The following is a 57671-nucleotide window of genomic DNA, read 5'->3' as shown; positions in this document are numbered from 1 at the left end:
AGGATGGACAAATTGAGGCCATGAAGGAAGTGGCACCCAAACAACTGTCCGAATATGAGATGGGTCTTTTGAAAAGGTTAAGGGTCTGGATCTATGAGAAACGAAGAAAGGCCTTAAAGGATAGTATGAAAACTTCAATTTCAAAGGACATCAAGCCTTCTCAAGACCATCAAGGGGAACTGTTCCAGAAAGATTAAAAGGAAACCAAGTTCCAAGATATCACATGTACTTTTCACCCAATACCATCGAATGGTCGATGTATTGTCTTTTGGCCAAAACGGAAGTCGTCCAAACGGATTTTTGGTACGCCCTTCCTTTGCAAACCCTTCTTGGGGCTTTGCCGGGAAAGGCCGCAAATCCGTCCGTCCGCCCAACAAATTTTAAGGGGTCCTTAATAAAAGAAGCCCTTGTTGTTTTTCGGGACATCGAAAAACAGGGCAGTGCCCAAGGACTTCCAATCAGGACACCACTGCCTTCGGTCGTTTAACTTCCCGTACACTCCCTTGCCAATGGGTCGGATGGAATTCCTAGGGCCCTCATTGAACCTGTCAAGGCCAAGACAGGTTTTGCCCACAAATAGGGTTTCCACTTCCTTGAAAACCTTGCCCGCCCAGGCAAGGCAATAGGTTTTGCTACGTCGCGGAGCCTCCCGATTTCCGTCCAAAAGCCTTGACAGAACCCCCTTCTTTTATTGTGCTACGCACGTAAGAAGCAAACAAACGCCCCTTAAAATTTGGGAAACAAATACCAAAAAAATAGAGGGGAAATTTTTAACCCAGTTTGCTGATTTATCCATAAATGGAAGACCGCAGGCCTTTAAAACTTTTTATCATGAGTACATTGAGAAACAAAGTGCAACTTATCGGAAATGTGGGGCAAGACCCCGTGATCACAGACCTTGACAAAGGGAAACGTGTGGCACGCCTGACCATGGCCACTAATGAACATTACAAGAACGCCCAAGGGGAACGGGTGACCAATACCGAATGGCACACCGTGATCGGATGGGGCAAACTTGCCGACATCATCGAAGGTTTCGTTACCAAAGGAAAGGAAATCGGTGTCGAGGGAAAATTGACCTCCCGCTCCTACGAGGATAAAGAGGGCAACACACGTTACGTCACCGAAGTGGTGGCCAGTGAGATCTTGTTGTTGGGCGGTGGTGAAAACAATACCACCGAGTAAAGTGGATAAGGGTGTTCCACAATATGTGGGGCGCCCTTTTCTTATCCATATTAAAATAGATGACATGGAATACAGCGTCAACGAAATACAGATCAGTTACAGGGAAAAACTGAGCACCCTGCAATCGCTCTCCATTACCAATTCCAATGATGTGGCACAATTGCTCTTCAAAAGCTGGGATTCCGATACGATCGGTCTGAGCGAATGCTTCAAGATCCTTTTGCTCAATCAATCCAATAAGGTCAAGGGTATTTACCCATTATCCCATGGGGGCATCACGGGAACCTTGGTGGATATGCGCATCCTTTTTGCCATTGTCCTAAAGACCCTTTCCGTTGGCATCATCCTTGCCCATAACCATCCCTCTGGACAGCTCAAGGCAAGTCAACAGGACAGACAATTGACCCAAAAGATCAAAGAGGCTGCCAAGCTTTTTGATGTCAAGGTCTTGGATCATATCATTCTGGCACCCGATGGAAGGTATTATAGTTTTGCCGATAATGGAATTTTATAGGGATGAAGCTATGGAAGCAGATACGGAAATGAGCGAAATTGAAATAGGGACGGAACAGCAATATCACCCCGGGGATTACCCCGATGGTTTTGACCCTAGCCTTTATGATTTGTGAACAATGAATTTCTTAAGCATTGAATTATGGTTTATTTGAATTTTATCAACCTTGATAGCGAAACCCAGGAACGTTTGCTTTCCGTATCAAAAGAGGATGTGGAAAGCCGTTTTGGGGAACAATTGCGCCAATATGCCCAAACCCATGACTCCGACTATGATGGGTTGTTGGAAGATGAAGCCATGCGAAATCTATACAATTATGATTTTGTATTCAATATGTGAACCCTAAAACACACCATCGGAGCCCATCCAATATGATGGGCTTTTTTTATGCTCTGAACATTGGTTTTTATATCTTTAAAGGGTTGGTTTTCAACAGCATTTTAAGTGCGGAACTATTTTGATCTATTTTGGTAGATCGGTTTGACTTTCCTAAAGTCCGTACTCCGTTCGATTTGACTTTTACTTAAGAATGCAACTGGTTTTTAAACCGTGTTGTGCGATAATTTTTGTGCGTCCGCACAAAAAGGAAGAGCAAGAGGATAGCGTGCTGGCGCAGCGCTACCGATTATAGTTGCTCCGCAAGGCCCTGTTTATGGGGGCTAAGATGGATGCAGGAAAAATGGGCAAAGGTGGTTTTCACGGAAAACGGCCTTGAGCCCAATAAAATCAAGGGATTTTTCACGGAATTATGGAAAATGAAAGCAAAAATGAACGGTTCAAGAGCTTGAGTATCAAGGAACCTGTATTGTTGAAATTTAGACGTTTTTCCAAGCTATTTGGAAAATCCCAATCACTGACCCTATTGGCCATGATTGACTTTTTTGAACGACATGGAATCTCCCCGGACCAACACCTAGGGGAGACCATGGCAAGTATGAAGCACTACATAAGGCGGCGCTTCAATGCCATGGTGGCCATCATGCGAAGCATCGAGAAAGAACAGACCCTTCCCACGGTCAGCATGATGCAGGCCCTCTTTCAGCAGGAACTGGATCCTGAAGAGGATGATGAGTGGGAAGGTGACTTTGAATTTTTTGAAAAGCAATTGACCGAGATAAATGCCTCCAGTAACCCTGGACTCTTGGATAAGGAGACCACTGTGCCCAAAATAGTGCATGAACGTTTGAAGGAACAATTGGAGGATCTTAAAACTGATTTTGGCCATGTGCTGGACCATGTATCGGTGGCCAAGAACCGCTTCGGGAAGGACCACCTCAAATTGGACCTCAAACCCGGGGCCATTGAACAGTACCGAACAAAACTCAAAAATATATAAGCATGTACATTGTCATCACAAGACAACATTTAGGAGATAACTATAATGGTAGTGCCAGTGATTTTGTCAATTATCTGGAAAAGGAGAACGAAGGGAAGGCCCCGGAAGATCAAGAATTTTTCTTTAACCAGACCGAAAATGACATTGATGCCCAGCGGGTCATTGCCGAGATCGATGCCAATACCTCCAAACTCAGCAAGAAAGACCCCAAATTCTATTCCATCATGGTCAGTCCCTCCCAAGCCGAGCTCAAACATATCGGGAATGAGCCCGAAAGGTTGAAACAGTATACCCGGGAACTGATGAAGGCCTATGCCGGTTCCTTTTACAGGGACCAGGAAGTTTCAGTGAAGGATGTGTTGTATTTCGCAAAACTGGAGCGGGAACGGACCTATTCCGAAAAAGACAAGGCAGTCAAGGAAAACCAAGCCATTGCCAGTAAGATCCTGGAATTGCAACACCAGATCCGCGGCATCAAGGAGGGTAGGGAGCAAGGGGATCTATCAAAGTTGCATGAAAGAATAAATGCCCTGGAAACAGAGGCACCCCATAAACAAAATGGCAAGCGCATCGTTCCCGGAATGGCCAAGGAAGGCCACCAAAGCCATATCCATATCATTGTCAGCCGAAAGGATGTGACCAACGCCCATAGTCTCTCCCCAGGGTCCAAATTCAGGACTTCTGAGACCACTCTTAATGGGGAGAAGGTCAAACAGGGCTTTGACCGTGATAAGTTCTATCGGGCATCAGAAAAGACCTTTGACAAGCAGTTCGGGTACCGCAGGAACTTTGTGGAGACCTACTATGCCCGAAACCTTCTCGACAAGGACCCCAAACAATTCTTTGCAACCCTTTTAGGGCTTCCTTCCAACGAGAAACAGGCCGCCAAACAATTGTTGTTCAAGGCAGGGGTCAAGGTGCCAAGCATCCCCACGAACCAAGCTCAGTTAGCGTATAAGACCCTAATGCAACTCAAAAAAGGTATCGGAAAAGCCCTGGAGTCGGGATCGATTGGAATATAAATAATATAGATATGGAAAGTTTAGGATGGATCGGAATAGTATCTGGTATGGTGATCGGTGGAGGAATCTCTGTTGTGGTAAATCGATTTCTCAAATATGGGTTCGTGATTTGGGTTTTGGGAATAGTACTTTTGGCCATGGCCAATGGTTTAGTAGGAGGATGGGATGATTTTATAAAGGGATCATTGACCCTTTGGTTGCCACTGGTGTTTGTCCATGTCGTGATCTATGGTCTGGTGGATTATCATAAAGTCGATAAGAAACCCTCAAAGGTTTTTGAGGTGAAAATGAAGGTAAGGGGGAGGCCGTTGGTGTTGGGTAACATTCGGCGCGGAGTGTCGGTGATAGCCTCTGCAGGGAGCGGAAAGACGGAGAGCGTCATCTACAATTTCTTAAAGCATTTTGAAAAGGAGCATTTCTCCGGGGTCATCCATGATTATAAGGATTTTGAGATTACCGAAATGGCCTATCCTTTGTGGAATGGGGAGCAGATTCCCTTTAAGATTGTTTCCTTCGGGCCCATTTATAATCGGGTCAATCCAATAGCCCCCCGATACCTTATCGATGAGGAAAGTGTGCACGAGGTGTCCCGGGTGCTCTTGGAGAATTTGATGGAACATCGGGATTCTGATGAAAACAGCACGTCCCGGTTCTTTAAGGATGCGGCCGAGGGCTTGATCAGTGGATTGATATGGCGATTAAAGACGGATTATCCGCATTATTGTACTTTGCCCCATCTCATGGCCGTTTTTCAGCAATTGGGCACCAAGAGCCTGATCAAGTTTCTTAGAGGTAACATTACGTCCCGTGCCATGGCCGATGCCTTTATAAGTGGCATTGGGTCGGAACGCCAGACGGCAGGGGTGCTCAGCACCTTGGCCAATGGGTTTAAAAAGATCAGTACACAAAAGATCTTTATGGTGCTTTCCAAGGATGAGATTTCCTTGGATATCAATAATGGAGACCACCCATCCGTCATTGCCTTGGTGAACAACCCCCAAAAGGATGCCTCCCTTTCCCCGGTGATCGCCACGATCATCCATACGATTTCCAAGCAGATGAGCCAACGCAACCGGAAACCCTCCTTTATGTTGTTAGAAGAGGCCTCAACACTGCGGTTGTTGAATATGCACCGAATACCGGCTACTCTCAGGAGCTATGACATTGTAAGTGTGTACGTGCTACAGGACAAAATCCAGAACGATATGATGTACGGGGAAAAGGCCAGTAAAGCGATTCTTTCCAATTTGTCGTACCAGTTCTTTGGAAAGGTCAATGACCCGGACACCGCGAGATATTATGAGCGGTTCTTTGAATTGGTCAAGATACCGACTAGGAGCGTGAGCAAGAGTTCGGGGTTGAACCTGGAACGACGGATAACGGAAGGAGAGAAGGAGGTGTCCAAGCGAAGGGCAGAGGTTTTCTTTCGGTTGAAACAGGGGGAGTTTGTGGTGTTTGCGGATGGGAAGGATCGGAAGGTACAGTTTCCTAGGCCTGAGATTACAAAGGGATTGCCGGAGCCCTTGGGAATTTCAGAAAAGGAGTTGGAGCAGCATTATCTGAAGGTGCACCATGATATAGGGACTATTTTTAAATGAAATGGATAGGTTTTAGCTTAAAACAAGCTAGAAAACTTTTGGATGATTTCGATGCTATTAGGGTTTCTTTTGTATGACCGATTCAAATAACCAGGGTGATAAAAGCAATTTTCCTCGAAACTGGAATGGTAAATAGGCGTGTTTCGAATGTCGTAAGATTTGAAGATATTAAGGGGAATATCCTTTATTTTTCCATATTTGCCAGTGTTTCCCCAGCCAAAATAAACAGGCTTTTCTCCAAAAAGTTGCCCTTCACTAAAAGTGAAATCCATTCCGCTTTTGAAACTAAGAAGTGCTTTGTCCAAATCCTGCTCCTTCAAATAGAAACAATTGAAAAGTTGTAAGACACCGTTTAGCGATTTAGGCTTGCCGGCATACCATCCATTGAAAAGTTTGGTAAGTTGTGCCATAGTGGGGTCCGGATTGAATTTTTTCCAAATGGAGGAATAATCTATTTCCATATTATGGTTTTTGCTGTAAAAGGCTTGAATTAAATCATGGTCGGCATTTCCGATGGGTTCGGCGCTACCGGGATTAATCAATACCGCGCTGCCAATTAAATCTATGCTTTCACCAAACTGTAAAAGGGTTTTTCTGCGATAAGCATTGCAATCTGCTATGGTAAAATATTCTGCATAGACCTTCATGTATCAGGTTTTATGTTTTATAAGTGTAAAAAACAGGTATTTAATTTTATTTTCTAAGGTTAACCGTCATAAATATCAAAAAGCAAATCTTCCTTTTGGTTTGCTTATAAATATCCCTATTTTAACAGTTAATTTCCGTTGTATCCCCCTACAAATTCCGGAATACAAACAACTGACTAATAAACAGAGATATACATATGTCCGAAAACGACAAATTAGACCTTGCTTCCCCCGATTTAGTAAATGAGAATTTTGAGAAACTGTCGGAACTATTCCCAAATTGTGTTACTGAAAGCGCGGAGGGCAAGGCAATAGACTTTGATTTACTAAAGCAGGAACTAAGCCATGCGGTGGTCGAAGGGAATAAGGAACGTTATCGTTTGGAATGGCCTGGCAAAAAAGAAGCTATTGTCACAGCTAACTTACCTACCACTAAAACTTTAAGACCTGTAAGAGAAGATTCTGTTGATTTTGACAATACAGAGAACCTTTATATTGAGGGAGATAATTTGGAAGTCCTCAAGCTTTTACAAGAAAGCTATTTGGGAAAAATCAAAATGATTTATATCGACCCACCCTACAACACGGGGAAAGACTTTGTCTATAAAGACAATTTCAGTAGGGATAGCCAAGAAGAACTTTTAGAAAGTGGTCAAAAGAACGAATACAATCAAAGATTAGTTGCTAATCCCGAGACTTCGGGGCGGTATCATTCCGATTGGTTGAGTATGATGTATCCCAGATTAAGGTTGGCTAGAAACCTATTATCGGATGACGGAGTGGTTTTTATTTCAATAAATAATATTGAAATTCATAATGCTAGAAAGATATGTGATGAAATTTTTAGTGAGAACAATTTTTTTGAATGTATTACTTGGAACAAAAGAGTTCCTAAGAATGATAAGGGTATAGGTAACATTCATGAATTTGTTTTGATATATGTAAAAAATTCTGAGCTTGAACATTCTTTCATAATGCCAAAGGATGGCTTAGAAGAAATATTCGACATGGCTAAAAAGTTTAAATCAAAGGGTATTGATATAACAGAAGCCGAGTTGGAATTGAAGAAATTTTATAAGAAAAGAGGGTTTGACAGAGGGATAACGCTTTATAATTCCATAGATCATAATTATAAAATTTGGGGAAAGATAAATATGAGTTGGCCAAATGCAAACACATTTGGTCCTAGATATGATGTTCTACATCCAAAAACTAAAAAACCTGTAAAAGTTCCAGATAGGGGATGGAGATGGAAGGAAAGCACCTTCAATGAAGCATTAGATTATGAAAATGTAGTTGAGCTACCCGATGGAAGTTTTAGATGTGGCACTATTTGGTTCGCAAAAGACGAGAACACACAGCCAAGTTCTATTAAATATCTTGAAGATGTAAGTGACATGCTTTTACGTTCCATAGTAAGCCTTAAAAGTGATGGAGGTATTGAAACGGAAAAGCTATTCGCAAATAAAAGTATTTTTTCGTACCCAAAACCAACATCCTTGCTTCGCAGATTAGTTGAATCAATAAAAATGGAAAACGGTATTGTTCTTGACTTCTTTTCTGGCTCTGCCAGTACTGCTGATGCGTTACTTCAATATAACTCTGAATCTCTAAAAAGGAATAAATATATAATGGTCCAGCTCCCTGAGGATTTGGACGAAAACCTTAAGGATGCGGATAATAATACAAAACAAACAATTCAAAACTCAATTGATTTTTTGGATTCTCTAGGCAAACCTCATTTAATTACTGAATTAGGCAAAGAACGTATCCGCCGAGCTGCTAAAAAAATCAAAGAAGAAACAGGTGCAGATATTGATTATGGATTCAGGGTTTATCGCTTGGATGAGAGCAATATGGAAGATGTTTACTACATGCCTCAGGAATACACACAGGACAAACTTGATTTATTTGCGGACAATGTAAAATCAGGTCGAACATCGGATGATCTTCTTGCACAAGTGATGTTGGATTGGGGTTTGCCACTTTCACTCAAAATTGAACAAGTCAACATTAATGGTAAAAAGTTGTTCAAGGTTGCAGAGAATTCTCTTTATGCTTGTTTTGATGATGATATAGATGAAGCTTTTGCAAAGGCTATTGCAGAAGAACAGCCTCTCCGTATTGTCTTTAAGGATAGTGGCTTTAAAGATGATACCGCCAAAACCAATGTAAAACAGCTGTTGAAGCAATTGAGTCCTGAGACTGAAATGAAAGTTATTTAAGTATGAAATTACAGTTCAAAGAACAGGATTTTCAGTTAAATGCGGTCAAGGCGGTAGTGGACTGTTTTGAAGGTCAACCTTTAAAAACAAACCGATTTACTTTGGAGCGTAGCAAAGAAATTATGCGCAAGGCTAAAATGGCCGCTACAGGAGCTTCCACGTTTGATTTCAGTATCGAAGAGGAAATTGGTTATAGAAATAGCAGTATTCAAATTCTAGAAGGTCAGGTGTTGAAAAACATTCAAGAGGTTCAAAAGGAAAATGACGTTCATCAAAGCCAACAAGTAGAACGTCCAAAAGGTGTTAAGCTCGGATATAACCTTACGATTGAAATGGAAACAGGCACAGGTAAAACCTACACCTATATCCGAACGATGTATGAACTTTTTGAGAAATATGGTTGGAGCAAGTTCATTGTAATCGTTCCAAGCATTGCCATTCGAGAAGGGGTTTATAAATCATTCCAAGTTACACAAGAGCATTTTCAGGAAAAGTACGGTCACAAGATTAATCCATTTATATACAACTCTGGTCGTCCACAGGATATTGAGAATTTTGCTTCTGATAGTCGTATCAGTGTAATGATTATCAACACACAAGCTTTTAATGCTCGTGGTAAGGATGCTAGACGGATTTATCAAGAGTTGGATCAATTTGGTACAAGAAAACCAATTGAAATTATTTCACAAACCAACCCAATTCTAATAATTGATGAACCACAATCGGTAGACGGCAAAAAGACCTTAGAGAGTATGCAGGATTTCAATCCGCTCTTCACGTTACGTTATTCAGCAACCCACAAAGTAGAATACAATAAAGTTTATCGCTTGGATGCATTGGACGCCTATAACAAAAGGCTGGTCAAAAAAATCCAAGTTAAAGGTATTAACCTAAAAGGCTCAACTGGTACAACTGGATATTTGTATTTAGAGCATATCAGTTTGAGCACCACAAAACCTCCTTTTGCAGTAATGGAATTTGAACAACGTTCGGGTTCAGGGGTTAAGCGTGTTCGTAAAAAACTGGGAGAAGGCGACAATTTATATGAACTGTCAGGGAATATGCCTGCTTATAAGAACCAAACGATAACTGATATTAATGGTTATTTGAACAAAGTTGTTGTGGGTGGTGAAGAAATATATCCGGGTGATATTGTCAATGACATGGACGAGTTGGCCTTTAGGCGTATTCAAATCCGCGAATGTATTTTGTCTCATCTTCAAAAAGAGAAACAACTATTTGAGAAGGGAATTAAGGTTCTCTCTCTTTTCTTCATTGATAGTGTTGATAAGTATAGGGTCTATGGTGATGATGGGGATGCTCTTTTGGGAGAGTATGCTCAAATTTTTGAAGAAGAGTACAAAAATGCGGTCAACGACTTTTTAGACTTATTTCATCAAGATTATAATGATTACCTCAAGGATAACGACCCGAGTGATGTTCACAAGGGCTACATGCCCTTAAACTACAAGGAATATTTGAAAAGGGATGAAGCCAATAAAGTCCACAATGGCTATTTCTCAATAGACAAAAAAGGATTGAGCGTTGATCCGTCGGTAAAGCGTGGAAGTGAAGAGTCAGATGACATATCTGCATATGACTTGATAATGAAGGATAAGGAACGGTTGTTGAGTTTTGAAGAGCCTACCAGATTTATCTTTTCACATTCGGCTTTGAAAGAAGGTTGGGACAACCCCAATGTTTTCCAAATATGCGCATTGAAAAATCCCGAGAGTGGCAGTGAAACCAGAAGAAGGCAAGAGGTTGGTCGTGGGATGCGTTTATGTGTCAATAAAAATGGTAACAGATTGGATTTTGAAGCTGTTGGCGAACAAGTCCATGAAATCAACAAATTGACGGTTATTGCTTCTGAAAGTTATGAAGCCTTCGCAAAAGGATTGCAAAAAGAGATAGCGGCTACCCTTAAAGATAGACCACAAAAAGCAGAGGTTGAATATTTTGTTGGCAAGTTAGTGACTGACGAAAAAGGTGAAGAACATCGTATCACCGAGGAAGAAGCCAAAAAAATCCAGTTCAAGTTAATTATAGGTCAGGTCATTGATGAAAATTATAAAATCACATCGGATGGTAAGGAGTTGATCGAGCAGGATAAAATGCCATTACCTGAACAACTGGAACCCTATAGAGCTTCAATTGGAAAATTATTACAAGCCATTTATACAGGAGAAGAGTTTAAGCCTGAAAATGAGCGTGAAACAGTTGTTTTAAGAACCAACACCAACTTTAAGAAAAAGGAATTTCAAGCACTTTGGGATAAGATCAACTTAAAGACGATTTATGAAGTTAAGTTCGATACGGAAAAGCTTGTTGAAGACAGTAAGATTAAGATCAATGCCCAATTACATATTGGGGATAGGGTTTACGAAGTTAAAACGGGTGAGCTTCATGACGGCACAAAGGATCAGATGAAGGACGGTTCTCTGATTAGGGAATCCAAAAGAGAACAACAACGTTTGTCCAATGATTTATTTGCTGATGCCGTCTATGATGTCGTAGGTGAAATTGAAGAGCAGACCAACTTGACCAGACGCACCATAGTTGCCATTTTAAAATCAATTAGTGAAAAGAAATTCTTGCTAATCAGAAAGAACCCAGAAGAGTTTATTGCTAAGACAAGTAAGTTGATCAATGAGGTCAAGGCAAGTTTGATTATCAATAACATTGTTTATCATAAAACCGAAGAAAGGCATGATGCTAAAACGGTTTTCACCAATGACAAATTTGCGCTTCGAAAATCAGATTTGCTTAAAAAGCACATCTATGATTTTCTAACTTCTGACTCTGGCATAGAATCTAAATTTGCCGAAGCATTGGAAAATAGTGTTGAGGTTTTTGTTTACGCAAAATTGCCTAAAAGCTTCTATGTTTCAACCCCTGTTGCAAATTATAGTCCCGATTGGGCGATTGTTTTTGATAAGGACAAAGTGAGACAAATATACTTTGTGGCCGAGACTAAAGGTTCAGACTCCGATTTGGATTTAAGAGAAATAGAAAAGCTGAAAATACATTGTGCTGACGAACATTTTAAAGAAATCAGCGGTAATGAAGTCCGATTTGAAAAGGTCAGTAGCTATGAGAAACTAATGGAAATAGTTCAAACCCAATGAATAGTGTAGAAAAAATTATCAGAATTCCCATTAGAGAAGCTTTCCCTTATGAAGCTAGAAGTCTAACGCCTTGGCTTTGCGAGAATATCGATGTACTTGGGGATGCAATAGGACTTGAGTTGATAAATCCTGAAAGAGAGCAAAGCACAGGAAGTTTCAATGTTGATATTAAAGCAGAAAATGACAATGGAGATATTGTTGTCATTGAAAATCAATATGGACCAAGTGATCATGATCATCTTGGGAAATTGATTACATACTTAACATCGTTTGAAGCTAAGGTCGCTATTTGGATTGTTGAAACTCCAAAACAGGAACACATCAATGCTATTTCATGGTTGAATGAAGCTGATAATGGCTGTGATTTCTACTTCTTGAAGATTGAAGCCATAAAGATTGGAGAAAGTAACCCAGCACCATTGCTATCAAAAATTGTTGGGCCTAGTGAGGAATCCAAACAAATTGGCAAGATTAAAAAAGAGGATTCATTAAGGCATAAACAAAGAAGAGCCTTTTGGACAAAGCTATTGGCTGTGACTAATACTAAAAATGTAACAACCTTTTCGGCTATTTCCCCATCAGGTGATGCATGGATAGGTGCTTCATCAGGTGTCCGTGGCTTATCATATGTATTCTGGGTCAATCAACACAGCGTTAGGATCGAACTTCGAATTGACCGTGGCAAGGGCTTGGGAGATGAAAATTTGACTATCCTAAGAACCTTGGAACAATCCAAGTTTGAAATTGAAAACAGTTTTGGCGATAGTTTGAATTGGGATGAACTTGAAGGGTATAGAGTTTGTAGTATAAGAAAAGAATACAATTTGGGTGGATATAGGGATGAAGAAGAAAAATGGGATGTAATAATTGACCGTGCTGTGGAAGCCATGGACTCCCTTATCAATGCCACAAGAAAATATATTAAGGCTTTGCGACTGTAACTATGAAGTTAATTGACAACGTAAATAACCGCCTTGGCGATGACTTGAAAGAGAGCATTGAAAGAGGTTCAAAGCTTAGTATAGCGGCGGCCTCTTTTTCTATTTATGCATTTGAAGCCTTGAAAAAGGAACTAGGCAAGATTGAAGAGTTGAGATTCATCTTTTCCTCACCAACTTTTATTGAGGAAAAATTCCAAAAGTTGGACAGGAAGTTTTACATACCCCATATTTACAGGGAATCAGAACTATGTGGAGGTGAATTTGAGCTCCGGTTAATGAATCAATTGAACCAACGCGCTATTGCAAAGGAATGTGCGAAATGGGTTAAAAGCAAGGTTACATTTAAATCTAACAAGCAAAGTAATCTACCTTTGAATGGAATGATTCATATCTCAAATACTAATGAGAATGAATTCGCCTATACGAATGTCAGCAGTTTTACTTCGTCAGATTTAGGAGTTACCCATAAAAAAGGATTTCCAACTTTAATTCAAAAGACTGAGTTTCCCGATAGTAAACACTATCTAGACTGGTTTAATCAGGTTTGGGAAAACGATGAATATTTACAGGATGTAACGGAGCGTGTTCAAAGCTACTTTGAAAGTGCTTATAAGGAGAACAGCCCTGAGTTTATCTATTTCATTACCCTTTATAATATTTTCAACGATTTTCTAGATGATCTTTCAATCGACAACCTCCCAAATGACCAGATAGGCTTTAAAGAGTCTGTTGTTTGGCAAAGGCTATACAATTTCCAGCAGGATGCAGTTATTGGAGCAATCAACAAGTTGGAAAAATACAAAGGCTGTATTTTGGCAGATAGTGTTGGTTTGGGTAAAACCTTTTCTGCTCTCGGCATTATTAAGTATTACGAGATGCGTAATAAGGATGTCTTGGTATTATGCCCAAAGAAGCTTGAAGCTAACTGGAATACATATCGCCATAATGACAAGAATAACATTTTGGCAAAAGACCGATTTCGTTATGATGTGCTCTTTCATACGGACTTATCGAGGGACAGAGGTATAAGCAATGGGCGTAATTTGGAATCCGTCAATTGGGGGAATTATGGCTTAATTGTAATTGATGAATCGCATAATTTCAGAAATAACAATACTGTTGTCGGTAAAGAAAATCGCTATCAAAGACTTCTGAGAAAAGTAATTCAGGAGGGGATTGAAACAAAAGTCCTCATGCTATCGGCAACACCTGTGAACAATCGTTTTAATGATTTGAAAAATCAATTGGCTTTGGCTTATGAAGGTGAGGCGGTAAATATTGATTACAAATTAGAAACTGATCGAGGTATCGACCAAGTTTTCAAAAGAGCGCAGACCGCATTCAACATTTGGAGCAAATATGATGCTTCGGAGCGAACAACGGACAGATTGCTAGATATGTTGGATTTTGACTTTTTCGAGATTTTGGACTCATTGACCATTGCCAGGTCCAGAAAGCACATAACCACCTATTACGATACGACTGCTATTGGCAAGTTCCCAGAAAGAAACAAGCCAGTTTCCATACAAGCACCATTGACGGAAGAAATGGATGTTACCTATGTTGATATAGCAGAAAAGCTAACCTTGCTTAATCTATCCATTTATACACCGCTTAATTATATCCTTCCTAGTAAGATGCAACTCTATGCAGATTTGTATGATAAGACTGTAAAGTCGGGAAGGCTTAGTCAGATTGACCGTGAAAATAGTTTAAGAATATTAATGAGGATTAACCTTCTTAAGCGATTGGAGAGTTCTGTTGATTCATTTAGGATTACACTGGAAGGCATTATATCTCAAATTGAGGATGCTATTAAAATCATTGATAATGGTGACTCTTCGGATTATGAAGGCCTTCAAGCAAAATTGGATGACGAGAACTTTGATTGGGAAGCTGATTGGGGTGATGAAGAAAACGTAATCGGCAAGAAGATCAAGGTTCATATTAATGACATGGATGCAACCAAATGGCGTGAAGACCTAAATGAAGATTTAGAGGTTCTACATGGACTTTGGAATAGCGTGGTTGACATCACAGGTGAAAAAGATGCCAAACTTCAAAGATTGATTTCAATTTTAGATGAAAAGATAAATAAGCCAATTAACCACGGAAACAAGAAAGCTATCATCTTTACGGCATTTGCCGATACTGCAAATTATCTTAATGAGCATCTAAGTAAACACTTAAAGGATAGACATAGTTTAAACACCGCCTTAGTGACTGGAACTAAGAAGTCTTCAAATGCAAAGAAAATCCCACCAGATTTAAATGCAATCCTTTCCTGTTTTTCCCCAATTTCAAAAGATAAAGCCCAACTATATCCCAAGATTATTGAATCAATTGATTTATTGATTGCAACGGACTGTATTTCGGAAGGTCAGAACCTTCAAGACTGTGATTATCTTATCAATTATGACATTCATTGGAACCCAGTTCGAATTATTCAAAGATTTGGTAGGATTGATAGAATTGGATCAAAAAATGAATCGATTACCATGGTCAATTTCTGGCCAGATATTACTCTCGATAATTATATAAATCTAAAGCAACGTGTTGAGAGCAAAATGCTTATCAGCAATATGGCCAGTACGGGGGATGACAATATTCTCAACACAGATGAGAAGGATTTGGATTACAGGAAAATCCAACTTCAAAAGTTACAGGAAGAAGTCATTGATTTAGAGGATTTGCGTGAAGGTGTCAGTATCACGGATTTAGGATTAAATGATTTTCGTGTTGATTTGACTAGCTACATAAAGTCGTATGGTGAATCAAAGGATATTCCTGAGGGGTTACATGCCGTGGTAGGTTCAACGCCCATATTGGAGCCGGGGGTAATTTTCATTCTGAAGAATGTCAATTCAGGTGTGAATATCAATAAGTTGAATAGATTGCATCCATATTATATGGTTTACATCAATAATTCTGGCGAATTGTTATTGAGCCATGTTGATTCAAAGAAAATTTTGGATGCGGTGCGGATGTTGTGCAAGGGCAGATCGGAACCAATCGTGGAGCTTTGTCAGTCTGTTGCAAAAGAAACTGATGATTATCATGACATGCATGGGTATTCGGAATTATTGAAGAAAAGTATAGGTAGCATTCTTCAAGTTGAAGAAGAAAAGGAAATTCTTAGTCTTTTCAAATCGGGTGGCACAACCGCTTTGCAAGATAAGATTAAGGGTATGGAAGATTTCAAGCTCATTTCATTTTTAATTGTGCGATGATGGAATATTTTAACCTTCCAGATGCGACAAGAGTTAATAGAGTTGTTCCTAAAAACGCTTTTGATAAGTACACCAATTCAAAACAAAAGAAGCGTTTTACGGATGTAATACAACGTATTTCTTGGACAAACAAATTGTCGAAGGATACAATAAATCTGAAAAAGGGCGGTGTTGAGGAAATCCAATTATTCAAAATAGAATTGAAGGTCAAAGACAATATTCAAGACCTATTGGATATAATAGACAAATCGATTCCTTATCCGATTGTATTTTTTGTGCAGTACCAAAAAGAAGTTCTTATTTCATGTGCAAAGAAACATGCTCATCCAATTAATGAAGATTATTCTGTTGTGGATTGGGTTTTTCGGTCTAAATGGCATCCAAGTTCTGATTTAAAATATGTCTTAAATCTAAAAAAGGATTTAGGCTTTGTAATCCATGATTTGTGCCTTCAATTATCTGACAAAAAGGATTCTAACGTTTCTTTTGATAACTTAATTGAGTTTCAGCAGAAGAAGCATTCCTTGGAGATTGAAATTTCAAGGCTTGAAAATTCAATTGTTAAAGCAAGGCAGTTTAATAAAAAGGTGGATTTGAATACTCAATTAATTGAGAAGAAAAAAGAACTTGAAAAATTAACGGTTATTTGAAGATGCAACTAACCAAGACAGATTATATACAATACTTAAATTGTCCAGAATCGCTCTGGTTGCTTAAAAATAAGCCTGATCAATATCCCAGTGGTGAGTTTTCTCTTTTCCTACAAAAACTCATCCATGAAGGATATGAGGTCGAAGAGTTTGCACAAAAACTATTCCCTGATGGAATAAAACTACCTGAATTTGGCATCCCTGAGGATAGTGAGGATGCTTTGGAAAAAAAAGGTGTATGCTTTTTTCAAGCCGCATTTAAAACTTATAGTGGGGTTTTTGCACGTATTGATGTATTGGAGCATCTTCATGATAACTCATGGCATATATATGAGGTTAAATCTTCAACGAGTGTAAAGACCGATAAAAAGCACAATCATTTAAAAGACGCCTGTTTTCAGAAATATGTTTTGGAACAAAATGGGTTTAAGGTCTCGAAGGTTTCAATTATTCACTTGAACAAAGATTACATCCGAAACGGGACAATTGATCCAGATCAATTATTGACCGTGGAGGATGTTACGGATCGTATAAAGGAAGTTTATTACGAAGTGGCTTCGGAAGTTGAGAAAGCTGTAAAATTTATTAATCAAGCCACTATTGATGAGACAAAGTGTTCTTGTAGATTGAATACCAGAGCAAATCACTGTGATAGTTTCGGTTATTTCAATAGCGATATTCCTGAGTTTAGCATTTATGAAATAGGAAATATTCGTGCCAATAAGATTGAGGAGCTTTATCATGTTGGTATTATTGAAATAAAGGATATACCCAACAATTTCAGTTTAAATGCCAAACAGGCATTACAACTACAATCGGCACGTAAAGACAGTCCCATAATTGCAAGTGCCAAGATTAACAAAGTCCTATCCTCTTTAGAGTTTCCATTACATTTCATTGACTACGAAACATATGCCAGTGCTGTTCCCAGAATTGATGGGGTAAAACCGCATCAACATATTCCGTTTCAGGTTTCGATTCATACGATGCAAAATGATGGCTCTATAGAGCATTTCGAATTTCTTGCAGAAAAGCTTGTATGGCCCGACCAGATGGTAAAGTCAATGTTGGAATATACAGGAAAGGAAGGAACTTTTATTTCGTGGCACAAAAGCTTTGAAATGGGCAGAAATAGTGACATGATTGAATGGTTTACTCATCATACTGAGTATTTGGAGTATATGAATTCTAATATGTTTGATTTGGAGGATATATTCAAAACAGAATATGTTGATTATCGTTTCCATGGATCAACATCTATTAAAAAGGTTTTGCCTGTTCTTCTACCCAAATTAGGCTATGATGATTTGGAAGTTCAAAACGGAACAATGGCTCTAGACCTATGGGGTAGAATGGTTCTGGATCATGACTTTGATGAGGATATTAACGAAGTGCGTCAAAAACTTCTAGAATATTGTAAGTTAGATACTTGGGCTATGGTTGAGATTTTTCGAGTAATTAGTCAAAAGAGCCTAACCAGTTAAATTTATTGTGTACATTCTCCTGTTTTTAAAGGAAAATTCTCTATGTTAAAGGGAAATTTAATACTAAGGAAAGAAGCGGTTATATTGAAAAATGCAAAATAGAGAGGCCACTGATCTTATCGAAGCAATTAGGTTGCAAAAACTAAGAGCTGCCGAAATCATTCTCGATTATATGGACCGTCATAAGGATGGGCAGATTGCTGTGGCCTTAGAGATTTTTGAGGATGTTTATGCAAAAAATGCTAACCAAGAGCTATTTGAGCAAAACAAAAATTATGATCCAGAATCTACATTTTCTTTAAATAGTGAAGAAATATTAAAGTCAATTTGTAGTTTTTTCGACATCTGGTGCTATCATGAATTAAACCCAAATATTTTATTTTGCTTTTTAAGTACAAACAAGATAGCCAAAGAAAGAAAAAGTACTAGATCTGAAAAATTAAATCTGAATTTTCCATCAAAACCAATACTTGAATTGCTTTCAAATAGAGGAACCTCATTATCAGAAGAAGTTTCTGAGCTAGTGAAAAGAATGGTATTAAGTTTCTATACTGATAGTTACGGAGAAAAAAATCGAAAGAATATTGAAATTCTCGACCAACTAAGTGAAAAAGTTTGGTTGAGTTTCCTAAGTCAGATAAACTGGGTTTTTGGGCACCCTGAAGTAAAGGAATTGGAAAGTAGGGTGATAACTAAAATAAAAGGTTACGAGTTGTTTAGTGCATATGAAAACCAAGGCCAAGAAGAGGTTATTAAATCAAGCTTACTTGATTTAGTTGAAAAGAAATCCACTAATCCTGATAGGTTATTTCGGTTAGTTTTTGAATCCGATGTTAGAAACGTATTTCTTGAGTTATCCAATAGTCAAAAAAAAATATTAGAAGTTGATGAAGTTCATAAACTATGGGAGACAATTGAAAAGCCTACAGATACAAGAAATTTATCCGAAAAAATTCTAAATGTTTGTCCAAATTTTAATCCTGAGAGAATAAAACGATATGAAAGAAAAGCTTCAATAGCAAAAGCAGAAGAGAAAAAGTTAAAAAACTCCCCCAAGTATTTAGCTTTAAAATATCGTGTTTTTGAATACTGCGATGGCAAATTGTTTGATGAGATAAGTCAGTTAGAATCTGGTGAACTAAGTGAGGATAAATTAATTTTTCTGATAGACACAATTCGTAAAGGTTGTGTGAAGGAGTTTAATCAATTAAAAGAGGATTACGATTATGGATTTAATAGAGAAAGTATTATAATGGAGCTTTTTTTAGAATTTGTGGATAGTTGTTATTTATCTTTTGAAAAAAATGAGTAAGGACTTAGGCGTAAAAAAAAGAATGATGTTTATAATGGGCGAAGATTATAATTTTCTTGCCTATAATATTTTCATTATTCTGAATGGCCTTGGCTGTATTTCTGGGAGGTCTTTTCTAAAAGATCACCGCAAACTTTCATTTCTTATTGATTTTGTTTCTGATTCGAAGTTATTGGATGTATTGGAGAAGCAAATTAGGAATTATAATGCCTCTTTAAATGAATATGATAAAGATGTATTAAACCAGTCATTTACAAATTCAGTATTAAGGATGAAAACAATTAACCAATTGATCTATACTTTGAATAATGAAGAGTTGATACAAGTTGAAGAAAAAAAACTAGAAGTTTTAAATGTCACCTTAGTTAAACAGGCTGTAGATAGCGGTTTTTTCAGAGGTGGCACATTTAAAATAGAAAGAGACAACCTAAAAAGGTTAAAATCATTGGTGCCAAGGATTTCAATACTGGATATTTCTAATCTTCTTTCTCAACTATATTATAAACATGGTGTCATAGATGAGCAGATTATTAATTAAACAAGTTAAATATTATGGCTCAAATTATATCTATGAGTCTCCCGAATTAACTTCAGGTTTAAATATTCTTGAAGGAGAGAACGGTTCAGGCAAAACAACATTCTCAAGTTTAATTTACTATTGTTTGGGAGGCAATGTAAATTTTTTCAGAAAAGGTAGTGAGCGTGAACATAGGCAAATAATTGATGACAAGTCCAATTATGCAGAATTATCAGTTGAAATAAATGGAGAAGCGTTTGTTATAACAAGGTATTTTTACCAGTTTGATGTGTTGATTGTTGGAGAGAATGAAGTGCTTACTCTGCCAATTAATAGAAGTGAAAATAAAAAATTTACATTTTCCGATTGGGTATTAGGTAAGCTTGGAATTAGGGTAGTAGATATTTATCAAGGTTCAGAATATTATAAGCTCAATCTATATGACCTTATGCGGTTATTCTATTACGACCAGAATACCGCGACTGATAAAATTTATAAAAGGCCGGATAGCGAAAACTTTATTACAGATTCACTTATAATTAGAAAAGCAATCTTTGAAATTCTTACTGGTAATGCTTTTACGGATTATTACCAGGCAATTGCTGATTATAGAATGGCACAAAATGATGCTTTTACAATCAAAGCATTAGTTGAAAATTTCGAAAGTTTGAATGTAAATGATGCATTCAAGTTTGAAGGTAAAAACTCATATAATCTTGCCCAAGAAGTTGAGGAGTTATCCTTACAATTGGAGAAGCTTCAGATATACAGAAATAGTATTAAGGGAAATGTAGGTGTTTTAAAATCTAAAACCGATACTATTTCCGAGAAAAGAAACCGGTTTTCAGAAATAGAGGAATATGTACTATCATTAAAAACCAAAAAAAGAAATTTGGTTTACGATTTAAATAGAGTCAAAAATGTTCATGAGAACTTGATCTTAGAGGTAACTCAGCTAAAAAAAATAATTTCTACTAATGAAAAATTAAATTTATTCTCGCCAGATACTTGTCCTTATTGTTTAAGTAAGGTGGATAAGCAGAAAAATAAGTGCATATGCGGCAATGAAATCACGGATGAGCAATTTCAAAAGTTTTTCTACACGAAAGAAGAGTATATAAAGATATTAGGGTCTAGGCAGAAGAACATAGAAACTGTCAAAAACGCAATTGATTCATATTATACTGAATTGAATGAGTTGAACGATAGAATAGGAATAAATGTTAATCAGCTTGAAAAGTTAAAATCCCAAATAAATGACTTAGTAAAAGGTAGAAGGTTTGAAAAAAGTCAAGAAATGCAAGATGTCAATGATAAGATTTTTGATGTCGAAAGGAAAATTAATTCACTAAACCAGCAGATTAGAACTGAAAAAAAACGAGAGGAACTCGAGCAAAAAAAGAGTAAAGCGATGGCCTTTCTGGATGAAAAGAAAAGGGATATGAAACTTAAGGAATTAGAAGCTAGTTCAAGCATGGATGAGATTATTAGGCAATTTAATATTAAGTATTTTGACCTAATGAAGATTGCATTAGACGATTGCAAATCAGCAAGGATTTCTTTGGATAACTATCTTCCAATTCTTAATTCGGGTTCATATACAGAAGCGAGTTCAGAAGTTCCTAAAAGAATGATGTACTTTTTTACACTTCTTCACTTATCACTTACAAATGATATTAAATATCCCAGATTCCTATTAATGGATACCCCCGAAAATATCGGTATTGATGATGATAAGTTAATTAAAGCACTGGAGCTTATTACCGAGCTAGGAGGAGAAGACAATACCATGGATGATTTTCAAATTATTTTGACTACAGGTCTAAAAAAATATCCCGATAGTTTCTCCCAGTATGTGTTTCAATCAATTTCAAAGAAGAATAGATTGCTTGAAGGACGAACTATAAATATTGATGCTTGATTTAATCTTTATTCTGGCTGAAGCTAAAAAATCCAATCTAAATCTCCAACCTCTCTTGATATTCATCCATCACATTTGTTGGTAGGCCTTTAATGTAAATTTCAGTTGTTGAGAGTTTAGAGTGACTAAGCATTTTACTCAAGGCATTGATAGGCACATCATTTAAGATAAGATTGGGTGCCATGGATTAATTAGAATTTTAACAGAAAATAACACCTTACAATAGGCGGTGACAGATATTCTTTAGAGTATAGGTTATTTAAAGATTCTTTTTCTTAATTTGGAATCGATTAAATGTGGCTTTTTTAATATATGCCAGCGATTAATTTCATCTTGGTTAAGCGGCTCTGTAGATATTAGCTTAAATCTTTCTGGGACTTCCCCGTTATCATTCACGATTTGTTTTCTTGTGTTGATTTTTAAGAGCTCCAGCTTTATAATTACTATATCGTTCTTTAATACTTGTTTAGGAAATAAGTCTTGATATGTTTTCAAATTTAAAGCATGGGCAATACGGGAAATCATTCTAGTATTGGGCTTGGCTCGATTTTTAAGATTTTCAATATTTCCAATATAGCCTTCCGACACCCCTAATCGATGCGATAACTGAACTTGATCCATATTTGATTTGATTCTGGCAATTCGGATATTCTCCTTTATCCAAAAGTCAAATTCAGGTATAATCAGCTCTAATTGCATACTTGCGAGTTAACCACTAAGGAATGAATAGCATTAATTATTATCACATACTTTGGAGTGAGTGATAATTTTTATATATTGGCATTAGAATATTTATTTTTGCGATTCTTCTGAATTAGAATATTAGAAGCAATTGCTTAGAGTCTCGCTCTTGAAAACTGGTAATTTTTGCTACGAGATGATAAGTAAGTTTGCTCACGACCCGGGCGTGGGCTCTCTTATCGTAGCAAGGTATACCAGTACCCCAAGAGCGGTAAGTTGAGTTCCACGCCCAACTTTTTCTTAGCGTTTGGTTTTCTTATTTCTTTTTCGATGCGTCGTCTGACTATTAGTTATGGGAAACACTTGGCAATTTTATTCTTTAGGGTTCACACCGTGTGCTTGTCCTGTTTTTGGGACATCACATTCGGTGTTCGATATCCTATTTAAGAAAAAGCCCAAGAATCCTATTTAATTGACTTTTGATTGTAGTTATGGGATACACGCTGCATTTTTACCGGTCTGTTCCATCCTTTTGTCCCATAACCGACGCATACACTTTTTGGGTATCCGGCCCTAACACAGATTCATATTTAAAATGAATTGGGAATCCCGATTCCGAGCACTCTCGCTGCTTGGATAGGATGGCCTATGTCCGAACCTAGATGCCCTTAGGGAAGTTACGATTTTATTGTGATTTCTTAAGTGGTGTGCATAAAAAACCTGGGCAGGAGCATGTGTTCGGGTAATCCAATTAAAACTAACGCTTAATCAAACAACTCAGAATTATGAAGAAATTATCTTTTTTTATGTGGAGGAAATCCCTCCTCTTACTTTTCTATTTAATGATGGTGCCCTTGCTCAAAGGGACCTTGTTCGCGAACACTTTTCATAGGCCATTGCAAACGGTGGTCACGGGAAACGTTACGGATGCCGATGGTCTGCCACTTAGCGGGGTAACTATCCAGGTGGAATCCAAGGATATGGGCACCATTTCCGATATTGATGGGTCTTTTGCAATACATGTCTTCCCGACCGATGTGTTGGTCTTTTCCATGGTGGGTTTTAAGACCCTTTCGGTTTCTGTTGCTAATAGGGACAAGTTGATGGTCCAAATGGAGGAGGACGTTACGGTCCTTGGGGAAGTGGTGCTCAATGCAGGATATTATACCGTTTTGGAGAAGGAACGTACCGGAAACATTGAAAAGGTCGCTGCCGTGGATATTGAAAAACAGCCCATGTCCAATCCCCTTGCTGCATTGCAGGGCCGGGTGGCCGGGGTGGAGGTCGTGCAGTCCTCCGGGGTGCCCGGGGCAGGGTTTGAAATCAAGATACGGGGACGGAACAGTATCCGTACCTCTGGGAACGAGCCGCTGTATGTCGTGGACGGAGTGCCCTATGCATCGTCCACCTTGGGGGAATCCCAGGCTTCGGGTATCATCTTACCGGGCAGTGGCATCAGTCCCTTGAACAATATCAATCCCAATGATATCGAGAGCATCGAGATACTCAAGGATGCCGATGCCACGGCCATCTATGGGTCCCGGGGTGCCAATGGCGTGGTATTGATCACCACCAAGAAGGGTACCGTGGGTACAGATGGTCTTGAAATAGACATTAATACCAGTATGGGAAAGGTGGCCAACACGGTCGACCTTTTGGGAACACGGGAATATCTTGAAATGCGATTGGAGGCCTACGACAATGATGGCATAGACCCGCTCCCGTTCAATGCCTATGACATCAACGGGACCTGGGACACCGATAGGGAAACGGATTGGCAGGATGCCCTTTTTGGAAGAACGGCATACATCACCAATGTCAGGTCATCGTTTTCAGGGGGCAATGCGCTGACGCGATATCTGTTGAGCGGCAACTTCAATAGGCAGACCACCGTATTTCCCGGGGATTTTGCCAATGACAAGGTATCCGTTCTGGGAAATATGTCCCACCGTACACCTGATGACAGGTTCAAGATTAGGTTCTCGGCCAATTATACCTTTGACGACAACCTTTTGCCCGGGAACAACCCGGTGCTGGAATCATTCCTGCTCGCTCCCAACGCACCGGAACCCTTCAATGAGGATGGAAGCCTGAATTGGGAGGGCTCCACTTGGAACAACCCCTTCCGGTTGTTCGCTGAAAAGTACGAGGCAAAGAGTTCAAGCTTGATATCCAGTGCCTATGTGGGGTATAGCCTAATGGAAGGTTTGGAACTTAGTGCCAGTTTGGGCTATACGGAAACGAACCTGGATGAGCTCAGGACGATACCTGCCACCGTTTACGATCCAGCCTTTGGGCTCGGCCCTGAATCATCCGTGGCTTTCCACAATTCGGGCAAACGGAACTCGTGGGTCATAGAGCCCCAATTGAACTGGGCATTTGAAAAGGGTCCCTTTGAAATACGGACACTGGTTGGAATGACCTTCCAGGAACAAAAGAGTGAACGACTCTCCCAATTGGCCTTTGGGTTCAGCAGCAATGGGCTCATCGAGAGCATTTCAGCTGCATCCAACCTATTGGTGATAGGGGATGACCAAACGCAGTACCGGTACAATGCGGCCTATGGAAGGGTGAACCTGAACTTGGGGGAGACCTACATCCTGAACCTTACCGGAAGGCGTGACGGATCTTCACGTTTTGGCACGGACAGGCGCTTTGCGAATTTTGGGGCCGTTGGTGCAGCTTGGATCTTTTCCAATGAGACATTTGTGGCCAAGGCCTTGACCTTTATCAGTTTCGGAAAGCTGCGGGGAAGCTATGGGACCTCAGGGAACGACCAGATCGGGGACTACCAATATCTGGACACCTATAGTTTTGGTTTTGCCCAATACCAAAATGTTGTGGGGCTCAGGCCGACACGCCTGTTCAACCCGATCTTCAGTTGGGAGGAGAACCAAAAACTGGAGTTCGGATTGGAAATGGGCCTCTTCAAGGACCGTATCTTTCTTTCGGCAAACCGATATCGGAACAGGTCATCGAACCAATTGGTGGGCATCCCATTGCCCGGCACCACCGGTTTTTCAAATATCAACGGAAACCTTGCGGCCACCGTGGAGAACAGTGGGTGGGAATTACAATTGAATACACAGAACATTGTTACCGAAAAGTTTCGTTGGTCGACATCGTTGAACCTCAGTCTGCCCAAGAACCAGCTCATTGCGTTTCCCGACCTGGAAGGTTCCACCTATGCCAATCAACTGGTGATCGGGGAGCCGCTGAACATACAAAAGGTGTTCCGGTCAACTGGAGTGGATACGCAGACCGGACTTCATGGTTTTGTGGATGTCAATGGGGATGGTGCCATTACCTCGCCCGATGACAGGCAGACCATTATTGATTTGAATCCCGAGTATTTTGGAGGATTGGAGAACAGTTTTTCCTTTGGGAAGTTAGATCTGGATGTCCTTTTCCAGTTCACCAAACAAAAAGGTTTCAGTTTTTTGTCCTCAAGGGCCGTTCCGGGGGCCATGTCAAACCAACCTGGACAGGTATTGGAACGCTGGCGGACTTCTGGCGACCGTACCACGGTACAACGGTTTTCATCGGGTCTGGAACCCATGGCGCTGACCGCATTTCTCAATTATTCCCAAAGTGATGCCGCAATCGTGGATGCCTCCTTTTTGAGGTTGAAAAATATTTCCCTGTCCTACCCCCTTCTGGAGCAAAGTTCGGCACCGTTCGGGTGCCTGTTGTACCTGCGCGCACAGAATCTTTGGACATGGACGGATTATGATGGATTGGATCCTGAGACAAGGTCCAGCAATGCAATACCTCCCATAAAATATGTAACCGTGGGGGCAAAACTCACATTTTAAAATAAGCTTATGGAAAATAGAGTCATGAACAACTGCCTTTTTAAAAAGGCCGACAGAACAAAACATTTCACAGTGGTACTACTGTGGGCACTTTTATCACCCTTGTTGTCCTGTGAGGATTTCGTGGAAGTTGATCCTCCGGTAAACCAATTATCGGGAGAAGTGGTATTCAGTGACCCGGCAACGGTAGAGGCCACATTGATCGATATCTATACCCAGTTGCGGGACAATGTGCTCACCGTGGGCAATAGCTCCGGGCTAGGGTTCTTGTTGGGGATCTACGGTGATGAACTGATCTATTATGGGAATACCGCTTCCGACCTACAGCAGTTCCATACCAATTCCCTGATTTCGACCAATGGGACAGTGACCAGCTTCTGGCGGGGATGCTATAACCTTATCTATGCGGCCAACAGCATCATCGAGGGACTGGAATCCACTCCGATTTCCGATATGGATAGGGACAGGTACCTCGGTGAGGCCCACTTTCTGAGGGCATTCATCCATTTCTACCTGGTCAACATATTTGGGGATGTCCCCTATGTCGATTCCACGGATTTTCTGGAGAACCGCGAGATAGCAAGGCTCGAAGAAGCGCAGGTGTATGAAAAAATCATTGGGGACCTTCGGTTGGCAAAATCCCTTTTGCCCATTGAATATGCGGGAGCGGGGAGGGCCCGACCCAACAAATGGGTGGCCACTGCCATGCTCTCAAGGACCTATCTGTACATGGGGCAATGGCAGCAGGCATTGGAAGAGGCCACGGAAGTGGTTGCCCAAGGCGGCTATGTCATGAATGCCGACACCGGTGGAGTGTTTCTAAAGTCCAGTGCGGAGACACTTTGGCAGCTGGATACTGGTACGGAAGGACTCAATACCCTTGATGCCCAATTGTATGTGCTGACCAGTGGTCCACCGCCCTTGGTTTCCCTATCGGATACATTGGTCAACAGTTTTGAGGCGGGTGATGCCCGTTTTACGGATTGGGTGGGCTTGGTGACCGACGGGTCTGATACCTGGTATTTTCCCTTTAAGTACAGGGCCAATACCCTTACATCGACCACACAGGAATGTTCCATCATGGTCCGCTTGGCCGAGATGCACCTAATCATGGCAGAGGCCCATACCCGTCTGGGAAACCTTGAGGGCGCCCGTGCCCAGTTGGACATTATCCGGGAAAGGGCCGCACTTCCATCGATAGGTGCTGTGGGCGAGGCCGAACTTTTGGATGCCATAGCCCATGAACGGCGTGTCGAGCTTTTTACCGAGCTCGGACATCGTTTTTTGGATCTGAAGCGGACCGGAACCGCCAATACAGAACTTTCTGGAACAAAGCCAAATTGGGGGGATACGGACCTGAGATGGCCCATACCTGAATCGGAATTGGTACTCAATCCCAACCTAAAACCAAAGAATGATGGATATTAAAGAAAATGACGGGCATAGATCCATGGGGAGCTTCCACAATCGATATGCGGAGGCCTCCCATGTATTTGGGGTTTTGTTTTTATTTATTCTTTTGTTAGCTGCCTGCCCCATTTGGGGGCAGGTGAACAAAGGGATAATCGCCAGCATGGAAGGGGACGACGTCCTTTTTGAAATCCATGCAGGGATTCTAGGGGAACCCATGATGTTCGTGAGGCACCATGATGGATTCAAACAGGTCAGATGGTCCAAGGAAAGGGACCATATCCTTTTGGAGATCCCCAAAGTGAAATCTTTGACGGGGCCCTTCATTCCCGTGGATGGGAATGCCAAAGTCAGTGCAAAGGTCATAGGTAGGTTTCCCATAGTGGCCGGAAAGGGTACTACGGGCCCATACACCATAAAGGTGACCTCCCTTTTTCTGCAGGATCCAGTGGACTGGCAGTTCGGTGGTAGTGGGCATGTTTTGTTGGACAGATCGTTCATTGTCGATGTGGGGCATCTGCCCGATGAGACCATTGTCCGGACCAAGCTTACGGTTTCAGATGATGGGAAGGTCAGCACGGTGGACGTTGATTTCAGCTTATATCTACTGCCTGAGCCCATGATGCCCAGATTGTTCGATCACCGTATGGGATTCCTTTTTGAGAACAGCTCCCACAACAACGAATCTGCACCAAGAACACCTGTTGGACCGATTGTCCGATGGCGTTTGGAAAAGAAAAATCCTGACCGGGCCTTAAGTGACCCCGTGGAGCCGATTACGTATTATCTTGATCCCAATATACCGGATAAGTGGGTACCCTACATAAAGAAAGGGGTGATGGAATGGCTTCCCGCCTTTGAGGCCGCTGGGTTCAAGAATGCCATTGTTGTCAAAAAGGCTCCGGCCAGTATTGAGCGATTGCCGAACAGTGTCAACCATTCGGTGATACGGTGGTCTCCAAGCTATGGGACCAGAGGGTATGAGGATGCACGTGGCTCTTCTGTTCGTTCCATCACCGATTTCCGGACAGGGGAAATCCTGAAATCCGATATAATTATGAATAGTTCACATCAAAACCAGTTGGACAATTACTTCGTCCGTTGTGGCCCTTTGGATAAGCGCGTCCTACAATATCCCGTCCCCGATGACCTTTTAGGAGAACTCATGCAATCCACGGTGGCGCACGAAACCGGCCATACCTTTGGTATAAGGGATTCCAATTTTGGGGAATATGCCTATCCCTTTGAGAAAATGCGTGATGAGGAGTGGTTACGGGACATGGGCCATACGCCCAGTATCATGAGCTATACCAGACATAATTATGTCGCACAGCCGGAGGACAGCATTCCCCCATCGCTCCTTTTGCAAAAAAGGGGACCGGCCGATACCTATCATATCAAATGGGGGTATATGCCCATCCCGGGGGCCAGGGCACCAGCGGAAGAACTGCCCTTTCTGGAAGCGATTGTACGCGAACAGGATACCGTGCCCTGGTATCGGTTCAATACCAACCAATATGAGATCTTGGGCCCAGGTTCGATGAACTATGTCCTCGACAATGATGACCCCATTGGGAGCACAGCACTCGGTCTGAGGAATATGGAACGTGTTTTGGAACTTTTGCCCAAAGTGAACGCCGAGCAGCGGGACGATGCCCAGTTGGAACGCCGTTATGACAGACTGTTGACCTTATGGCAATACGAGATGTCCCATGTGATCTCCATGATAGGGGGATATGCCATCCAATATAGGGCCGGATACCAGAGAGGGTCCATTTATACCCCTATACCGAGGGATGGGCAGGAAAGGGCCATGGATTTTGTATTGTCCCATATGGTGACGCCCCCGGATTGGCTGGTGGAACCAAAGGCGATTTCCCGGATATACTATGCCACCACGCCTGACAGGTTGATGGACCATCAGTTGCGTTTGCTGAACGAGCTCCTTAGGGCAGATCGGATGAAACGCCTATTGAAAATGGAGGATTCGGAGGCTTTTAATGGCATGACACGGGAATTGGTGACAAAGCTGCAATCCAAGATGTTCGAGGAACTTTTGACCGAGGGGATGTCAATAGATAGACGAAAACAGGAACTCCAGCATGCCTATATCCAATTGTTGGGGAAGGCCATAAACCAAAAGAAGGCATACGATGCCATATTTACGGATTGGGACTATTACCTCTATAGTGACCATACAAAGGCCGTGTTCAGATATGCCCTACAATCATTGAAAAAGCAGTTGATCGGTGCGATGGGATCCCGTGAGGAGGTCACTTTGGCACATATTGAAAGCTGTATTGTGGATATTATTGTAATTTTGGAGAAATAGCAGCGGAAGCAAGGGTAAATAATCAAGAAAAAAAGGGAGCCATCTGGCTCCCTTTCCAACTCTGGTTCCCGTTCAAATGATCAGGTTACTGATTTCTGTACAACGGTTGGTTGCATATGGTCGGGGTCAGCTTATCGTAGACAAATTGACCTTGGTAGGTACAAAGGTTATTGTTCTCGATAGGCGTACAATCCACACTTACCGCTGTACAGGGACTCGGCGAATTGATATAGCCGATCATGCTTGCGGAATCATCCACTTCTGCTCTTGCAGATGTGGTAAAGGCACTGGCCACTGCGAAAATGATGGCCAACACGGGGATCAAAAATTTCAATTTGTGATTTTTCATGATTACATGTTTTTAAATGAATAAATGTGACCTACTCTTTTCTACAGGTTTTCGGTCTTTTTCCTGTCATACTGGCCAGTATAAGTCCATTGGGTCATGGTTCGGTATTTTCGGATTTTGACAAGTCTACATTTTTGGCTTGCTGGAATCGATTATGATCCAACTGGTATACCGATAGGGTATGGTCGATCAAAGCCACCAGATGGTCCCCATAAAGATTGAATTCCCGTACCTTTTTATCCCTGATGTTGAAGATGTGGAAACTGAATTCATAGGTTTCCTTTCTCCAATCGTACACGTCAATGATAGTGGCCTCATCCAGGACGCGCTGCTTTTCATATTTGCCCAATCTAGGGGAAGCTATCAACAACAGGTTGTTGTATAGCGCTGCCAAGTTGTTGACAAAAAGGGGCGGGGCGTCCATTTTGACCTGGCCGTGGGCATTGGTGGTTGCCACGGAGATTTGGGCCCTATTGATGGTATCTATCGTCTGTCCACCTTGCAATAGCTGTAGACTTTGGTCGAATACCATATATTCATTTCTATAGAAGTAGACATGGGCCAGTGTTCGCATATCCTCGGAAATGGCCATGATGCCATCAACATCGAACTGTCCATCAATCTGTTTTTCCAAAAGATCTGGATTTAGCTCCAATGTGATATCATCTTGCTTTTTAATGAGCCCGAGAACGGCCTCATTGGTACGTCCGCTGATGGTCTTAATGAACAACCGATTGGAATCGATGGGAAGGGCATGGGTGAAAAAAATACGGTCCTCCATCCAGATATCGGCGTTCCATTTTCCGATAACGCCCCTGAAGATGCAGGAGACAGTGCCGTCCATGATAAAAAAATGGGGTGGGGCCATCTTCACACGCACGGATCTAAAGGGCAGGTCCGTCCGTTCCGGCCGCAATCGGATATGTTGGGTATCCCTCGTGCTTAGATTGACCCCGACCATATGCAGGGGTGCGGTGGTGTTTCCCAGATATAGGGTGTTCTTGGCCAGCCCGGCTATATAATAGGAACTGTACCCAAGGTCCAGATCGTATACTTTGACGATCGGGGGATGTGGATATCTCCGGGTAAAGGCATTGTTCCTGTGGACCTGAAGTTCGGAGGTCAAGAATAGGATGGTGACCAGTCCCACTGCAACACTGGAGGTACCCAAAAGTTTCAACATAGTCCCGCCTTTTCCCATCATACGTTCGTTTTTTGGGTTTTGCCCGTTTCCAACAGCACTATGGCCAAGATGGCGAGGACCATAAAGAACAGGTTGAAGACAACGTGTTCGGTCCATCCCAGGTCTTCGAGGACACCGCCACAGGAACAGGGGACGTAGTCGCTGAAATGGAGCACCAATAGGATATAGGTGGTGAACATTACCATCAGCCCAAATGCACCATAGAGGGCCAACAGACGATAAAGGTCAAATAACAGGAGCAGGGCCAAAACATATTCCAAAAGTGGGATGGACCAGGCGACCCAGTCCGCATAGGCCGTTAGAATGGGGGACTGTCCCAATTGCACCCTGAACTGTTGGAAGTCCAGCAGTTTACTGGTGGCCGCATAAAGGAACAATAGGGCCAGCATGACACTGGCCATGGGGGGCAACCAAAACGCTATTTTCCTTGAACCAATCATATCCTTTGTATCGATATGACAAAGTTCGTGGGTCCGATTTATTTGAAAGGGAGTTTTCCTTGACCAAAACGGAGTAAATGGGAGCTATCGGGATGTTTCGCGCAATTCACTGGGGGAAAGTCCATACTTGTCCTTAAAGGCCCGGGAGAAATGGGCTGGGCTCTTGAACCCCGTCATATGGGCAATCTGCTTCAGGGAAAGGTCACTGTGCTGGATCAAGGTCCTGGTCTTTCTAAGGCGTTCCTGGACCAGGCACCGGAAAATGGTGGTACCGTACAATTGTTTGAAACCATACTTCAGTTTGTACTCGTTGGTGCCCATTTGCAGGGCCAGGTCCTTCAATTGGGGTAGGTCCTTCTCAAGATTGTTCAGGATCATATCATGGACATCCCGTATCATTTGGATGTCCTTCGGACTTAAGATGACCTTGGGCTCCTTGATGCCTTTGGTCACTTTGAGGGTCTTTTTGGGAAGCCCCGTTTCAAAGGGTTCGCCTTTGGAAAAGAAAACGGTGTTCAGCAATATCTTTTGGCCGGTCCCATCAAGGGAATTGAAGACGGAGATGTGGCAATCATTGGAAAGTACCAGTCCTTGGTGTGTTATCAACTCCATGTGGAGCACCGTTTCGGAACGTTCCCTTTTTAAGAGCTTGGGCAACTTTTTGGCCCATTTCCTTCGGGAAGTCTCGGTCATCAGTTCGGTTATGGGCTTTCCAATAACGTCCTTGGGCAAACAGGACAGGAGCGAGCAAGAACCATTGGTGACCATCTCAACAGTACTGTGGGCATCCATAAGAAGCGATAGTTGAATGATGCACTGCGGGGTGTGGTGTGCGTTGGCAAAGCCCTGATGGACAAAGGAGGCCCTGATCTCTTCGTTGACCATGTTGAGCATGACCACAAGGGAGGCGATATTGTCGTTCTTATCGCTTGGCTCCAGGCTATAGAAGAAATTGCCCTTGGCCATTTCCAAGAGCATTTTCTGGATTCGTTTTACCCTAAAGTCATCACTGTTCGGCATGGATCATCGATTTATGGTTGATCGTTGTAATTCTCTTCCAGTCCCAAGAAAGCAAGGGCCTCGGTTTTACTGGTAAAGGAACGTGTCGGGACACTTTTGGGATGGGTCTCCAAATAGATGGAACTGATGACATCCGTTATCGGGGGGTCGATTAAAAATGCGATTGCACTTATCCATTGTGAACCTTCCAGGGCAAGATAGTCCCTCGCAGGTTTGTTGATGTTTCGTACCTCACGGATGTCACAGAGCACGGGCAATTCCCTTCCCTGTTGCAATTGCATCCGGTCCCTGACGATGATCTCGGCGGCCTTGAGGTCGATATAAGGCACCTTCTTGTAAACGATATGTAACAGATCATCGGTCAATAGGTAAATGGCATAGTTGTTCTCATGTGTTTTTTTCATCTTTTGAAAACAGGTTAGCATTTTCAATTTACAAAAATAGTGTCAATGGTTTTTTTATAAGATGATGATTGCTTGTATGAAAAGGAGTTTTACTTGTCTAAAACGGAATAATGCTTGACTGAAACGGAGTAATGTATGTTACTTTTTTATATAATCGCACAATTGCCATTACTTTTTACGACAATTCAAACCAAACACTATGGCAAAGATCAAACACCACAATTTTTTGAACACCGTACATGAAGTGTTCACGGACGCCAAAAATGCAGGGGTCCTCCATCTTTATGCAGGGGGCAACTCCTTTTCGGGTAGGACCATCGAGATCGATGGAAGGGAACTGTACCATTTTGGGACCACGGGCTATCTCGGTCTGGAACAAGATCCAAGGTTGAAGAAGGCGGCCATGGAGGCCATCGATAGGTACGGCACCCAGTTCCCATTGTCCAAATCGTATATTTCCAACCCCCTTTACAGGGAACTGGAGGATTCCGTCCAAAAAATGTACGGGCACCCCATTGTCATCACCAAGAACAGTACTTTGGGACACATGGGGGTCATCCCCAGTGCCGTGGACGATGATGATGTGATCATCTTGGACCATCAGGTGCATTGGAGCGTGCAGAATGCCGCCAAGATGCTCAAGACCCGGAGCGTTCCCATTGAAATGATACGGCATAACCATTTGGAAATGTTGGAGGACAAGATCAAGAAGTACCGTGATTCGAAACGTCACATCTGGTATATGGCCGATGGCATCTATTCCATGTATGGTGACTATGCCCCAGTCAAGGATTTGATGTCACTGGCCCAAAAATACCCACAGCTCCATTTTTACTATGATGATGTGCACGGTATGAGTTGGGTCGGCAAAAACGGTACGGGCTATGTATTGGACCGGATGGGAGAACTCGCCGAGAACGTGCTTCTGTTCGGTACCCTGAGCAAGACCTTTGGGGCCAGTGGGGCCGTATTGGCCTGTTCGAACCCGCGGCTATATGACAAGATCAAGACCTTTGGCGGGCCGCTGACCTTTTCGGCCCAATTGGAACCGGCCTCCGTGGCCGCTGCGATGGCCTCGGCCCGGATCCACCTGTCCCCTGAGATCTATGACCTTCAAAAGGAATTGCGGGAACGCATCGATTACTTCAATGCATGTCTTTCCGCAACCGAGCTTCCATTGATCGATCAAAATGAATCCCCGGTCTTCTATATTGGCACGGGAATGCCCAAGACCGGGTACAATTTTGTGAACCGTCTGATGCGGGAGGGCTTTTTTGTCAACCTGGGTATCTTCCCTGCCGTGCCCGTAAAGAACACCGGGGTTAGGATTACCATTTCACGGCATAACCAGCTGGAGGAGATAGAGACATTGGTGGAGGCCATGGAACACCATTTTCCCAAAGCGCTGGAAGAGACCCAAACGAATGCCGAGCGAGTGTTCCATGCCTTTAAACTGGAGCCCCAAGCCAAAAGCGTTAAAAAAGTTGTGGACGGACCAAAAGTTCAGGTATTTGACTCCATCGGGCAAATGGATCGGGAGGAGTGGAACCGTTATTTGGGAGGGCAGGGGGTCTATGATTGGAACGGTCTGAAGTTCTTGGAAGGGGTATTTCAGGGAAATGCCAAACGTGAACACAATTGGAGTTTTCGTTACGTGGTGATCCGGGACGAAAGCGGAGTTCCAATTTTAATGACCTTTTTCACTTTGTCCCTATGGAAAGACGACATGTTGGCCGATGCCAAGGTCTCACAGGCCATAGAATTGGAACGTCACAATGATCCCTACCATCTTTCCTCCCAGGTTCTTTCCATGGGATGTTTGTTCACCGAAGGGGACCACATGTATTGGGACACTTCCCATGAATGGTCGGGGAGGGCACAGCACGTGCTCCTGGAGTGGATAGAGGGGCAGGAACGTTCCATGGAGGCCAAAATGATTGTAATGCGGGATTTTCCCAAAGGGACACCTTTGCACGAAACCCTTTACGGCCATGGGTTCCTGAGATTGAAAATGCCCAGTTCCTGCAGCGTGGAACTGAGGGCAGTGGAATCCATCAAAACCTATGTGGATGGATTGTCTTCCAGGAACCGAAGGCATTTCAGAAAGGATATCCAGCCTTTTCTTGGGCGAGTCAAAAAACAGGTGGTTCAAAAACTGGTCCCTACCCAGTTGGAACAGGTCAAAAAACTGTTCGGGGAGGTACAGGCCAGAAATTTGGGCCTGAACACCTATTCCTTTCCCGATGCCCTGTTCGATCGGATGAACAAAGACCCGTTGTGGGAATTCATTTTGTTGGAATCACTTGATGAACCGGATAGGGTATTGGGGGTGATGTTCTGTTATAACAATACCGATCGGGTCTATGTACCTGCATTTGTAGGGATGGACTATTCCGCATTGGAGGAGTATGCCATCTATCGGCAGTTGTTGTACCGGACCATTGAACGTGCCATTGAAAAGGGTTTCCCCAAAATCGATTTTGGGATGACAGCCTCCTTTGAAAAAAGAAAACTGGGAGCGGTGGTGCAGGATAAATATGCCTACCTCCAGACCGATGACAATTATATCTTGGAACTGCTCGGGGTCATGGAGGGCCAACATTGAGAGGAGGCCGCCATGAAATACCAAAAGCTGCTATCGGAATTTGAGGCGCAATTGGATGCCCTGGAAAGTGGGAACGGGGATGTCCTCTTCAAGGCGGAAAAGGGAATAGTGTTGGTGGAGAAGAGCATCCGTAAGCTGCAAAAACAGATTGCGGGCAAGACCTTTGCAACCCAAGCGGATGAGATCTATTTCTTCAAGCACGTCAAGCCCCAGATATTCAGCAAACTGATCTATTATGTCAAGCTCTTCAATATCGAGAGCAAACGCCCGCGTGGGAAGAACCCTGCCCAGATCAAATATCTCCAGCACCAGATCGATAAGTTCCAGACCTTTTTCAACGATAACCTGGAATTCTATAATTATTACCGCCGTGGAGCCATGTCTTTGGACGAACGGTATTTTGTAAGGGGCAACCGTGACCTTCGCCTGCCCCTTGAATCCTTCCACTTTTTGATAGATGACCAGTTCTCGACCTGTCAGGACGGGACCGTGGCCACCATAATGGCCTATGACATGCTCATCGTGTACCTGAGAAAGGAGGTTGATGACCTGAACAATTCCCTCGAACCCCAAAAGAACACACCTATGGAAAAACCCTCTAAACTATTCTGGACCGGCAGCAAAACGGACCTTATCGAACTGCTCTATGCACTGCACGCCAGCAGTTCCATCAACAGTGGAACAGTGGATATCAAGGAACTGGCCTCCCATTTTGAACACTTTTACAATGTGGATCTTGGGAACTACTACCATACCTTTATCGATATACGTTCACGAAAGGGCAGCAAGACCCGCTTCTTGGACAAGCTCATTGAGATGCTTCACCAGCGGATGGAGTCACTGGATGAGTGAGTTGTATTTTTCCCAAGTTGGTACCAACTTGGGAATTTTGGTTTTGTGCGGTCACAGATAAAAATCCCTTGATTTTAGGACCTTCTTTAGTGAGCCTCCTGGTCCATTTTAGTTCAAAGGGCAGCAAATCGTATTAGCAAAAAAAAGTACCCACCTTGGTACCAACTGTGGATTTTTTTTCAAAAAGCTTTTTGAGTTTTGCCCATGAAAGTCAAATCAACGGAAGGGCCATCAAATGAAATGTGAGTAATGCGGTGGTCTTTTCTTTAAAACACAAGATTATGGGAGCGACCATTATTACCACAGAAGATCTGATGGAGTTCAAAGTCGAACTTTTGGAGGACATCAAGGATTTATTGGAAAACCAAAACAAACAAACCAACAAAAAATGGCTCAAATCCAATGAGGTCCGGGAACTCTTGGGCATTTCTCCGGGCACGTTGCAAAATTTGCGCATCAATGGCACATTGCCTTACACCAAGATAGGTGGAGTTCTCTATTACGAGTACAATGAGATTATGGAAGTATTGGAGCAGAACAAGATCCATAACCGTATCTAGTTTTGGAAGAGGTCAATTATATCAAGCATCTCAATGGGGTATTTGAACAATTCTCCAAGGACAGTCGACTAAATCCCACCCACATCAGCCTCTATGTGGCCCTGTTTCAATTTTGGAACACGAACTACTTTAAACAGGAATTCTTTATCAACCGGGACGAGGTCATGCAATATGCAAAAATCGGGTCAAAATCCACCTACCACAGATGCATCAAGGAACTCCACCATTGGCACTATATCATATACACGCCATCCCACAATCCTTTTAAGGGAAGCCGAATCAAGATGTTCGATTTTGGGACAAGTGGTGGACAAGTGGTAGACCCAAGGTGTACCCATATCGGGACAAGCAATGGACAAGCAGTGGTACCTATAAACAAACATATACAAACCTTGGAAAACAAAAAAAACTATAACAAATCGCGAAATTTCAAAAATTTGGATCTTGACGGTTTGGAAAATAGAAGCAAACAAATCCGCAGTGTCCCATTTCAGGACAACCTAAAGACCACGAAACAAAAAAATTACAATGAACCCTTGTGAGATACAGCGCTCCACATATCATCACCGAGGGAGCTGTACACTATCCGCTCGGCACTCTCAAGGGTAGGGAAATCCATTATGATTTTAAAAAAATCCTCATCTATCTTGATGCCAAAGGCAAGCTACTATTTGGCAAAAAGTTCAAGATCTTTCGAGAGGATAGGGAAATTCTCTATAAACTCTGTCTCTACTTTATCCAGGATAAGGCCAGATGTGCACAAATGGGCATCGACACCCAAAAAGGCCTTCTTCTTTCTGGACCTGTAGGTTGTGGCAAGACCAGTCTTATGAAACTATTGAAATACATCGTCCCCCATCAACGACCTTATGATGTCATACCTTGCAGGAACATTGTTTTTGGCTTTAACCATATCGGCTATAAAATTATCGAGGACTATGGCAATTCCCAATTCTTCTGTTTTGATGACCTCGGCGTGGAACCCACAGGACGCCATTTTGGACAAGACTGCAATGTCATAGGGGAAATACTGCTCTCCCGCCACGAACTCTTTATCAACGAAAAACGCAAAACACATGCCACCACCAACCTCAATGCGGAGGAACTGGAAGAACGTTATGGTAATCGTGTGCGTTCTCGGATGCGTGAGTTGTTTAATTTGGTTGCCTTTGATAAAAAGAGTAAGGATAAACGAGTTTGATTTTTAAACTAAGATTTGGCAATTATGTGAATTTACTGCCGAATCTTAGTTTTTAGTATATTTGTATAAAAGATATGGAAATCGCCAATAAATCACTACATATCAATGCACTAAAGAATAGTTTCGACGAGGGACAAAAAATTACTGTTTCTGATATTATTGAGTTTTATGGCCAATTTGAGGAGAGGGTAAAGCGTTCTACAATTGATTGGAGGTTGTATAAACTGACTCAGGAAGGTATTCTTCATAGGCAGTCTAGAGGAGTCTATTCACTTTCAGAGAAAAAAAAGAAAACATATACACCTGAAATTACGAGATCACTTAAAGTCCTAGCCGGTAAAATTCATAATCAATTCCCGTATATTGAAACCTGTTTGTGGACAACAAAGTGGCTTAACGAATTCATGTTGCACCAACCAGGAAGGTTTTACACCATACTGGAGGTGGAAAGGGATGCTACCGAATCGGTGTTCTACGCTCTCAATGATTTGGGCAAGGAAGTTTTTCTGAATCCTTCCCAAGACATAATAAGCAAATACGTTTCTCATTCCAAAAGCCCCATTATCATTATACCACTTATTACAGAAGCTCCAATTCATAAAATAAATAAGGTGACTACCTGTTCTTTGGAAAAAATGTTGGTGGATATCTATTGTGACCCAGAATTGTTTTCTACGTTTCAAGGCACGGAATTGCAAAGAATTTACCAAACGGCTTTTGATCGATATGATATTAATAAAGCCAAAATGCTCAGATATGCAGATAGAAGAACAAAAAAAACTGAAGTAGAATTGCTAATAAACCAACAAAGAAACGGCAGTTAAGATTAATTACTGCCAAATCATAGATAAATGATAGATACGGAGTCGCTAACTAAAGAATGGATAAATCAGAAGGCTGGAGAGTACCGGTCAGATTCCATTTTGGTGGAAAAAGTAGTGCGGGCACTTTATTTACTGGAACAACTAAAAAAAAGTAACTTGGAATTCGTTTTTAAGGGAGGTACCGCCTTGACGCTTCTACTTCCTGAGCCAAAAAGATTCTCCATTGATATCGATATTATAGTTGAAAACAAGCCAGAGGTTTTGAATCCTATTTTTGATGCCCTGATCAAAAGCTCTGATTTCATTGGTTATGAAGAGGACGTCCGGAAAACTAAGTCGGATATAGAAAAAGCCCATTTTAAGTTTTATTATAAACCAGTAACGAAAGCACCTTCAGACCAAGAGTATATTTTATTGGACATACTTTTTGAAGACAGCCATTATGAGGGATACACAGAAATGCTCCCAATAAATTCCCCTTTTCTAAAACTAAAAGATAATCCTTTAAATGTAGAAGTGCCCACCGCCGAAGCTATTCTAGGAGATAAATTGACTGCCTTTGCACCAAATACTACCGGCGTTCCTTACGATAGGGGTAAGGAAGTGGAAATTATCAAGCAATTATTCGATGTCGGTCACTTATTTGATATGGTACGCGATATCGAAGTAGTTGCGGCAGTTTTTAATCGATTTGCCCAAACCGAACTTGCTTACAGGAATATAATGGAATCTAACGATGCAGTCTTGGAGGATATATTTGAAACCGCAATGGTCATAGCAACAAGAGGAAAATCGGGTATAGGTCAGTTTCAAGAGCTGCAAAAAGGCATTCAAAACATCAAGAACTACATTTTTTCAGAAAACTTTCATCTTGAGAGAGCTATGGTGCCTGCGGCCAAGGCAGCATATTTATCTGCACTGATAAAAACGGAAGCCAAAGAAATTCATCACTTTTCAAATCCAGAAGATATTGTGGATTGGACAATTGACCAACCTGATGAAACAAGATTGAACAAACTAAAGAAAACCAATCCTGAAGCTTTTTTTTATTGGTGGAAAACCTTGGAATTAAAGAATAAATCATAATCTACCCTTGGGTTCGAGTCATAAAATACATTTTTCACGACCCTGAGCATACTTGTATTTTTCTTTATTTAACATATACCTGTTAATTTTCCATGAAATTTGTACTCAAACCCCGGTAAAAACCCCAATCCCATACCAAACAATATTTTATACACAAATAATTGAATATCAATCATTTGAAGATATTTCTATTGTACTTTTCACATATCAAAAATCGTCTAATCCAAAAGCGTTTGCGATATGCGAAAATCACATTTCATCACCATTCTTTTCTTATTTGTTTCCAGTTCCATTTTGGCCCAGATCGGCGGCATCGAGGATTCCGTCAATGACATTTCCAACACCATACGGGCCATATTTCCCATTATTCTTGGGGTGATCTTTTTGGTGGGGTTCCTTTTCAATGCCGGACACTTCTTCGGCGAGAATGCCGACCTGAAGAAAGGCATTACCCGGGTCTTGGTCTTTGTGCTGATTGCTGGGGCCGTTGTGGGCATCTTTACCTATCTCATCGGAATCGTGGTGTAAGATGAAAAAGTACGAAATCTATCGAAATATCCGCAAACGGGCCATGATCCTGGGACTGCCCATTTCGCTATTTGCCCTACTAATAGTGTCCGTTATTGGCTCTATGTTAGTTATCATCTTTTCATTCAGTCTTGGTGTCATCGTTGCCCTGCTGTTGTTCAATGCCCTTCTGTTCGGGGCATTGGCACAGTGGGTCAAAAACCCTCAGTTACTTTCCATCCAAAAGGTCTTCCCCAAAACCATCAGCAACAAACGTATAAGCCCTCTCTCCTATGCCTAGAATCAACCTTAATTCCCATCATCCCATACTGGACATCCAAAACCATGTAGTCTTTGCCAACAATGGAAATGTCGTCCTATGCTACAAGGTAGGCCTTCCTGAAATCCACTCCCTCTCAGAGCAAGATTTTGAGGAACTGCACAGTATGTGGTTCCAGGCCTTCAAATCCCTGCCCATGGGTACGGCCATCCACAAACAGGAGATTTACCAAAAAGTGGGATACGATTGCAAACAATTGCCCAATCAAACCTTTTTGGAAAAGGCCACCCATAAGTACTTTAAGGGAAGGGAATTCCTGAGGCACAAAAGCCATCTCTTCTTTGTACTGCCCTTGGACAAAACTTGGAACGCGACCAAATATGTTAACCCCTTCCGGAAAACGGAAAAGGGTTTCCATCGAAAACTGGATGTGCAAGTAGCAGAATTTATAACTTCTGTCAACGATGCTGTCTCCTATATCAACAATAGTCGACGCGTTTCCTTGAGCCCAATGATGTCTGATGACATTTTGGCCCATACGAACAACTACTACAATGGCTTCAACCAAGATTTCGATACGGATGTGTTGTTGGACAACAAACACATCGAAATTGGTGACCATTTTTTCGATGTTATCGCTGTCAATAATGAAAATTGTTTTGGAGGAAAAGTCCAAAGTAGCAAGAACAATGAAAAATTCACCTCGGATGATTTCACTTTTCATCAAGGGTTTATTGATGGATTGGGATTGGAGCTAAACGAGAACCATATCGTAAACCACATCCTCTATCTGGATGACAGACACAAATGGCGCAAACTTCTGGACAAGAAAGTGGAGGAATTGAGCAAGAGTTCCAATTTTGGTTCGCAGAACAAGGTCGTCCTCAAAAAAGTCCAGCATATTCTGGACCAAATCAATTCTGATGATTCGTCTTGCATCATCAGGGGCCATCTCAATGTCATTTTTTGGCATTCGGAGGCCGAGTACCTTAAACGGATCGCATCCCAGATCAAGGCAAGTTTTAAGGAATTGGATATTATGCCCTATCACCCCAATGGGGAGGAGCGCAAGCATTATTTCCTGAACTCCCATCCCTGTCACGCCACCAACTTTTCCAATGAAGATCTTTATGTAACCGATTTGAAGCATGCCCTATGCCTCTATATCAACAGCACCAACTATACCTCGGATGCCATAGGTATCATCTTCAATGACCGACAACACAATATTCCTGTATTAAAGGACGTCTGGGATGAAGGTAAGTGTCGCATCAAGGCTAGGAACTTTGCCATATTCGCCCCAACAGGGGAGGGCAAGTCCTTTCTGGCCAACAACATGCTTAGACAATACTTTGAGCAGGATGTCCGCTTGGTGATCATCGATCTTGGGGGATCCTATGCAAAGTTCGCCAAGCTTTATCCCGAACAGCATATCATCCTGCGGTATGAGCATGGAAAAAATTTGGGCATCAATCCATTTTATGTTTCCAGTGAGGCAGATTTGGACCCGGAACGCCTGGAAGATATGGTCTTGTTCCTTTTGGAACTCTTGGCCGAGGACAATGCTACCAAATCTAAACAGGTCGCTCTTAAAAAAGTGTTGTTGCATTATTACAAAAAGGTCAGCAGCGGACATTCCCTCCGGTCGCTCTATCAATTTGTTGATGACCACAAAAATAACCTGGTCAAGGACATCCAGGTCTCGGAAACTGATTTCAGTGTATACGCCTTCTTGCACATCCTTTCTGAATATGTCGATGGCGGACCCTATAGCTTTCTTTTCAACAGTGATGGGGACCAGACCTATAAGATAGAGGACAAACGGCTGATTGTCTTTGAACTGGACGAGGTCAGGGACAACAAGGAAATTCTATCGGTCATGCTCAAATTGATCAAATCCGCCATCCATCGGACCATTTGGCAGAACCGCTCCGAACGGGGCATCATTCTCTTCGATGAATTCGCCAAACAATTGAAGTTTGCCAATGTATTGGAAAGCGTGGAATTCTATTATCAGGCCATCCGTAAACAGAATGGAGCCATTGGTATCATCTTGCAATCCATCAACCAATTGCCGGAAAACTCCACTTCGGCCAGTATCCTCGAAAACACCCAAGTCATCTATAGCCTACGTAATGAAAAGGGCTATGATACACTTCAAAAGCGGCTCAAGCTGTCCAGCCATGATTTGAACCAATTGAAGTCCATTCGCAACAACCTCACCGGGAAACGGAAATACACTGAAATTTTTATCAAGATCGGGAAGGAGAGCAACATCTTCCGTTTGGAAGTCCCGCCCGAGGTCTATGCTGCCTACCTCACCGATGGCACCGAAAGCACCGAGATCATGAATCGCTTTGAAAAGACCCAAGATATGGAGCAAGCCATCAAAGCATTCATTCACCTTAAAAAAGAAACCCCATGAAAACAACAAATCTACAAGCCATCAGGAAAAATACCCTGACCTTACTATTGGCCCTAACCACTGCCCTCTTACTGCCAGCAGGCGCTGCATGCCAGGGAATGCCGGTGTATGACAATACGAACTTTATCAGCATGACCAAATCGCTGGTGGAGTCGGCCAAACAGACCTCAGAGCTATTGAAGACGGTACAATTTCTAAAGGAGCAAAAGGACAATATCGTCAAGGTCAACAATGCCATCAGGCAATTGAAGGCCCTACGGGAGCTGACCAAGAACAATGAGATTTTGTTCAGGACCGTACAGCAAGACTTACGGGATATCTTAAATTCTCCCTATATCAAAGCAGGGGAAGTGGAACAGGTATCGCGCACTTTTGAGCAGATCATGGATACCGCCATTGACGACCTGGACTTTGTCAATCAGATCCTATCCAATGACTTTTTAAAAATGACCGATGCCGAGCGTACTTCCATTTTGTTGGAAAAGAAAAAGCGGTCCCAAGAAATGGTAGTGGAATTAGAGGTAAAAACAAGACGTTATCGGGAAATCATCTCCTTCCGTAGGATGCAGGATATAATCAATAACCGTGAAACGAACTACTAATGGGCGGTTTCTTTTTGGGCATAGGATTGGAATATGTGGACGCGGTTTTTCAGACGATAAAGGACAGTGACTTTTCACAATATACCCTAGTGGGCATGAAGACCCTGGCCGTCCTGTTCTTTCTGGTCAATGTACTGAAGAAATACAATGAGGGCATTGCCTCAACCGATGGCCATACATGGGGATTGACCCCCACTGAACTGACCAAGAATTTCTTGGTCGTACTGATGGTCATCTTTTCAACCGAGATATTGGGAGTGTTCGATGGGATTCTGGTGGCCATTGAGGCCCAATACCGGGACACGGCTCCGGCACTCCTCCCATTGCAGCTTCAAGATGTGGACCTGGAACGGGATGTGGGTGCCCTGGAAGCCGCCAAAAAGGCCATGGCATTGTTGTATGAGGCCTTGGTCACTCCAATGTATGGATTGAAGATATTGGCCTTTATCATTGGGGTCATCCTTTGGCTGATGGACCTGTTCATCTATCCTTTGTTCCTGGCAGAGCGGTATTTCCTGTTGGGGGTTATGCAGGCCTTTTTCCCCTTGGTGATCAGTCTGGCCGTTTTTGAGAAGTTCCGTTCCCTGGCCTATGGCTACTTCAAACTCTATGCAGGGGTCTATATGTTGGTACCGGCCTTTTTCTTGGTCAATGTGTTTGTCAACAATCTCTATACGGAGATCAGTACCAATTTCTGGGGCAACCTGTTCGGGTTTGACTGGGGCAGCGAATTCTTTGCCCCGATCATTGAACTCGGTACCATTGGCTTTATCGTATTGCTCAAGTTCAAGCTTTACAGGCGCGCCACCAGTTTCACCCTTCGCTTGTTCACAGGATAAATGGAATTCTTATGGAAACACCCTTTAAAAACATACAACAACAATTGCGCTTGAACCGATGGGTGGTACTTTCAGTGGTCATCGCTTCGGGGATGGTCTGTATGGTTGCAACCCTATTGATGTACAAAGTCCATCGGGAGAGCATGGAACATGCCTTTGTAGTCAATGGGGAAGGGGAAGTCATTCCTTTGACCTGGGTGGAGCAGCGGAAAAACCTTGAAGTGGAGGCACTGGCCCATTTGGAACAGTTCCACAGTTGGTTCTATGGGGTCGATGCCGGTAGTTATGAACGTAACATGGAAAGGGCCCTATGGATGGGAAATACATCCGTTGCCGAGGTCTTCCAACAAAGGAAGGCAGATGGGTTCTATAATCGATTGTTACAATATTCTTTGGTCCAAAAAGTGGAGCGTATCGATACCAAGATCGATATGGGAACAGGACCCATGGTTTTCAGGACCCAGACCATCCTGAAGATCCATAGGGGTTCGGCAACGGATACCTATGAACTGATTACATCAGGCCGACTTATACAGGTCGAACGGAACTTTCCACACAATCCGCACGGGTTGTTGATCACAGATTTTTTTGAAAACTCACTCCGTAAAATTGAAGACGATGAAAACACAGAAGAGTAAGATTGTTTTTGTCCTTGTGATGGTATGTATAGTTCTGTTCATTGCGGTATATGCCCTTATCACTTTTGGAAAGGACAAGGAGATCGAATTGAAACCTGACCGAATTCCAATGCCCGACTTGGATGGGAAGACCGTGGAATACGAATCCAAGATGGAGGCCCTGGATGCCATCAAGGAGGAACGGGAGGTAACTGCTCCCCAGTTGTACCCGGACCATATGGTGGACGATAAGGGATATTTCAACCCGGATTATATGGAATATGAAAAACACCGCATTATTGATAGTGTTTATCAATCCAAGCGCTTCGTCGAAAAGGCTCCTCATTTGAAAATACGCGAGACCACTGCTTCCACGAGGATGTTAGATTCAATGGAAGCTAAAGACGTCGGGGAGCCAGAGACACAGTTATCCACCCAAGAATTGATGTTGAAGCACCAGCTCTTTTTTGCCTCCAAGCCCCTAATTTCGAAAGTTAATGGCCTTGAGGATAATGATGCCATTGGGGATAATATAGGATTATTGGCCTATGTGGATGGGAAGCAGACCCTAAGGGAAGGCCATCGGTTGGTCATGCGTTTGGAAGGTAGTGTTCAAATTGATGGGCGAAACATTTTGCGTGGTACCAGAGTCTATGGATTTGTCAAGTTAAGGCCCAATCGAATGATGGTGGAAGTTGACCGGATAGAGGACCAAAAGTTAAAGTTACAGGTCCATGACCTTCAGGATGGACAAGCGGGCATTTACATGGAAAACCATTTGAAGGGAGAAATGATTCAGGCCAGCGTGGATGAGACACTTTCAGAGGTGAACCTACCCGGCTTTCCGCAGTTCAGGGGTATCAAGCGCATCTTTCAACGGGATCGTCGGGCCGTTAGGGTAGAGGTGGCGGATAAATATCAAATCATTTTAAAACAAGAGTTATGAAAAGAAGTGGATTGGTACTTTGTGCCTTGGTATTGTTTTTCTTGAATATTTTGTGGGGTCAAGAAAGTTTGGACACGATCTATGCCAATGAATCCAAGAATGTGGCCCTGTTCTTTCCAAGTACCATACGGCAGGCTGTTGTTGGTAATGATGATTTTGTGTTTTCCTATGATAGGGAAGAAGCTGGTTATTTTGGATTATTGCAGGGGGTGGAAGGTGTTGAAAGCAATCTATTGGTAATCACTTCGGACCATCAGGTATATGCATATATCCTTAAATATTCCAAAGAACTTTCCCAATTGAACCATTTTATCCGGGAAGGGGACGGTATTGGGAGGATTGGACCTGCAACGGAGTCAGAGCTGAAAAGGGATTCCTTGGTCATGGAGCCGTCCCATTATGACAGGTTCTCCGGGGTGCTACTAGAAGAAAAACCAAAGGTCATGGCCACTAAACGTAAAATGGGCATCCGGCTACGTTTGGAGTACATGGTCTATCACGGGGATGAGGTGTACCTGGTTTTTGGAATACGGAACCGATCGGGCATAGATTTTGAAGTGGATCGTTTGGAGGTCATTCGGGTCAATGGGAGTGCAAAGCGAAGAGCTTCCTATCAGGAAATCCCGTTGGAACCCATTTATGGCCACGGTGTGCCGAACATGGTCAAGGATGGGGAAATGGTTAGGTTTGTCTATGTTTTGCCCAAGTTTGTGCTTGGGGACAAGGAAGGCTTGAAGTTGGTCTTGGAAGAATTGCACGGAAATAGGCGCGTGGAGTTGAGGCCATTCTAATGGAAATAAACTTCTTGTTTTTTATTGATTTACTGACTTTATCGTTTGGACGCTCATACTTGCTAAGTAATTCCATAATCAAATGCTTCATCAATGGTCTCAAATTCAATTACCGGAAGCACAGGCCCAAAAATCTCTTCCTGCATCACCGCATCATCTAAAGAAACATGGTGCAAAATAGTGGGGTTTATGATTCGTTCTTCTCGGTTATGAGTGCCCCCATAATATACTTTGTCAGGGTCAATCAGATTGACTACACGGTCAAAGTTTCTTTCATTGATGATCTGGACATAATTATTGTTTTCCCTCGAGAAATTGTTCTTTTCAATCTCTTCCACGGCCAATTTTAGAAATTCTTGCTTGATGTCTTTGTGTACCAAGGCATAATCTGTGGTGATGCAAAATTGGCCCGAATTGACAAACTTTGCCCAGATCGTTCGCTTGACGCCCATCTTTAGGGCGCAGTCTTTGGTAAAAATGGCCGGGTTTTTTCCGCCCAGTTCCAAGGTGACATCCGTCAAATTTTCCGCTGCGGACTTGTTTACGATTTTACCGACCTTTGGGCTTCCTGTGAAGAAAATTTTGTCATATCGCTGCTTCAACAGTGCAGTCGTTTCGGGTATGGCACCTTCTACGACCCTCAAATAATTTGAATCAAAGTTTTCATTGATGATCTTTGCCATGATGTTGCTCGTTCTTGCCGGAAGCTCACTGGGCTTCAAAATGGTTGTGTTGCCTGCGGCCATTGAGCCTACCAACGGGGTAAGCGATAAATTATAGGGCAGATTCCACGCCCCGATCACCAAACTGACACCCAATGGTTCTGGTACCAGATAACTTTTGGCCGGAAAATTCAGCAAGTTGGTTTTGACACTTTTGTGCTGTGCCCATTTTTTGAGCTTCTTTATGGCCATGTTGATCTCATCGATAAGCGGATAAATTTCGACCAGTTGGTTCTCATATTTTGACTTGCCAAAATCCTTGTAGATCGCGTCATGCATCTCATCTTCATGTCGAAGTAAAATCCCTTTCAGTTTTTTAAGTTGTTCAAGCCTAAAACCAATGGGTCTCGTTGCGTTGGTGTTGAAGTAATCTCTTTGGTTTTGCACAAGCTGTTCTGCTTCGACTTCAAAAGCCGTTTTATCAATAACCTGATTCATAAGTCTTTTTTAAATTATCTTTTTTGGACCTCTTGCCCTTTTCGTACTATCTGGAGTTGCATCTTTTTCGGTATCAACGGCGCAAATGTCAATTGCATTCGTTGCGACCATGGTAGCCCTGAAATGACTTCCAATTTTCCTTCCATCATGGCATCATACCCATCCTTTGCCACCTCTGAAACCTTGGCGTGTTTTTATAAATGGAAGTCTTGTCCATTCCTGAAATTGCCCCAAAGTTTGTTTTCGTCGGTCCCGGTAATAGAGCGGTAACACTGACATTGGTGTTGTGCAGCTCCCCTGATAGAGCATTGCTGAAAGAAGTCACATACGCTTTTGTGGCAAAATAGACAGCTTGCAAAGGCCCTGGGAGCAAGCTGGCAGTAGAAGATACGTTCAGTATTTTTCCAGAATTGCGCTCCACAAATTCGGGCAGAAAAAACCGGGTCAGTGAGGTCAGGGCGAGAATATTTACCTGGATCATCGCCAGGTCTTTCACCCAAGGGCGCTCATAAAATTTACCAATACCACCGAATCCTGCATTGTTGATCAGATAATCTATTTCGACTCCCAGGCTTTTGGCCTCTTCGTAAATTTCTTGTGTGGCGGTAGGTTGCGTTAGATTCTTGACAATGGTATAAACCTCAACACTGTTTTGCCTTTCAATTTCAGACTTAAGGGTTTTAAGTTCTTCAATATTGATGTCAACGGCTATAATGCTGCCGCCCCGTGAAGCATGAATCTTGGCGAATTCTTTCCCAATACCTCCAGCTGCTCCCGTAATCAATGCTACGTTTTTCATTGTGATACTTCTTAAATGTTAAAAATGTACCACAAATTTACAGGTAGGGAATGTGGATAAAATTACCCTATGGTAAAAAATGGAATCATAGATTTTTTCTTATCCTGCTCAAGCTTTGGGGTGTGATGCCCAAATAGGAAGCGATATGGCCAAGCTTTGCTTTTTGAAACAAGTATGGATGCTCTTTCATCAGTTTCAAATACCGTTCTTCGGCGGTTTCTGTTTGAATGCTTATGACCCTCCTGCTCAAGACCATTGCAAACTCGGCATACAAATTTCTGAACACCTTTTCTATGGACTTGAATCGGGAGATGATGGTATTGAGTTGTTCTGATGTGATCAACATTAACTCGGTTTCTTCCAGTGCTTCAAAATAGAGGATATTCTCTTCCTTCTTTAAAAAGCTAAATGGCGAGGTTATCATGGAATTTTTTGAGGAAAACCAATGGGTTATCTCGTTTCCGTTTAGGTCATGGTAATAGATGCGCACCAATCCCTTTAAGACAAAATAGAAATATTCACATCGCTGCCCTGCCTCTAGGAACAACGCTCCTCTTTTTACAGATTGGGTAGTTAGCCCAAGATTATGCTCAATATTCCATTCAATCAGGTTTTTTGAAGTAATATATTTATCGGCCCTGACCATAAGCCCAACGTTTTGACTTATACATAAAATTCAATTAAGCGTAATCGAAAGTTTGGATAATAATAACTGAAAACACGAAAAGGCACTTTTTGTATTATAAAAAGATTGATAAATATACCAAAATAAGTGGATCGAACCATGGAACCTGGATGTTTCATGGTTCAGCCCACCCATAGCACAACCTAATTTTTACTAACTCCAAGTAAGTGATTCATTTGAAGTACATCAGCGATCAATCGCCTTTGTATAGGAGCAACGGCATTGTTTAGTTCCACCGTGCCAAAATCCTGTCCTACCACTGTACGGATAGGACGTTGCCCCTGTTCTGTATGGACTAGGTTTGAAATTACATCGGCAACGTGTTGAGGGTCAACATCTGGGCCTCCACTTTTGAACATAGTATCGAACCCCTCTAAAGTGGTCCCTGGAACTTTGGCATCTTCGCCGTATGTTTTAATAACTTCAGAATCGGCCTCCTTCGGACCGCTGTGCAGTAAATTGGTGGCAAAGGGGCCTGGTTCTACAATGGTTACATCCACACCGTATGGTGCCAGCTCATATCCCAAGGATTCAAAATAGGCTTCCATGGCCCACTTACTGGCACAGTATACGCCAAAATAGGGAAATGCCAGTCTTCCGGCAACTGATGATACGTTGGTAATCAATCCGCCATTCTTTTTCAACATGGGTAGAAAGGCTTTGGCCATCCGAATCGGGCCATAGAAATTGACACTCATTTGATCCTCGATTTGTTTGATGCTGTAGGCTTCCGAGATTCCGACGAACATGGTTCCGGCATTATTCACCAGCACATCAATATGGTCTGCCTCTTTTTGAATTTGGGCCGTAGCAATGTCTATCGAATTTTGATCTGTTACGTCCAGCTCAACTACTTTGATGTCCAGACTTTCGTTCTCGGCAATCCTGAGCAGTTCATCTCTCTTTGCGGCATTGCTGCCATTGACATTTCGCATTGTAGCGAACACTTGGTGCCCTTTGCGTGCCATGGTTAGTACCGTTAGGTAACCAAAGCCGTTGCTACTACCTGTTACAATTACATTTTGATGTTGTTTTGACATTTTTAAACATTTAAGATTAATATTGATTGATGTTGGGTAATCTCCCAATCTTTTTTACTTCCCACGTTTTGTACATTTATTTGTTTGCGTCCATGGTTTGAAAATTTTGGTGCTCAGAAAAATGAACGACATAGCCCTTCAATTCACCAACTTCGACCAGGGCCTTGTCTATTTCCAAATCCAAGACATGACCACCATGTTTTTTGTCTTCGGAAAGAAAGTGAAAATGAAAACCAGGAACATTCACACCTTTTAGAGACGGAGGCACAAAAAAGCCGACGATGCTTCCAATAACATTGTGAATTTTGAACAACTGTTGGTTCTTAACCACTTCAGAAAACTCTGGATAAGATTGGGACAACACGGGACGGTAGGTTCTTGTTTTTAGGGTGTTGAACGTGCCCGAAATCTTAATCGCGTAGATGTAATCGGTTTTTTTTAAACGATTCTTAAGGTGTTTTTCCAAGGTTTCCTTAGTAAACGTTTTATCGATCGTCCACGTTAGATCAACCGAAAGGTCAGAGACAAAAGCCAGTGGTGTCCTGTCTTTCAACTTTAGCTCAGAGGTCTTTCCATTGGCTTTGGTCTGATATATTTTTCCATCCAAAATGGTCACCTCACCATCTATTTTATGTGCTGCTGCCAAACCAAAATCCCCATGTTCAAGCAAGGCCTTATAGGTGTAGTTTCCGTCATAAAGTTTACCCGATATAAAGGCTTCCACAGAATTATAGTGAAACAACTTGTCGTTCTTCTTCATGGAAATGTTTGGATGCACCGCCAACTCGTCGCCCGTCTCCATCTTAGTCTTTGGCATATTATTGTATTGATTTATGCTTCCTTGGGGATACAGTGCGTTGCACAGCATGAATGCCACCGTCATGTGGATTGCACTTATGGCCACTTTTTTACTCATTGGTAACTTCTTTAAGTGCCATTGTACCGTTCACCGCCGAGGGAAATCCTGAAAATACACCCATCAGAACCATTATTTCAGCCACTTCTTCTTTGGTTACGCCCAAATTCATGGCTCCCCTGATATGGAATTTGAGCTGATCTGTGCTGCCCAGTGCGGTAAGGGCCGAAATGGTGGCCATCTCCCTCGTTTTGTAATCAAGACCGGGTCGTGCCAAGATGTCTGAAAAACCATATTCCAGAACATATTTCATAAAGTCGGGGGAAACATCTTTAAAGGTTTCATTGAGCTTGTCAATGGGTGCCACATCCAATTTTTCCAGCTGCGCAACTCCCACATCCAATCGTGTCTTCCCTTCGGGAATCTTGGTTTGTTTGCTTAGACCTTTTGGGTCATCAACACCATTTTTCTTTCTTTCATCCAGTATATCCTTTAGAGCTGTCATTCCGTTAACGGCAGATGGAAATCCTGAGTACACCGACATTTGCAAGATTATTTCCTGTACTTCGGCAATGGTCCATCCTACGTTCAATGCTGCGTTGAGATGCACCTTGAGTTGGGGCTCCGCATTGCCCATTGCTGTCAAACCGGAAACAATTACGATTTCTTTTGTTTTAAGGTCCAGTAGAGGCCTTTCATAAATGTCGCCAAAGGCAAATTCTATGATGTATGCGGCCAGGTCCGGTGATATATCTTCAAGCGATGCCACCACTTTTTCACCTGCTTTGCCGTCAATTGTTTTCAAATTTTCCCAACCTTTTTTGTATTCTTCGCTGTGCATTTTTTTCATGGATTTATTTTTTTGACCGGATGCCGAGGTCCATAGGGTTAAGAGCGAAATCGCAATTAGCATTCTAGTTCCAATGGTCGAAAAATCAGACTTCAGCTCCATGTTGTGTTAATAATAGACTAGTCGTCTAGTTGATGATCAAATTTTTTTATATTAAGATGTGCATTCTTAAAAATTTCACTAAGGTCTTCATGGGCTCGTTGCTTTTGGTCGATTTCGTTCTCAAAATGGCCCCTTCCCATGAATTGACAATAAAACTTGCGAGCTCTTCAGGGGATTCATCAGCTCTTAACTCCCCATTGCCTTTTGCTTCTTCAAGACATACAACAAATCTGTTTTCCATTTTGAGGAATTCATTTTCCAAGGTGGATGAGAAGCATTCTTTCTGGTCGGCAAGTTCCGAACTGCAATTGCCCAAGAGGCAACCTTCTTTGAACTCTTTTTCTTCATAAACCCTTTGTATGTCTTCAAAAAGGGCAAAAATTCTTTGCAAGGGGGCTAAGGAGGTATTTGATAAAAATGAATCTATATACTGAAGTGATTTGAATCCATGTTTTTTTATCACCTGAAGACCAAAGTCTTCTTTGTTTTTGAAATAATGGTAGAATGACCCTTTGGGTACCTGCGCTCTATCCAAGACCTCTTGAATACCGATACCATTATAGCCCTTTTTGGCAATCAGGTCAACGCCAATATCCAAAATTTTATCCTTGGTTTCTTCTTTCATGGCTCAAATATATAATAATATTAGACTGGTCGTCTATCTCTCTTTAATTTTAACTTTTTTTTAGATGATCACTAAATGTATTTGGTCAAAGTATTTGGTTATTGAATGTCAAAGGTTTTACGAACTGCCTTGGAGTCAAGAAATTTCTTTAATGACAAAAGTCGGTCATCTGGCTCTTGGTAATTATGGTTTTGGTATAGTTTCTGGTAGGCGGCATAACCATCATTTTCATAATCCATCAGTTTTTTTTCAACGACGCTTTCGATCTTGGCAATTACCTTTTTCTGAAATTGTAGATTGTTCGGGTCTACATACCCCTTTTTGATAAACCCCTGTGTTTTTTTGGCACAGCGGCACGGGTTCCTTTTATTGATCAAACCACATTTACCGTTCATGAAATCATACAACTGTTTTCTGGCCCTACTCAGCCTTTTGCGAAATGCATCTCGGTTTATTTCCAAAATTTCACTGCCGGTGGTATCGGGCAGTTCAAATAGTTCGCCAATCACAAATATAAGACGTTGTTCGGGTGTTAAGCATAGGAGCATACCTTTCATGCAACTCAGCTTTGCCTCTTGGACAACCATTTTTTTATCTACTTGGAACGAATCTTCCAAATCTATATGTTTTGTTTGATCAAGGCCGTTTCCATAGTCCTCCCAAGAAATAACCTGGTTGTGGTACTTTGATCTTTTCACATTCAAAAAATGATTTTTGATGATTCGGTACACCCAAGTCTGAAATTTGCTTTCACTCTTAAATTGACCAAGGTTGGTTATTACCTTGATGAGTACCTCTTGAAGCAGGTCAGCTGCCTCGTTACTGTCAGCGGTTAAATTGAGGGCTACGTTGTAAATCCAATTTTGGTGCTTCTTGATTAAATTTTCCAAAGCCGATTTATTGCCCGACAGCGCATTTTTGATGAGCTGTTCATCCGCTTCTAAAATTTTTGATTCAATAAATCTTGACATAACATTGTTCAAAAAGAAAAAGCCCTTTGGCTTGTCAAAGAGCTTTTTTCAACTATTAGTTCTTATCCATTAAATATTGTCCATGCGGATTATCAAATATCATAAGCCAACTTCCGTCTTCTTGTTTGCGCAAAACAGCAATGGATAAACCACTTTGTTCAATTTTCGTTCCGTCAGGAGCCATCCCAAGCATGGTCCAAGGAGCCAAATGAATTGCTGAATCGCCCGTCACAAAAACCTCGTGCCCGCTGTAGGTGAATTTGGGATTTATTACAAAAGCTTCCATGAACATTTCTTTCAACTCTTTTTTATTGGAAATAGGATTCTCAGGTTCAAATACCACCACGGCACTCGGTTCATAGGTGGACATGATTCCATCAATATCCTTCTTGTGGAAGGCTGCGGTCATTTTAGTAATGACCTGCATTACCTTTTCTTCTTCTTGGTTCATTGACTTATGTGCATTTTGATTGCTCTGTGCCTGACTATAGTAGGCCGAAACACATAAAACTAACATGATTGCTTTTTTAATGATTTTATTCATGATTAAAATGTTATGATTTTGGATTAATTTTAAGATATGGTTTTGCCAATTGCCAATGACCAGTCCAGAGATTAAGGCCGACAGGGTGAAATACGGCATGTTTACCACAAAGAGTAAGAATCTGCCTGAAAACAGCCATGGCTCTATGACGACCAGTAACAAAAAGACCGGCGAGATCAAGGTCCCTATTTTCTGCCCATCGATAATTGGAGTACATTAAAATAATGGCAATACCGCAGGATGGCATAATACCTACGCTAAAACTGGTTATGGTTGCCCAAAGAGGCGGGGTTTCAGGATTTGACACTTCAGCACCAACGGCCCAGACCTCCCCAAACAATGGTACGTACCAAACGAATGCCAATAAATAGTTCACGGAACTTGCTACCGGTATAGCAGTATGGTTCAGGTTGATTTTTACCACGGTACATCAAATGTTTGATTCCAGTATTTTTTTCAACAATTGCAATTCCTCAGCCAATTGCTTTCGTTGTTCCTCCAAGGTCCCCTCGAGCAATTCCAACGGAACCGGAGGAGCCATCAGCACGAATGTAAAGATTGCGGATAGCCCTCCATCATTTGGAATGATTCGTGAATAGGCCCGACCAATGCTTCCGTCGGGCATTTCCATAATGGTGTCAACAGTGCCCAACGCGCTGTCAGAATTCATTTTAAGCCCGACCTGCATCTTTCCGTTAGGTGTTTCCATGTAGGCCATGTTATCCTTCACATCGGAAAATCCGATGGCCCACTTGGGCACATTGGTAGGTTCTGCCACGAATTCAAATACTTTTTTTGGGTTTGCATTGATGGCAATGCTTTGGACATCAAAATTTTGTTTGGACATAATATTTATTTTTTATTGTATGTAGGTTAGACACATGGATAAGAAAAGTGTGACCGTAACATATCTTTTTATATGGTTGAAGGGAGTAATCGGGACCGACTTATAGTGAGTTAAAAATGGAGATGTTTTTTATAGGTGAAGCAATTAAAATAAAAAATTACTAAAACACCATTCTAATGATACTGGGAAATAGATTTTTCTGGGTTGAACCATTTAGCTGTCCATTAGAAAACAGGTTTTCTTATTTACATCAAATTTCTCATTCTTTGTCTTTTTTAAAGGTTGTTCCAATTGCCATTTTTGATGACAACATAAAATAATTTGGTTTTCAGTTCAACATAGTTAAACGAAGGATTGACTGCACGAGGAAGTATTTATTATGGGATTTAAAGCATTGGAAGCTTCGGGATGAGTATGGTTTAAAGAATATATTCTTAATGATACGTTTTTGCTGGACCCCATGAATTAAGGCAGATGCTTTCGATAATGGAGGTATACGTTCTCAAGCACGGTGAGAAGTGTTTGTAAATTCAAATCATAGCTAGATTACCGTCCAATTTTAAAAACCTCTTAATTGCCTATAAGCTTAGGTTATACAAATGAGGTTATTATCTTCTCATTAAGTTTCAATGCTTTTTTAGTATGCTCTTGATATTAAGCTCCCCAAAAGTTTTATGCGGTCTTAGCCTTTTGTTGTGCCCTTTCATTATTTGGACTGTACCTTACATTAGACGGGGGATTCAAAGAGGTGGGCATTAATATTTTCCGTATATAATTTCTGAGCTTGTGTTTTACATCCCCGTTTTGTTTATACTCTGGATGGGCCTTTTTGTGATTCCAAGGATACCAACCCGACCTAAAAATCCTGAACATCTTTCAAAAATCATGGGTGAGTGGATTCATCAGAAAATCCGACTCCTAGATGACTGCCTTGTAGTCTCATACTCTTTTTTGTGTTAATACAAGTAACAACTTAAGACAAGAGTTAGGGGTCCTCCGAATATTCAATTTGTGTTTTCGTACCAAATTTTTTACAAAGGAACTAACTTTTCTCTCCATGCCATAAAGCTTTTTTTTTCAATACGGTAATGTGGTACGGAATTCTGCTGGGCAGACCAAGCATGAACTTTTGGTTTGAATATAGCTGAAGGGTTCCACCTCCACCTACTTGAATTATTTCAGTTGGAAGTTACCTATGAATTTATCCTTTCAGTTGTAGAAGATGACAGCACTGGTGTCTTTATCTTTACATAGTTCTTCAAGGGAAATCAGCTTCATGGATTTTACGGATTTTGACCAATTTGGTCTTGGAACACCTACATCTTTTAACGTCGTAAACATTACAATTAATATTCTATTTTCATGCGCTGCAGTTTTTTACTTAATCTTAACAGGTCGTTGAAACCTTTTCTCTTATTGAACATTACAAAGGCCTTCGTAGATTCGTAAACTCTTTAAATGCGTATAGTGTAACCTTACTTGTTGAAAAAAATACCTTGAAGGAATTGAAAAAGATTTGAAAACTTAAACACTGAAGTTAAAATATAAAAGCAAAAAAGTATGATATCGTCCTATTTGGCGGTGCTAAGGGTTTTGGCAATCAGCCATAGGAACATTTCAACTTTATGTTTTAGATTGCTTCTCAGAATTTTAAGGGCTTTGACCATCTGCTTTTCCACCGTATTGATGGAA

54 protein-coding genes (1 of these 54 running past the window's edge) are annotated in these 57671 nt (G+C 41.9%); 35 read left to right on the top strand and 19 right to left on the bottom strand.

The genetic code is table 11. From position 1 onward, the window contains the following. Nucleotides 1-197, top strand: partial view of a hypothetical protein gene (locus ACFOWS_RS02545; protein WP_379762383.1) — the final stretch only. It extends 364 nt beyond the left edge of the window; only the last 197 of its 561 coding nucleotides appear in the window; its start codon lies off the left edge, out of view; its stop codon occupies nt 195-197. 194 nt (nt 198-391) lie between these two features. Here the strand turns inward: ACFOWS_RS02545 and ACFOWS_RS02540 are convergent, their stop codons facing one another. After that, nucleotides 392-664 (bottom strand): hypothetical protein, encoded by a 273-nt coding sequence (locus tag ACFOWS_RS02540; RefSeq protein WP_379762382.1) that lies wholly within the window; start codon nt 662-664, stop codon nt 392-394. 167 nt (nt 665-831) lie between these two features. Between ACFOWS_RS02540 and ACFOWS_RS02535 the strand changes: the two genes are divergently transcribed. From ACFOWS_RS02535 to ACFOWS_RS02505, 7 genes are all read left to right on the top strand, one after another. After that, on the top strand, nt 832-1185 hold the full coding sequence (locus ACFOWS_RS02535; protein ID WP_379762380.1) for a single-stranded DNA-binding protein: 354 nt from the start codon (nt 832-834) through the stop codon (nt 1183-1185). Nucleotides 1186-1249: 64 nt separating this feature from the next. Continuing rightward, complete coding sequence (locus ACFOWS_RS02530) at nt 1250-1699, top strand: JAB domain-containing protein (protein ID WP_379762379.1); 450 nt, start codon at nt 1250-1252, stop codon at nt 1697-1699. Beyond that, the gene (locus tag ACFOWS_RS02525; protein ID WP_379762377.1) at nt 1686-1814 is read left to right on the top strand and encodes a hypothetical protein; all 129 of its coding nucleotides are present in this window, start codon (nt 1686-1688) and stop codon (nt 1812-1814) included. The genes ACFOWS_RS02530 and ACFOWS_RS02525 overlap by 14 nt, the downstream gene beginning before the upstream one ends. Nucleotides 1815-1840: 26 nt before the next feature. Next, complete coding sequence (locus ACFOWS_RS02520) at nt 1841-2038, top strand: hypothetical protein (RefSeq protein ID WP_379762376.1); 198 nt, start codon at nt 1841-1843, stop codon at nt 2036-2038. Between the two features lie 409 nt (nt 2039-2447). Next, the gene (locus ACFOWS_RS02515) at nt 2448-3035 is read left to right on the top strand and encodes a BfmA/BtgA family mobilization protein (protein ID WP_379762375.1); all 588 of its coding nucleotides are present in this window, start codon (nt 2448-2450) and stop codon (nt 3033-3035) included. A 2-nt stretch (nt 3036-3037) separates the two neighbouring features. Then, nucleotides 3038-4057 carry a MobB family relaxase gene (gene mobB, locus ACFOWS_RS02510; protein ID WP_379762374.1) on the top strand — a complete coding sequence of 340 codons (1020 nt, stop codon included), beginning with the start codon at nt 3038-3040 and terminating at the stop codon, nt 4055-4057. An 11-nt stretch (nt 4058-4068) separates the two neighbouring features. Next, nucleotides 4069-5655: a type IV secretory system conjugative DNA transfer family protein gene (locus ACFOWS_RS02505; RefSeq protein WP_379762373.1), complete on the top strand. Its 1587-nt coding sequence runs from the start codon at nt 4069-4071 to the stop codon at nt 5653-5655. Nucleotides 5656-5672: 17 nt separating this feature from the next. Here the strand turns inward: ACFOWS_RS02505 and ACFOWS_RS02500 are convergent, their stop codons facing one another. Further along, nucleotides 5673-6302, bottom strand: a complete 630-nt coding sequence (locus tag ACFOWS_RS02500; protein WP_379762372.1) for a hypothetical protein — start codon at nt 6300-6302, stop codon at nt 5673-5675. A gap of 197 nt (nt 6303-6499) precedes the next feature. Between ACFOWS_RS02500 and ACFOWS_RS02495 the strand changes: the two genes are divergently transcribed. The 9 genes from ACFOWS_RS02495 (at nt 6500) to ACFOWS_RS02455 (ending at nt 21710) form a co-directional block, all read left to right on the top strand. Then, entirely contained in the window at nt 6500-8527 is a 2028-nt protein-coding gene (locus ACFOWS_RS02495; RefSeq protein WP_379762371.1) for a site-specific DNA-methyltransferase, read from the top strand. A gap of 2 nt (nt 8528-8529) precedes the next feature. Continuing rightward, the gene (locus tag ACFOWS_RS02490) at nt 8530-11655 is read left to right on the top strand and encodes a type III restriction-modification system endonuclease (protein WP_379762370.1); all 3126 of its coding nucleotides are present in this window, start codon (nt 8530-8532) and stop codon (nt 11653-11655) included. Continuing rightward, nucleotides 11652-12596: a DUF4268 domain-containing protein gene (locus tag ACFOWS_RS02485; RefSeq protein ID WP_379762369.1), complete on the top strand. Its 945-nt coding sequence runs from the start codon at nt 11652-11654 to the stop codon at nt 12594-12596. Before ACFOWS_RS02490 ends, ACFOWS_RS02485 begins: the two co-directional genes overlap by 4 nt. A 2-nt stretch (nt 12597-12598) precedes the next feature. After that, a complete protein-coding gene (locus tag ACFOWS_RS02480; protein WP_379762368.1) occupies nt 12599-15826 on the top strand; it encodes a helicase-related protein in 3228 nt (1075 codons plus the stop codon). Beyond that, a complete protein-coding gene (locus tag ACFOWS_RS02475; protein WP_379762367.1) occupies nt 15826-16476 on the top strand; it encodes a DUF4391 domain-containing protein in 651 nt (216 codons plus the stop codon). The genes ACFOWS_RS02480 and ACFOWS_RS02475 overlap by 1 nt, the downstream gene beginning before the upstream one ends. A gap of 2 nt (nt 16477-16478) precedes the next feature. Continuing rightward, nucleotides 16479-17960 (top strand): DUF2779 domain-containing protein, encoded by a 1482-nt coding sequence (locus ACFOWS_RS02470; RefSeq protein WP_379762598.1) that lies wholly within the window; start codon nt 16479-16481, stop codon nt 17958-17960. Nucleotides 17961-18051: 91 nt separating this feature from the next. Further along, the gene (locus ACFOWS_RS02465) at nt 18052-19272 is read left to right on the top strand and encodes a hypothetical protein (protein ID WP_379762366.1); all 1221 of its coding nucleotides are present in this window, start codon (nt 18052-18054) and stop codon (nt 19270-19272) included. Beyond that, a complete protein-coding gene (locus ACFOWS_RS02460; RefSeq protein ID WP_379762365.1) occupies nt 19265-19810 on the top strand; it encodes a hypothetical protein in 546 nt (181 codons plus the stop codon). The genes ACFOWS_RS02465 and ACFOWS_RS02460 overlap by 8 nt, the downstream gene beginning before the upstream one ends. Further along, nucleotides 19791-21710, top strand: coding sequence for an AAA family ATPase (locus ACFOWS_RS02455; RefSeq protein ID WP_379762364.1), 1920 nt, complete (start codon nt 19791-19793; stop codon nt 21708-21710). The genes ACFOWS_RS02460 and ACFOWS_RS02455 overlap by 20 nt, the downstream gene beginning before the upstream one ends. A 255-nt stretch (nt 21711-21965) precedes the next feature. Here ACFOWS_RS02455 and ACFOWS_RS02450 read toward each other — a convergent pair whose 3' ends face one another. Next, complete coding sequence (locus ACFOWS_RS02450) at nt 21966-22409, bottom strand: helix-turn-helix domain-containing protein (protein WP_379762363.1); 444 nt, start codon at nt 22407-22409, stop codon at nt 21966-21968. Nucleotides 22410-23176: 767 nt separating this feature from the next. On the opposite strand from ACFOWS_RS02450, the gene ACFOWS_RS02445 reads away from it, so the two are divergent. Genes ACFOWS_RS02445 through ACFOWS_RS02435 form a run of 3 tightly spaced genes read left to right on the top strand, consistent with a single transcriptional unit; the run spans nt 23177 to nt 29948 of the window. After that, complete coding sequence (locus tag ACFOWS_RS02445) at nt 23177-26206, top strand: SusC/RagA family TonB-linked outer membrane protein (RefSeq protein ID WP_379762362.1); 3030 nt, start codon at nt 23177-23179, stop codon at nt 26204-26206. A gap of 9 nt (nt 26207-26215) precedes the next feature. Then, complete coding sequence (locus tag ACFOWS_RS02440) at nt 26216-27634, top strand: RagB/SusD family nutrient uptake outer membrane protein (RefSeq protein ID WP_379762361.1); 1419 nt, start codon at nt 26216-26218, stop codon at nt 27632-27634. Next, a complete protein-coding gene (locus ACFOWS_RS02435) occupies nt 27621-29948 on the top strand; it encodes a zinc-dependent metalloprotease (RefSeq protein ID WP_379762360.1) in 2328 nt (775 codons plus the stop codon). Before ACFOWS_RS02440 ends, ACFOWS_RS02435 begins: the two co-directional genes overlap by 14 nt. Nucleotides 29949-30033: 85 nt before the next feature. On the opposite strand, the gene ACFOWS_RS02430 is transcribed toward ACFOWS_RS02435, so the two are convergent. From ACFOWS_RS02430 to ACFOWS_RS02410, 5 genes are all read right to left on the bottom strand, one after another. After that, nucleotides 30034-30297 carry a DUF6520 family protein gene (locus ACFOWS_RS02430; protein WP_379762359.1) on the bottom strand — a complete coding sequence of 88 codons (264 nt, stop codon included), beginning with the start codon at nt 30295-30297 and terminating at the stop codon, nt 30034-30036. 94 nt (nt 30298-30391) lie between these two features. Continuing rightward, nucleotides 30392-31501, bottom strand: a complete 1110-nt coding sequence (locus ACFOWS_RS02425; RefSeq protein ID WP_379762358.1) for a hypothetical protein — start codon at nt 31499-31501, stop codon at nt 30392-30394. Then, a complete protein-coding gene (locus ACFOWS_RS02420; protein ID WP_379762357.1) occupies nt 31498-31941 on the bottom strand; it encodes a MauE/DoxX family redox-associated membrane protein in 444 nt (147 codons plus the stop codon). The genes ACFOWS_RS02425 and ACFOWS_RS02420 overlap by 4 nt, the downstream gene beginning before the upstream one ends. 84 nt (nt 31942-32025) lie before the next feature. Then, the gene (locus ACFOWS_RS02415) at nt 32026-32961 is read right to left on the bottom strand and encodes a helix-turn-helix domain-containing protein (protein ID WP_379762356.1); all 936 of its coding nucleotides are present in this window, start codon (nt 32959-32961) and stop codon (nt 32026-32028) included. An 11-nt stretch (nt 32962-32972) separates the two neighbouring features. Beyond that, the gene (locus ACFOWS_RS02410) at nt 32973-33365 is read right to left on the bottom strand and encodes a DUF7793 family protein (RefSeq protein WP_379762355.1); all 393 of its coding nucleotides are present in this window, start codon (nt 33363-33365) and stop codon (nt 32973-32975) included. Between the two features lie 199 nt (nt 33366-33564). Between ACFOWS_RS02410 and ACFOWS_RS02405 the strand changes: the two genes are divergently transcribed. The 15 genes from ACFOWS_RS02405 to ACFOWS_RS02335 all read left to right on the top strand — a co-directional run bounded on the left by ACFOWS_RS02405 (nt 33565) and on the right by ACFOWS_RS02335 (nt 47500). Further along, entirely contained in the window at nt 33565-35970 is a 2406-nt protein-coding gene (locus ACFOWS_RS02405) for an aminotransferase class I/II-fold pyridoxal phosphate-dependent enzyme (RefSeq protein ID WP_379762354.1), read from the top strand. A 12-nt stretch (nt 35971-35982) separates the two neighbouring features. Beyond that, nucleotides 35983-36822, top strand: a complete 840-nt coding sequence (locus ACFOWS_RS02400; protein WP_379762353.1) for an RteC domain-containing protein — start codon at nt 35983-35985, stop codon at nt 36820-36822. A gap of 281 nt (nt 36823-37103) precedes the next feature. Beyond that, nucleotides 37104-37382: a helix-turn-helix domain-containing protein gene (locus tag ACFOWS_RS02395; protein WP_379762352.1), complete on the top strand. Its 279-nt coding sequence runs from the start codon at nt 37104-37106 to the stop codon at nt 37380-37382. Nucleotides 37383-37384: 2 nt separating this feature from the next. Continuing rightward, nucleotides 37385-37924: a hypothetical protein gene (locus ACFOWS_RS02390; RefSeq protein ID WP_379762351.1), complete on the top strand. Its 540-nt coding sequence runs from the start codon at nt 37385-37387 to the stop codon at nt 37922-37924. Then, nucleotides 37921-38583, top strand: a complete 663-nt coding sequence (locus ACFOWS_RS02385) for an ATPase (RefSeq protein WP_379762350.1) — start codon at nt 37921-37923, stop codon at nt 38581-38583. The genes ACFOWS_RS02390 and ACFOWS_RS02385 overlap by 4 nt, the downstream gene beginning before the upstream one ends. Before the next feature lie 74 nt (nt 38584-38657). Further along, nucleotides 38658-39407: a DUF6577 family protein gene (locus tag ACFOWS_RS02380; protein ID WP_379762349.1), complete on the top strand. Its 750-nt coding sequence runs from the start codon at nt 38658-38660 to the stop codon at nt 39405-39407. 27 nt (nt 39408-39434) lie between these two features. Further along, nucleotides 39435-40493, top strand: a complete 1059-nt coding sequence (locus ACFOWS_RS02375; RefSeq protein WP_379762346.1) for a nucleotidyl transferase AbiEii/AbiGii toxin family protein — start codon at nt 39435-39437, stop codon at nt 40491-40493. Nucleotides 40494-40733: 240 nt separating this feature from the next. Then, nucleotides 40734-41021, top strand: a complete 288-nt coding sequence (locus tag ACFOWS_RS02370; protein ID WP_127142144.1) for a hypothetical protein — start codon at nt 40734-40736, stop codon at nt 41019-41021. A 1-nt stretch (nt 41022) separates the two neighbouring features. Continuing rightward, nucleotides 41023-41301 (top strand): hypothetical protein, encoded by a 279-nt coding sequence (locus tag ACFOWS_RS02365; protein ID WP_379762345.1) that lies wholly within the window; start codon nt 41023-41025, stop codon nt 41299-41301. Next, on the top strand, nt 41294-43705 hold the full coding sequence (locus ACFOWS_RS02360) for a TraG family conjugative transposon ATPase (protein ID WP_379762344.1): 2412 nt from the start codon (nt 41294-41296) through the stop codon (nt 43703-43705). Before ACFOWS_RS02365 ends, ACFOWS_RS02360 begins: the two co-directional genes overlap by 8 nt. Then, complete coding sequence (locus tag ACFOWS_RS02355; protein ID WP_379762343.1) at nt 43702-44307, top strand: conjugal transfer protein; 606 nt, start codon at nt 43702-43704, stop codon at nt 44305-44307. The genes ACFOWS_RS02360 and ACFOWS_RS02355 overlap by 4 nt, the downstream gene beginning before the upstream one ends. Continuing rightward, nucleotides 44307-45146 (top strand): hypothetical protein, encoded by an 840-nt coding sequence (locus ACFOWS_RS02350; RefSeq protein WP_379762342.1) that lies wholly within the window; start codon nt 44307-44309, stop codon nt 45144-45146. Before ACFOWS_RS02355 ends, ACFOWS_RS02350 begins: the two co-directional genes overlap by 1 nt. Nucleotides 45147-45157: 11 nt before the next feature. Next, nucleotides 45158-45784 carry a conjugal transfer protein TraK gene (locus ACFOWS_RS02345; RefSeq protein WP_379762341.1) on the top strand — a complete coding sequence of 209 codons (627 nt, stop codon included), beginning with the start codon at nt 45158-45160 and terminating at the stop codon, nt 45782-45784. After that, nucleotides 45765-46709 carry a conjugative transposon protein TraM gene (gene traM, locus ACFOWS_RS02340; protein WP_379762339.1) on the top strand — a complete coding sequence of 315 codons (945 nt, stop codon included), beginning with the start codon at nt 45765-45767 and terminating at the stop codon, nt 46707-46709. The genes ACFOWS_RS02345 and traM overlap by 20 nt, the downstream gene beginning before the upstream one ends. Further along, nucleotides 46706-47500, top strand: coding sequence for a DUF4138 domain-containing protein (locus ACFOWS_RS02335; protein ID WP_379762338.1), 795 nt, complete (start codon nt 46706-46708; stop codon nt 47498-47500). Before traM ends, ACFOWS_RS02335 begins: the two co-directional genes overlap by 4 nt. Nucleotides 47501-47562: 62 nt before the next feature. Here the strand turns inward: ACFOWS_RS02335 and ACFOWS_RS02330 are convergent, their stop codons facing one another. From ACFOWS_RS02330 to ACFOWS_RS02280, 11 genes are all read right to left on the bottom strand, one after another. Then, nucleotides 47563-48660, bottom strand: coding sequence for an aldehyde dehydrogenase family protein (locus tag ACFOWS_RS02330; protein ID WP_379762337.1), 1098 nt, complete (start codon nt 48658-48660; stop codon nt 47563-47565). Nucleotides 48661-48805: 145 nt separating this feature from the next. Continuing rightward, nucleotides 48806-49459, bottom strand: a complete 654-nt coding sequence (locus ACFOWS_RS02325; RefSeq protein WP_379762336.1) for an SDR family NAD(P)-dependent oxidoreductase — start codon at nt 49457-49459, stop codon at nt 48806-48808. A gap of 85 nt (nt 49460-49544) precedes the next feature. Then, nucleotides 49545-50105 carry a Crp/Fnr family transcriptional regulator gene (locus ACFOWS_RS02320; protein WP_379762335.1) on the bottom strand — a complete coding sequence of 187 codons (561 nt, stop codon included), beginning with the start codon at nt 50103-50105 and terminating at the stop codon, nt 49545-49547. Between the two features lie 182 nt (nt 50106-50287). Continuing rightward, nucleotides 50288-51184 (bottom strand): SDR family oxidoreductase, encoded by an 897-nt coding sequence (locus tag ACFOWS_RS02315; RefSeq protein WP_379762333.1) that lies wholly within the window; start codon nt 51182-51184, stop codon nt 50288-50290. 76 nt (nt 51185-51260) lie between these two features. Continuing rightward, complete coding sequence (gene budA, locus ACFOWS_RS02310) at nt 51261-52100, bottom strand: acetolactate decarboxylase (RefSeq protein ID WP_379762332.1); 840 nt, start codon at nt 52098-52100, stop codon at nt 51261-51263. Continuing rightward, nucleotides 52093-52890 (bottom strand): carboxymuconolactone decarboxylase family protein, encoded by a 798-nt coding sequence (locus ACFOWS_RS02305; protein WP_379762331.1) that lies wholly within the window; start codon nt 52888-52890, stop codon nt 52093-52095. Before ACFOWS_RS02305 ends, budA begins: the two co-directional genes overlap by 8 nt. Before the next feature lie 148 nt (nt 52891-53038). Beyond that, on the bottom strand, nt 53039-53617 hold the full coding sequence (locus ACFOWS_RS02300) for a TetR/AcrR family transcriptional regulator (protein WP_379762330.1): 579 nt from the start codon (nt 53615-53617) through the stop codon (nt 53039-53041). A 98-nt stretch (nt 53618-53715) separates the two neighbouring features. Next, on the bottom strand, nt 53716-54588 hold the full coding sequence (locus tag ACFOWS_RS02295) for an RNA polymerase sigma factor (protein WP_379762328.1): 873 nt from the start codon (nt 54586-54588) through the stop codon (nt 53716-53718). A 55-nt stretch (nt 54589-54643) separates the two neighbouring features. Continuing rightward, nucleotides 54644-55132 (bottom strand): YybH family protein, encoded by a 489-nt coding sequence (locus ACFOWS_RS02290; RefSeq protein WP_379762327.1) that lies wholly within the window; start codon nt 55130-55132, stop codon nt 54644-54646. Nucleotides 55133-55142: 10 nt separating this feature from the next. Beyond that, nucleotides 55143-55556 carry a hypothetical protein gene (locus ACFOWS_RS02285; RefSeq protein ID WP_379762326.1) on the bottom strand — a complete coding sequence of 138 codons (414 nt, stop codon included), beginning with the start codon at nt 55554-55556 and terminating at the stop codon, nt 55143-55145. Nucleotides 55557-55562: 6 nt separating this feature from the next. After that, nucleotides 55563-55979: a hypothetical protein gene (locus ACFOWS_RS02280; protein WP_379762325.1), complete on the bottom strand. Its 417-nt coding sequence runs from the start codon at nt 55977-55979 to the stop codon at nt 55563-55565. Nucleotides 55980-57671: the final 1692 nt, after the last annotated feature.

This window comes from Flagellimonas marina (genome assembly GCF_042651185.1).
In the GTDB taxonomy this organism is placed as follows: domain Bacteria; phylum Bacteroidota; class Bacteroidia; order Flavobacteriales; family Flavobacteriaceae; genus Flagellimonas; species Flagellimonas marina.
The sequence above is the reverse complement of the archived record's forward strand: the minus strand, read 5'-3'. Positions and strand labels throughout refer to the sequence as shown.

Bases quoted from the DNA above. Each gene is read 5' to 3' on its own strand.
- ACFOWS_RS02535 (WP_379762380.1), top strand. From the start codon at position 832: ATGAGTACATTGAGAAACAAAGTGCAACTTATCGGAAATGTGGGGCAA.
- ACFOWS_RS02530 (WP_379762379.1), top strand. From the start codon at position 1,250: ATGGAATACAGCGTCAACGAAATACAGATCAGTTACAGGGAAAAACTG.
- ACFOWS_RS02525 (WP_379762377.1), top strand. From the start codon at position 1,686: ATGGAATTTTATAGGGATGAAGCTATGGAAGCAGATACGGAAATGAGC.
- ACFOWS_RS02520 (WP_379762376.1), top strand. From the start codon at position 1,841: ATGGTTTATTTGAATTTTATCAACCTTGATAGCGAAACCCAGGAACGT.
- ACFOWS_RS02515 (WP_379762375.1), top strand. From the start codon at position 2,448: ATGGAAAATGAAAGCAAAAATGAACGGTTCAAGAGCTTGAGTATCAAG.
- mobB (WP_379762374.1), top strand. From the start codon at position 3,038: ATGTACATTGTCATCACAAGACAACATTTAGGAGATAACTATAATGGT.
- ACFOWS_RS02505 (WP_379762373.1), top strand. From the start codon at position 4,069: ATGGAAAGTTTAGGATGGATCGGAATAGTATCTGGTATGGTGATCGGT.
- ACFOWS_RS02500 (WP_379762372.1), bottom strand. From the start codon at position 6,302: ATGAAGGTCTATGCAGAATATTTTACCATAGCAGATTGCAATGCTTAT.
- ACFOWS_RS02495 (WP_379762371.1), top strand. From the start codon at position 6,500: ATGTCCGAAAACGACAAATTAGACCTTGCTTCCCCCGATTTAGTAAAT.
- ACFOWS_RS02490 (WP_379762370.1), top strand. From the start codon at position 8,530: ATGAAATTACAGTTCAAAGAACAGGATTTTCAGTTAAATGCGGTCAAG.
- ACFOWS_RS02485 (WP_379762369.1), top strand. From the start codon at position 11,652: ATGAATAGTGTAGAAAAAATTATCAGAATTCCCATTAGAGAAGCTTTC.
- ACFOWS_RS02480 (WP_379762368.1), top strand. From the start codon at position 12,599: ATGAAGTTAATTGACAACGTAAATAACCGCCTTGGCGATGACTTGAAA.
- ACFOWS_RS02475 (WP_379762367.1), top strand. From the start codon at position 15,826: ATGGAATATTTTAACCTTCCAGATGCGACAAGAGTTAATAGAGTTGTT.
- ACFOWS_RS02470 (WP_379762598.1), top strand. From the start codon at position 16,479: ATGCAACTAACCAAGACAGATTATATACAATACTTAAATTGTCCAGAA.
- ACFOWS_RS02465 (WP_379762366.1), top strand. From the start codon at position 18,052: ATGCAAAATAGAGAGGCCACTGATCTTATCGAAGCAATTAGGTTGCAA.
- ACFOWS_RS02460 (WP_379762365.1), top strand. From the start codon at position 19,265: ATGAGTAAGGACTTAGGCGTAAAAAAAAGAATGATGTTTATAATGGGC.
- ACFOWS_RS02455 (WP_379762364.1), top strand. From the start codon at position 19,791: ATGAGCAGATTATTAATTAAACAAGTTAAATATTATGGCTCAAATTAT.
- ACFOWS_RS02450 (WP_379762363.1), bottom strand. From the start codon at position 22,409: ATGCAATTAGAGCTGATTATACCTGAATTTGACTTTTGGATAAAGGAG.
- ACFOWS_RS02445 (WP_379762362.1), top strand. From the start codon at position 23,177: ATGAAGAAATTATCTTTTTTTATGTGGAGGAAATCCCTCCTCTTACTT.
- ACFOWS_RS02440 (WP_379762361.1), top strand. From the start codon at position 26,216: ATGGAAAATAGAGTCATGAACAACTGCCTTTTTAAAAAGGCCGACAGA.
- ACFOWS_RS02435 (WP_379762360.1), top strand. From the start codon at position 27,621: ATGATGGATATTAAAGAAAATGACGGGCATAGATCCATGGGGAGCTTC.
- ACFOWS_RS02430 (WP_379762359.1), bottom strand. From the start codon at position 30,297: ATGAAAAATCACAAATTGAAATTTTTGATCCCCGTGTTGGCCATCATT.
- ACFOWS_RS02425 (WP_379762358.1), bottom strand. From the start codon at position 31,501: ATGATGGGAAAAGGCGGGACTATGTTGAAACTTTTGGGTACCTCCAGT.
- ACFOWS_RS02420 (WP_379762357.1), bottom strand. From the start codon at position 31,941: ATGATTGGTTCAAGGAAAATAGCGTTTTGGTTGCCCCCCATGGCCAGT.
- ACFOWS_RS02415 (WP_379762356.1), bottom strand. From the start codon at position 32,961: ATGCCGAACAGTGATGACTTTAGGGTAAAACGAATCCAGAAAATGCTC.
- ACFOWS_RS02410 (WP_379762355.1), bottom strand. From the start codon at position 33,365: ATGAAAAAAACACATGAGAACAACTATGCCATTTACCTATTGACCGAT.
- ACFOWS_RS02405 (WP_379762354.1), top strand. From the start codon at position 33,565: ATGGCAAAGATCAAACACCACAATTTTTTGAACACCGTACATGAAGTG.
- ACFOWS_RS02400 (WP_379762353.1), top strand. From the start codon at position 35,983: ATGAAATACCAAAAGCTGCTATCGGAATTTGAGGCGCAATTGGATGCC.
- ACFOWS_RS02395 (WP_379762352.1), top strand. From the start codon at position 37,104: ATGGGAGCGACCATTATTACCACAGAAGATCTGATGGAGTTCAAAGTC.
- ACFOWS_RS02380 (WP_379762349.1), top strand. From the start codon at position 38,658: ATGGAAATCGCCAATAAATCACTACATATCAATGCACTAAAGAATAGT.
- ACFOWS_RS02375 (WP_379762346.1), top strand. From the start codon at position 39,435: ATGATAGATACGGAGTCGCTAACTAAAGAATGGATAAATCAGAAGGCT.
- ACFOWS_RS02370 (WP_127142144.1), top strand. From the start codon at position 40,734: ATGCGAAAATCACATTTCATCACCATTCTTTTCTTATTTGTTTCCAGT.
- ACFOWS_RS02365 (WP_379762345.1), top strand. From the start codon at position 41,023: ATGAAAAAGTACGAAATCTATCGAAATATCCGCAAACGGGCCATGATC.
- ACFOWS_RS02360 (WP_379762344.1), top strand. From the start codon at position 41,294: ATGCCTAGAATCAACCTTAATTCCCATCATCCCATACTGGACATCCAA.
- ACFOWS_RS02355 (WP_379762343.1), top strand. From the start codon at position 43,702: ATGAAAACAACAAATCTACAAGCCATCAGGAAAAATACCCTGACCTTA.
- ACFOWS_RS02350 (WP_379762342.1), top strand. From the start codon at position 44,307: ATGGGCGGTTTCTTTTTGGGCATAGGATTGGAATATGTGGACGCGGTT.
- ACFOWS_RS02345 (WP_379762341.1), top strand. From the start codon at position 45,158: ATGGAAACACCCTTTAAAAACATACAACAACAATTGCGCTTGAACCGA.
- traM (WP_379762339.1), top strand. From the start codon at position 45,765: ATGAAAACACAGAAGAGTAAGATTGTTTTTGTCCTTGTGATGGTATGT.
- ACFOWS_RS02335 (WP_379762338.1), top strand. From the start codon at position 46,706: ATGAAAAGAAGTGGATTGGTACTTTGTGCCTTGGTATTGTTTTTCTTG.
- ACFOWS_RS02330 (WP_379762337.1), bottom strand. From the start codon at position 48,660: ATGAATCAGGTTATTGATAAAACGGCTTTTGAAGTCGAAGCAGAACAG.
- ACFOWS_RS02325 (WP_379762336.1), bottom strand. From the start codon at position 49,459: ATGAAAAACGTAGCATTGATTACGGGAGCAGCTGGAGGTATTGGGAAA.
- ACFOWS_RS02320 (WP_379762335.1), bottom strand. From the start codon at position 50,105: ATGGTCAGGGCCGATAAATATATTACTTCAAAAAACCTGATTGAATGG.
- ACFOWS_RS02315 (WP_379762333.1), bottom strand. From the start codon at position 51,184: ATGTCAAAACAACATCAAAATGTAATTGTAACAGGTAGTAGCAACGGC.
- budA (WP_379762332.1), bottom strand. From the start codon at position 52,100: ATGAGTAAAAAAGTGGCCATAAGTGCAATCCACATGACGGTGGCATTC.
- ACFOWS_RS02305 (WP_379762331.1), bottom strand. From the start codon at position 52,890: ATGAAAAAAATGCACAGCGAAGAATACAAAAAAGGTTGGGAAAATTTG.
- ACFOWS_RS02300 (WP_379762330.1), bottom strand. From the start codon at position 53,617: ATGAAAGAAGAAACCAAGGATAAAATTTTGGATATTGGCGTTGACCTG.
- ACFOWS_RS02295 (WP_379762328.1), bottom strand. From the start codon at position 54,588: ATGTCAAGATTTATTGAATCAAAAATTTTAGAAGCGGATGAACAGCTC.
- ACFOWS_RS02290 (WP_379762327.1), bottom strand. From the start codon at position 55,132: ATGAATAAAATCATTAAAAAAGCAATCATGTTAGTTTTATGTGTTTCG.
- ACFOWS_RS02280 (WP_379762325.1), bottom strand. From the start codon at position 55,979: ATGTCCAAACAAAATTTTGATGTCCAAAGCATTGCCATCAATGCAAAC.